This window comes from Empedobacter sp. UBA3475 (genome assembly GCF_002378465.1).
In the GTDB taxonomy this organism is placed as follows: Bacteria; Bacteroidota; Bacteroidia; order Flavobacteriales; family Weeksellaceae; genus Empedobacter; species Empedobacter falsenii_B.
In genome coordinates this window covers 1-47,430 of sequence record NZ_DFRA01000005.1, presented here as the reverse complement: position 1 = coordinate 47,430, position 47,430 = coordinate 1, and the positions used below count along the sequence as shown (strand labels likewise).

Genomic DNA, 47,430 nt, shown 5'->3' with positions numbered 1-47,430 from the left:
CGAAGTCATGAAGTACGACAGAAACAAATTATATAATTCATTTCCGTTCATTACTTCGAATTTCCCTGGATTGAAACGATTATAACTTGTAGAATAATCTGCATTTACAACCAATCCATTTCCTCTGGCTCTTTTAGTTGTTACAACTACTACTCCATTCGCTCCACGAGAACCATATTGCGCAGTTGCAGCAGCATCTTTTAATACAGAAATTGTTTCAACATCATTTGGATTAATATTTGGTGTTCCATGATAAATCACTCCATCAACTACCCATAAAGCATCTGTTCCTGCAGAAATACTTGTTTTTCCTCTTAAACGTAATGAAGCCGTTGAACCTGGTTGTCCAGAGCTACTTGTAATTCTAAGACCTGCAACTTTACCTTGTAATAAATTGGTAATGTTCGGAGATTTAGCATCCATTAAGTCTTTTGCATTTACAACAGAAACTGCAGCGGTTACCTCTTCCTTACGTTGTGTAGAATATCCAGTTACAACTGCAGTTCCTAAATCTATATTCTCACTTTTAGGATTTAATTGAGTGGATAAATCTCCTAAATTCTCAGAAGTAACGGTAATTTCCTTGCCTTTAATAATTAAAATATCACCGATTTTGGCATCAATATTAAAATCTCCATTTTCATCTGTGTAAGCTGCCTTATCAGTCCCTTTTATTTTTACCTCTACATCTGCTTCTGGAAAACCATCAGAATCTTTTACATGACCTGTAGTTTGAGCATAAGCAAACGATCCAAGAACAAAAAGAAGACTAAAAATTCTAAATTGTTTTTTTCTCATCTCTTGTGTTAAAATTGTTAACAATAAAAGTATTAAAAAAAACACTTAAGAATTACTCTACAATTCAAATACAAAAATAAACCAAGTAATAAAAGAATATATAGAATAATTTTAGGGATTACTTGTTTCAATAAAATATTAAACTATTTTTTCAACTCTTAATAGAATGTTAAGAAATGGTAAAATTTAATATTTTATATTAAACTTTCAAAATCAGCCAAAAAAAATCCGTTCGATAATCGAACGGATTTTATATTTTTCCTAAAAAAGCAGTTTTTAGTAAGCAGCGTCTTTGATACGAGCTTTTTTACCACGTAATGCTCTGAAGTAGAAGATACGAGCTCTACGAACTTTACCTTTTTTGTTTACTTCAATTTTTTGTAACGCTGGCATGTTAACTGGGAAGATACGCTCTACACCAACATCTCCAGACATTTTACGGATTGTGAAAGTTTCTGTAGTTCCTTGTCCTCTTCTTTGGATAACAACCCCTTTAAAGAACTGAACACGAGTTTTTCCACCCTCTGTAATTTCTTGATAAACTGTAATAGTATCACCTGCTGCGAAAGCTGGGAACTCTTTTTTAGCTACGTATTTCTCTTGTACGTATTTTACTAAATTTTCCATTATTATAATTTCAATTTATTTGAATTGAGCAACTTAAACGTCTTTCGTCAGAGGTTGAACAATGTGGATGCAAAATTAATCAAAAATCTTGATTATACAAATGATTCTCTTTCTTTTATGAATGAATTTTTATTAAATCATTTTCAAAAGATTGATTTGTTAATTGTGCTACGACTGATTTCATCGCTAAAAGTCGAGCAGTTTTTTTATCATCTGTCACAATTTCTAGCCAAGATGAACTTTCTGTTCCTGTTTGCTGAAACATTTTGTCAATGTAATTGGTATAAACATCCCATAACTCTTGTGCCTTTTGATCCAATGCCCCTAATTTCCATTGTTTCAATTCGTCATCTTTCCGATCTTGTAATCGTTCTGCTTGTTCTTCTTTCGAAATCGACAGGAAAATTTTAACCAAAATAATTCCATCATCTTGCAAAAGCTTTTCTACTTCTACTACTTGTTTCATAAACTTTGTATGTTGTTCTTCCGTACAAAATCCGAAAACAGGCTCTACAACAGCACGATTATACCAAGAACGATCAAAGAATACAATTTCACCTGCATTTGGTAATTCTTTAAAATATCGCTGAAAATACCATTGTCCTTGTTCTATTTCAGTCGGCTTTGGTAATGCTTCAACACGATATTTTTTAGGGTTTAGAAATTCTGTTATTCTCGAAATTGTTCCTCCTTTTCCAGCTGCATCACGACCTTCAAAAATAATTAACACACGTTTATTCTCTTGAATAACTTTAGATTGTATTTCTAACAATTTTTCTTGAAGTTCTTTTAATTCTTTCTCATAAGCGAGTTGTTCTTTGAACTTCTTTTCTTTTATAATATCATGTCTAACCAAAAAATCAATGATTTCTTGCTTATTATTTATTTTTTCTAAATCATTTAAATCAAATTCAGCCATAGTTTTAGGTTTGATAATTAATTTTCTTCTTCTAAGTTTTGATGTTTCAAAATACGTTTATTTTTATCATCATAAGGTATTTTAGACAAAATATATTCCATCGCCTCTACTCTAGCCTTGTACTTTTTGTTGGCATCAATGATTTTCCAAGGAGCAAAATCTGTATTTGTTTTCGTAAACATTACATCTTTATAAGCTGAATAAACATCAAACAAATCTTGCGCTTTTTGATCTACAGAGCTATACTTCCATCGTTTGGTTGGTGAATTTACAATATCTGCAAAACGTTTTGCTTGTTGTTCTTTTGTAATCGAAAAATAAATTTTAATCAAATATATTCCCGAATTAATCCACATTTTCTCGACATCATTTACCTCGTTCATAAAAGTTTCATATTCCTCTTGTGTACAAAACCCATTTACAGGCTCTACAACAGCTCTATTGTACCAACTTCTATCAAAAAAAACAATTTCTCCTGCACGTGGTAACTGACGAACATAACGTTGAAAATACCATTGTCCTCGTTCTACTTCATTAGGCTTTGGCAGTGCTATAATTCTATGTTCACGAGGATTTAGATGTTCTACAATTCGACGAATTGCACCTCCTTTCCCAGCTGCATCTCGACCTTCAAAAACAATCACAACTTTTCGTTTATTTTCGGCTACCCAAGTTTGTAATTTTATCAATTCTTCTTGTAATTGCTCTATCCTATTTTCATATTTTACAGTACGCAAGGCTTTCGCAAAATTCAACTTTCCATGATCAGATTGTAAAAGTCCAACAAGACCTTTTTTGGTTTCGATTAATTTTAAATCTTTCGGTTTTAGCTCCATTTTCTTACAATTTAAAATTAATGATTCAATTCTTTTACCATTCGATAATAACGTTCAATCACATTTGGATCTACCATTAAATTTACTTCGGCATCCTCTTTTCCTTTATAATTAAACAAAGAAAGCACATAACGAATAGATTCTAATCTTGCCGTATTTTTATCATTTGCGTTGACAATAATCCAAGGCGAAAAAGAGTTGTGCGTGCGCGTAAACATTTGATTGATATAATGCGAAAATTCATCCCAAAGCTCTTGTCCTTTTGCATCGACTGGACTATATTTCCACTTTTTAAGCGGATTATTTAACCTCGAATCAAAACGTGTTTGCTGCTCCTCTTTAGTCACAGAAAACCACAATTTGACAATATATGTCCCTGATTCGTACAACATATGTTCAAATTCTGAAACTTGCACCATAAATTGCTCATATTGTTGCTCGGTACAAAATCCCATAACTGGCTCTACAACTGCTCTGTTGTACCAACTTCTGTCAAAAAAAACAATTTCACCAGCATTTGGTAACTCTTTGATATAACGATTAAAATACCACTGATTTTGTTCGACTTCTGTAGGTTTATTCAATGCAACAACACGCATAGAACGCGGATTAAGATGCTCGCGAAAACGGCGAATTGTACCTCCTTTTCCTGAAGCATCTCGTCCTTCGAAAATGATTGCAACTTTTTTCTTTTCTGTCGAAATCCAATTTTGAAGATTTACTAACTCTGATTGCAGTTTTAGTAACTCATTTTCATATTCAAACTTCTTTATCACATTTTTATAGAGAGGATTTTCTTCTTGATTTTCGACCAAAAAATGCATTAGTTCTTCGGTTGTTGTAAAATCTAAAATCTTACTTTTTTTCATAAATATTTATAGATTGTAAAATCTTTTTTAAGGTAAAAATTTTACAGAACATAAAAGTGAAGATTATGATAAATCTTTCTTTTAAAATCATAAATTTTATCATATTCAACCTCAATCAATTTGGTTAAATTTGTCAATAAATTAGTTTTTTGCGCATACTATTTTTCATATCACTCATATTTTCTATCGCATTTCGTCCTTTAATGCCGATGATAGATTATGTTTTAAATTATGAAGAAATCGCAAATGAACTTTGTGAAAATCGAGAAAAACCTGAATTACTTTGTAATGGTTTTTGCTATTTGAAAGAAGAAATTTCGAAAAGTGAAAAGAATCAGCCAGAAAATCATTTTGTCAAAAATTCGGTCAAAATTTTAGATGCGATTGTTCCTCAAAAACAAATTATTTCTCCAAAAAAGTATTTTACGCAAAAAAATAAATTATCAACTGATCATTATCAAGATATTAATTCTAACTATATTATTCGTTTAGTTTTTCATCCTCCAATTGTTTAATTTTTCTTTTATAGATCTAAACTATAGAATCAGATAACAATTAATTAAAAACAAATAAACAATCTAAAATGAAAAATTTAAAAAACACATTCTCTTTAATAGTCTTAGGGTTTGCATTATTTTCTTGTAATAAAGAGCAAACAAAACAAGAGAATTTTGAAGTAAAGCATGTTTCTCACGAAGAAATGAAAGCTGTAACTAAATTGGATGTTGCGGTTGTGAACGAAGTTGATCCAATTTGCGGAATGAAAACTGCAGATCATTTGAGTGACACAGCTAATTACCAAGGAAAAACGTATGGTTTTTGTTCGACAATGTGCAAAGAAGAGTTTCTAAAAAATCCTGAAAAACATATCCATGAATAAACAATTAATAGCCGTTATTGTTATTATTTTAGGCGTTATAGGAACTGTTTTTTGGCTAAAAAATAAGCCTAAAGATGAACTTTACACGGTAATGAAAGTTCCGGAATTTTCGATGACAAATCAAAATAATCAAACGATTACAAATCGTGATATGTTAGGAAAAGTGTACGTTGTAGAATTTTTCTTTACAAGTTGTCCAACGATTTGCCCAGTAATGAGTAACAATTTACGCACAATAGAAGATGAAATAAATGATGCAAACCTTGGTTTTATTTCGATTACAATTGATCCAAAACGAGATACACCTGCACGATTGTTAGAATATGCAAAACAAATTGGTGTAAAATCACCGAATTGGCATTATTTGACTTCGGATCGAGAAGAAATTGAGCAACTTTCGGATAAATTCAATATTTATGTTGGAAAAGACGAAACAACTGCCGAAGGTCTAAATCACAGCGGAAAACTTGCATTGGTTGATAAACAAGGAAATATCAGAAGTCGATATGATAAAATGGGTGTTCCAATACTGTTTTATTCGGGACTGAATTACAAAGATCCTGAAGGAAAAGAACCTTCTCTAGCTGGAAAATATCATCCTGAAATAGAATTTTTAAAAGAAGATATAAAAAAACTTCTTGCAGAATAAAATTTAAAACCCTCCTAAAAATGGAGGGTTTTGTTTTAATTATAATTTTCTAAATCACAGCAAATTATTGTTTGTCCTTATGGAAAATTGATGGACGGAATGCATCGTGTTGTAAAAGCAAATTTATTGGATTTGAAAACAATAAAAGCGTATCGACTTTCGACCTTACCAAACCCCGATTATATTGATGTAGATCCTGACGATTTACCTTATGATGAAAATTAAAATTTAGAAGTTAAGCAATCAAATCTTGAATGGTTCAGAACATTTAAAGCAATTTATGAAACTGGGACTTTATCTGCTGCTGCGCAACAATTATTTATTTCACAACCTGGTTTTAGCTTACATCTCAATTCGTTAGAAGCCTATACGGGCTACAAATTATTTGATTGATCGGCGCGAAAAATGGTTCCGACTGAAAAAGGAAAAATTTTGTATAATTTTATTTTAGAACCGATTCAAAAATTAGCTGCTGCGGAGCAACATTTTTGGAAAGAAAATTTTAAAGAACATCCAGATTTCAAACCAAATTATATTGTCCCAAATATCAGTTCTATTATTCGTTGTTTGAGCGATGGAAATGGCTTTTCTATTGTTCCCGACTTTTTATGTCAAGAAGCACTAAATTCTGGTAAAATAAAATTGGTTTGGCAAGGTGAAAAACCGTTGGAAAATACACTCTATTTTGGTTCACGAAAAAATACGATTTACGAAAAAGAAATTGAGCAATTGCAACAGATTTTTGTAGATAAATGGTGTAAAGATTTGGGTTAAATACTTCCCAAATCTTTGAAAAACGCAACCAATTGATGATTACTTGTAATTTGTAGCGACTCTTTTAATGAGCCCAATCTCTTTTCTACACTACTTAGACTTGCAGGTTTGATATTATTTTGTTTTAAGTGATTTGAAATATCTTTTAGTAAAATTCCATTCGAAAGCAAAGAAACTAACGTAACATCATACGAAGTTATTTCATACGTATTTTTTTGTTTGATACTACGTTTCATGTCCAATTCCAAATGCATTCCGCCCGCAAAAACAGTTTGTATCGCTTTTTTCAACTCTTTCGAATCTTCTCTTCCTTTCGCCACAAACCCATCTATATGGTATTCCTTGAAAAGATTATCCACCATATCCGCTTTCTTTTCTACCGAAAAAACAATCACTTTCAAATTTGGCTGAATTGCTTTTACAGCTTCAATTAAATCTCGTCCACTTTTCAAGTTTTGCTCGCGATGATCTTCTTCAAAAGACAAATCAGAAATCAATAAATCATAAGGTTGATTGTCGTGCAATGCTTTTTTCACTTTCAAGAATGCATCATCACAATAAAAAGCATAATCAGGATTTTCTACATGTAAATCTTTTAAAACTTTCTGAATCGAAATATTAAAACTCTCAAAATCTTCTGCAATTAATACTTTTTTAAACATACTTTTTATTTAGGTTATTGAATTGGAAATATGATCTTAATTTTTAGACCATTCACATTTTCAGTTTCAAAAATAACATCTCCGTTTAGATTAGAAATACGTGAAACCGTATTTTGCAAACCATTTTTAGGTTTTAAGTCCGAAATCCCAATTCCATTATCTGAATAATTGATAATAATTTGTTGGTTTTCTTCTTTAAAATTTAGTATAACTCGTGAAGCTTCGCTATGTTTTTTCATGTTCGTCAACAATTCTTGCATCACTAAGAAAACCTCTGTTTTAGCATAATCTTTTACGTTTCTCCAAAGTTCTTTTTCATTTCCAATCAAATATATTTTGACTTGTTCCGAATCATAAGAACTTATCAATTGTGCTAATTTTTCTGCAAAATTTTCTTGTTGATTTTCATCAATCCTATCATAGGAAATATCGCGCGAAATTTCATAAACCACCTCCAATTTATCTAAAATTTGATCACGATTAAATTCTGATTTATTCTCAATATCAGACATCACATGATAAATTCCGTTCGCCACTTTATCGTGTACTTTTTTAGAATATTTCAGTTCTGTTTTTTTGACTTCCAAAACCTTTTCTTGTTGCAACAAAACTTTCTCTTGCTCTAATTTTTGCTTTCTTTTTCTGTACAAAAAATATCCAAAAACAAACAAAACGATCAATAAACCGATTAGAATGTAAAGTTTTAAAATATCATTTTTCTTCTTTTCATTCTCTGCTTCAGCATTCAAAAAATCTGCACGATTTTTCTCCGAATCATAACGCACCAACGCAAATTGATTTTTCGCTCTGTTACGTTCTAACTGAATACTATCGTTTAGCTTTTGATAAGCTTCAAAATATTGTTTTGCATTTGTAGGATTGTCTAATAAAATAAGTTGTTGATAAACTTCTAATTTATCGCCCGCACTCTTATTTTCGAAAGCAATTTGTTTTCTTTTATAAGCATAGTCCAAGGCTTTTTTATAATCTAAATTTGAAAAATAATCTGTTAAATGCGCATAACTTGCATTTTGTCCCCACAAATCATTTTCCTTTAATCTAATATTTAACGCTTTATTTAATTCATTTATAACATTGGACTTATTGTCTTTTAACCATTTGGTATATGCTAAATTATCAGTAATTCGCGCATATTCTTTTGGATTTTCAATTGTATTCTTATCTTTTAGTAATTCTTGGTAAATCTTTATCGCTTCATCATACTGCTTATCGTAACGATAACTATTTGCAATGTTATTTTGATTGATAATATAAACATCTTTTTCTTTAGAAAAATCAATTGCTTTTTGATAATAATCTATAGCATCATTAAAATTTCCTAAATCATGAGAAGTTTGCCCTAAAATATTATATGCACTAGAAAGTGTTTCTTTTTCTTCACTTATTTTAGGGTTTAATAATTTTACCGAAGAAATAATTAATTCTTGGCTTCCAAACCAATCTCCTTGATCTTTAGAAATAAAAGCCATATTTATCAAACATTTTGATGCTTGATGTTTGTTATTCAGTTTTATAAATTCTGAATATGCTTTATTAAAATAAACATAAGCACTATCATTCTCTTGTTTTTCATAAAACTTCCATGCTTTATCATAAGCTTTATTATCTAAATTATCCTGCTCAATCTCTTTGTTTTTAGACTGTTGACATGAAATAATAAAAAGTATAAAATAAAAAAATAAAATTTTTCTCAAATCTCCATATTTACAACCTAAAGCTAAACAAAAAACGGATAGATTACTCTATCCGTTGATGATTTATTTTTTCACAGGAACATCCCCTTTTTCTCCATTTGTATCACCGTCTATACTATCTGATGAAGTTTGTACAACTGGATGTTGATCTTGTGAAATTGTGTTTGCATTTTGATTTGGTAAAAAGAATCCCAATAAAGCGAATAATAATTCTAACATAGCTTAAATTTTTAATTTTTTGATATAGGTGCTCTTCCTCACAAAACAGATTGCGAGTAGTGTACACGAGAAAAAAGAAGCGCTTCTTTAGTAGGAAGTTTTTTGTAGTCTTGAGAACAATTCAGGAAAAATGCTTCCCTTCAAATCACCTCAACTATTTTCGAGACTACGTTTTCAGAAATCAAGTTTTTTGTTTTTGTTTTGATTTCTATTGCAAAGTAAATACAGAACACAAAGTCGCTGTTAAACAAACAATAGACAAGTTTTGGACAATTATTGGACAGCTTGTTTTACGGTAAACCGTAATTTATTTTGTCCAAAATTTGTCTACTTTGTAAAAGAATTAAAAATGAAATGTCTACGAAAAAATATCTATTCGAAAAAGTTTTTGAGAAAGCAAAAAATGAATTTGGGAGTTGAAGTAAAAATGGAATGTCTGTGCATTTAGAAAAAGTAATTTCAGATGATTATAATTATCCTATAACAAGCAAATCTTTTTTCAAGATATTTTGATGATTTCGTGAAAGAAAATAATTTAAAGAAGGAAATAAGTCCTGATTTATTAAACATTCTTGCTCATTATATCGGTTATGAAAGTTTTGGAGATTTTAATCAAAAAAATCAGCAGACAAAAAAATGAAGAAAAAGAAGTTAATGTAGAAGAAATCGCATCCGTAGAACCAATAATAGATAATAATATTTCTGAAGAAGAATCAATAATTAATCTTCCATCAAAAAAGAATAATTTCTTTCAGAAAATAAAACTTCAACGAAATAAAGTAATTGCTGGAAGTGGTATTGCTATGATTTTGGCTAGCGGAGGATTATTTCTTAATTCAATGAATCAAAATTCGTCTTGTATGGTTTGGAAAGAAAATCATTATGAAGAAATAGAATGCGAAAAAACTTCGCCACAAATGAATGCTGTTCCATATAACGAAGCTGTTTTTCAATTGAAGAAAATCACAAAACCTGATACTTTAAATTTTAAAAATGCACTTGATAAAGTTTGGTATACAAAGTAAAATGGTGAAGTAGAATTTTTTACCAATTATGGTTTACATTCCGAAAATGGTAAAACATTGAAACCTGTCACAAAATATATTTTAACTAAATATGTCTTAAATAATGAACAATAAAAAACACTCAACATGCGAGATGAAGAGTGTTTTGATTGTTAGAAATGATATATAAAATTTAGAAAATTTTAAAAAGAATTCGAATACTAAATGTGATCACTAAAAAAGCTACAGCCAAAATAGCAACTTTCTGAGGTATTTTGCCTGCTAATTTCGTAGCAATTGGCGCTGCTAAAGCTCCTCCAATTATTAAACCTGCAATGATAAAACCATGACTTACGCCCAAAGCTGCAAAAAAAGTCAACGATGCAGAAAGTGTCACAAAAAACTCGGCTAAACTAACTGTTCCTACTACTAAGTTTGATTTTTTTCCTTTTGCTAATAAAGTTGATGTCACGACAGGTCCCCAACCTCCACCACCAAAAGCATCTAAAAAACCTCCAGCAAATCCTAAAAATCCAACCCGTTTTACTTTTTTGCGTTCGATTTTTTTTCTGAATGCTAAAATAATTAATCGAATTCCGATGATCAACGTATACGAAGCTAAAATTCCGTAAGTAATTGTTTCATATTTGTTTCCCAAATAAACCAATAATAATGATCCCGAAACTGCTCCAATAACACCTGGAATAGCCAATGCCAATAATAATTTTTTGTTTACATTTCCAAATCTATAATGCGAAAAACCACTAATTCCGCTCGAAAACATTTCGGCAGTATGAATACTACCACTTATCGAGGGCAGATTGACACCAAACAACATCATGCTTGTGGAACACGTTACACCATATCCCAAGCCAACTGCTCCGTCTACCATTTGAGCGAAAAAGCCAACAGCCAACATAATGTAAAAAACATTTGGAATGTGAATCACAAAATCTTTCGCTTCCGAAAAACTGACGATTGATGACAAAGCATATCCTAAGAATAATGCGAAGAATACCAAGGTAATTTCGGTTACTAAACGTTTGTATTTTTTTGTCGATTTTTTCCCTTCGAATGAAGACGTTAAATGATTCAAATCAGTTAGTTTTTGATTAAAATCTCCTTTGTGATTGTTTCTGATTTTATTTAAACTTTCAATGTTTTCATCAATTGAATCTGGAATAACATCAGAAAAATACTCTCTCAAACGTTTTGCCATTATAGGAGATTGTCCATTTGTAGAAATCGCAATTTTAAGATGACCTTTATTCACAATCGAACCTAAATAAAAATCGCACAAATCTGGCTGATCAGCTGCATTAACCAAAATTCCTTTTTCATTTGCTTTTTGCTTCACTTCTTGCGAAGTTTCTTTGTTATCGGTTGCAACAATCACTAAATCTACATCCTCCAAATCACTCGATTCGAACGCATGAGTTTCGTGTTTAATTGTTGAATGTTGAGCAAAAATATCTTTCAATTCTTGTTTAAAATCCTTTGCTACAACTTTCAAATTGATCGAAGGATTTTGTTTGATTAGCGTCGTAACCTTTTCTAATCCTACATTTCCTCCGCCAACAATCAGGAAGCGCAAATGTTCTGTTTTTAAAAATATCGGGAATAAATTATTTTTCATTGTTCTTAAAGGGATTTAACTAATTAACCGAAAAATATTTTCGATAGGTAAAATCTCCGAATGTTTCATTGTCTATTTTTTCATTTGTATAACTTTCGAAAACTTGATCTAGCTCATTCAAAATCTCAGTCTCATTGACTTTTTCTTTATAAATTTTATTCAAACGAACACCATATCGATCTCCACCCAACCTCAAATTATAATGTCCAGCAGAAGTCCCTACAAAACCAATTTCCGAAACATACGAACGACCGCAACCATTTGGACAGCCCGTCATACAAATAGAAATATCATCATTTTGAAGTTGATGTTTTTCTAGCAAAGGCTCTATTTTATTCACCAATTCTGGCAAATAACGTTGCGCTTCTGCTAAAGCCAATGGACAAGTTTGTAAAGCCACGCATGCCATCGAATTTTTTCTAAGTTCACTAATATCTTTGTGAATAGAATACTTTTCTAAAAGCTGTTCAACTATAGCTTTATTTTCAATTGAAATCTCACCTAACAATAAATTTTGATTCGCTATAAAAATAAAATTATTGATATTTAATAAAGCCAATTCATGTAAAAATGCTTTCTGATTAGACTGTACAACTCCATTCTCCACAAATAAAGTGTAATACCACATTCTGTTATTCACTTGTCGCCAATCATAAATATCAGAACGCTCCGTAAATTGATAAGGCTGAGAAGGCTCTAATTTAAAACTAACACGTTTTTCTAATTCAGACTTGAAACCATCAACCGTTAATTTATCAACTGTATACTTTAGTCTCGCTAATTTTCGATCGCCACGATTCCCAAAATCACGCTGAATTGTCAATACTTCATAAGCAACTTTCAACACTTTTTCTTCAGAATCAACAAAACCAATTTCGGTTGATAAACGCGAATATGTATTTGGATTTCCGTGAGTTGTTGACAAACCTCCACCAACAGCGATATTGAAACCTTTCAATTCATTATTTTCGATAATCGCAATCAGTCCCAAATCATTTGCAAAAACATCTACATCATTAGTTGGCGGAATAGCAATTGCAATTTTAAATTTTCGAGGTAAATAGCGGTCTTCATACAAATCATCTTTCTCTGTTTCGCGTTCGTAAATCTTTTCATTATCCACAAAAATCTCATAATAAGCTTGTGTTTTAGGCAACAAATGTTTTGATAATTTATCTGCATATGCATGAATTTGAGCATGAATTGGCGAAAGCAACGGATGAGAACTCGCAATTACATTTCGGTTTACATCGCCACAAGCTGCGATAGAATCTAACGTTGCTTGGTCAAACGATTGTAAAGTTGGACGCAATTGATGTTTCAAAATTCCGTGCAATTGAATGGTTTGACGCGTTGTAATTTTTAAAACGCCTGTTCCATATTGTTCAGAAGTTTCGTGAATTGCCAACCATTTATCAGCGTCAATAATTCCACCCGGAATACGCAAACGAATCATAAACGAATACAATTTGTCTAACTTTTTTTCTGCGCGTTCTTCTCGTCTATCGCGATCATCTTGCACATACATTCCGTGAAATTTCACCAAAGCTTCGTCATCTGCACGTACATTTCCAGTGTGATTATCTAGCTCTATACTTTCTTTTAACGTACCGCGAAGTCCGTCACTTTTTATTTTAATTCCTTCTATAGGAGATTGTTTTTCTATACTCATTTTATTAGTTATTGGTTGATTAGTAAACATCTTTTTGGTAGCGACCTTCTTCTTCCAATTGTTCCAGAAAATTTTTCGCTGAAACCTCATCTTGATTTGATTCTTTTGCTATTAATTCGATCAAAGCACTTTCTACATCTGTACTCATTCCGTCTTTTTGACCGCAGACATACAAATACGCACTTTCGTTTAACCTATTTTAAAGTTCTTTTCCTCGTTCTTTCACTCGATCTTGCACATAAATTTTATGTTTTTGATCTCTCAAAAAAGCTGTATCTAATTTGCTTAAAACTCCTGTTGAAAGCCATTCCTGAATTTCAGTTTGATAATAGAAATCCGAAACAAAATGTTGTTCACCAAAAAACAACCAGTTTTTACCTTCTGCGCCAATTGCATCACGATGTGTCAAAAAACTACGAAAAGGTGCAATTCCTGTTCCCGGACCAATCATAATTACCGATTGATTTTCATCTGGAAGTTTGAAATTTTTATTTTTATGAATGTAAAATTCTATGGATTTATCATGCTCAAAATCTGCTAAAAACTGAGAACATAATCCAGTTTTTTGTTGATCAGAAACTGAAAAAGTATTCAGACTAACCGTTAAATGAATTTCATTATCATATGCTTCATTCGATGATGAAATCGAATATAAACGTGGTGCAATTGGATGCAAAAGATTTAAAATATCATCAAATTTCATTGTAGATTCTGACGAATAATATTTTGATAATAAATCAATTAAATCAATCTTAGTTTCAAGAATTTCTACATTTAAAATTGTTGCAAATTGATCGATTGATTTTTTAGAAAGTGCTCTAATATTTTTTTCTTCAAGTTCTTTTGCGCGATTTTCTTCATTGAAAAATTTTGCAATCGTTAAAATTTCGGTTTGATTATTTTTTGGATAAACACCCAAAGCATCACCTGGTTCGTAATCTACTTGCTCATCAACTGCTATTTCGATATGATACGTTTCATTGTTTGAATCTCTATCATTCAAAACGATTTCATCTTTTATAATTCCTTCGTACGATTTTTTCTGCGTTGAAGAATTTTGCAATTTTTGAGATTGTACAACCGTTGAATTTCCTTCTGATTGAATAGTTTTTAAAATATCCGCAAACCAATTTTCGGCAATTTCTTGATAATCTAAATCTACTTTTACCAAATCGAAAACGCGTTGTGCGCCTAGTTTTCCAAATAATTCATCAATTTCTTCTCCTGATTTACAGAAAAACGGATAAGAAGTATCGCCCAAACCAAAAACAGCAAACTTAGTTTGATTTAATTTTAGATCAGAGTTACTCAAATTATCATAGAATTTTTGCGCATTTTGAGGTAAATCTCCATCTCCTTGCGTACTAAAAATTTGAATTAAGAATTCTTCCTTTTCAATTTTTTCGAGTGGATATTGAAACGCTTCAATCGCTTTGGCTTGAATTTTATTCATCTTAAAAATTCCAAGCAATTGATTAGCTAATTTCTTCGCATTTCCTGTTTCAGTTCCATAGATTATTGTAGGTTTGATTGAGGTTAAAACTTTTTGTTCTTGAGGTACTTCTTGTGTTTGATTTGCAACTAATCCAGCCAAATAACCATTTGTCCAAATAATTTCGTCACGTGATAATTCTTTGACTAAACTTTTTACTAAGTTCAATTTTTCGTTAGCTAGCATAAGAAATTGTTGTTTTATGGTTATCAAAATATGAGTTGGAAGTTGGTTGTTCATCTAACCAAGCGAATGATTGATGCAAATTAACAACATGACCAACGATAATTAAAGTTGGTACAAAATCAAAGGTTGGTAAATGTTTTTCTACAATATTTTCAAAAATAAAAAACTTGCGTTTTCTGATCTGGAGTTGTCGCTTGTTGAATAACTGCTAAACCTTTTTCGGTATCAATTCCATTCAAAATCAACTGATCAGCTAAAGTTTGCAAACGCTGTACACTCATATAAAAAACCAATGTATCAGACGTTTTTGCCCAATCTTTCCATTGTTTGTGTTCAATAGATTTCAAATCGCACAACGTCAACATGCGAACTCCTTTCTAATGATTTCGCGCTGTCAATGGAATTCTCGTGTAAGCTGCAGCACCAAAAGCAGCCGAAATACCTGGAATTATTTCGTACGGAACATGATTTTTTTTCAAGGTTTCTAATTCGTCCAAAATATTAGAGAAAAGTGAAGCATCACCTCCTTTCAATCGAACCACTAATTTTCCTTGCATTACAAACTCAATCATCATATCGTTAATATCTTTTTGAGGCGTATGAATGCCTTTCGAACATTGTTTTCCGACATAAATAACCAACGCATCTTTTGACGCATATTCGTCTATTAACACTGGAGAAACCAAGCGATCTGTCAAAATAACATCTGCTTTTTTTGATATAATTTAATGTTTTGAGCGTCACCAATTCTGGATCTCCATGACCAGCGCCAGCCAAAATTACTTTTCCTATTGTTGTTTGCATGTTTGTAATAAATAAGTTGATTGATAAGATTTAATTGATGTTTTAATCAATAAACATCAAAGCAGCGACTGTATTTTTCGTTGTTTCGTCAATCAAAATGGCATTTCCTGTATGAATATTTTCTTTGAAAGAATCAAAAAATAAAGGTTGATTTGTTTTTAAAACAACTTGTCCAATATCATTTAACTTGATTTCTTCAGATGGAATAAATTCCCAATTATTAATATCCCATTGTTGATCGATTGTTTTGATTTTTGCACGAACCGAATGAAAACGATGTTGCAACACATACGTTTTTCCTTGTTGTAATGCATTATTGTCTAACCAACAAATCCACGCTTTTAGCACATTTGTAGTTTGCGGTTCTTCGGAAGTTTTTACAATTGTGTCTCCTCTACTGATATCTATATTATTTTCGAGATGAATCACAACATTTTCTCCTGCTTCAGCATGTTGTACTTCTTCCAAATGACGTTCTATTTTAACAATTTTTGATTCGATATTTGATGGATAAACTTTAATAGAATCCCCAACTTTGTAGGCTCCACTCAAAATTTGCCCCGCATAACCTCTATAATCGTGATGCTCTTCATCTTTTGGACGAATTACCCATTGAACCTGAAAACGAGCTGCTAAATTTTTATCTGTTTCAATCGAAATTGTTTCCAATTGATGCAATAATGTTTCTCCATTGTACCAAGGCGTTTTTGCAGATTTTTCGACAATATTATCGCCAACCAAAGCAGAAACTGGAATAAAAGTTACTTCATCATAATTCAATTGATCTTGAATTTGTTGAAAATTATTTTTTATCTTTTCGAAAATATCTTGTGAATAATCAACCAAATCAATTTTATTAATGGCGATAATTGCTTTTTTAATTCCCATTAACGATCCAATACTTGCATGACGTTTTGTTTGAGAAGTGATTCCTTTACGTGCATCAACCAAAATAATAATCAACTCTGAATTTGAAGCTCCTGTAATCATATTTCGCGTGTATTGCTCATGTCCAGGCGCATCTGCAATAATAAATTTTCGTTTTGCAGTCGAAAAATATTTGTACGCTACGTCTATTGTAATTCCTTGTTCGCGCTCGGCACGTAAACCATCTGTAATCAAAGACAAATCAATTTCGTCGTCTTCATTTGATTTACGTTTTTCTAAAACACCCAATTGATCGGTGTGAATACTATTCGAATCGTAAAGTAAACGCCCTATTAAAGTACTTTTACCATCGTCTACGTTTCCTGCTGTTATAAATTTTAATGCATTCATTTTACTTAATTCCTATAGATATTATAGAGTTTTGTTTAAAAAAATTTTGACTTAGAAATAACCTTGTTTTTTACGTTCTTCCATCGCCGATTCTGACAATTGATCATCCAAACGAGTTTGTCCTCTTTCGCTAATTCTTGTATTGATAATATCAATAATAATATCTTCAATCGTAGAAGAATCTGAAGGTACAGCCGCTGTACACGTCATATCACCAACCGTTCTGTATCGTACTTTTTCTACCACAACTTCATCGTCTGCATTTGGCTGAATAAAATCTGAAGTCGCTATTAATTTATCATTGTAAACAATACATTCACGCTCGTGAGCAAAGTATAAATTTGGCAATTCGATGTTATTTTGTTTGATATAATTCCAAACATCTAATTCTGTCCAATTGCTAATCGGAAAAACACGAACATTATGTCCTTTTTCAATTCTTCCGTTCAAAATATTCCACAATTCAGGACGTTGAAGTTTCGGGTCCCATTGGCCAAAATCATCACGAACTGAGAAAATACGCTCTTTTGCACGTGCTTTTTCTTCATCGCGACGAGCTCCTCCAATACATGCATCAAATTCATTTTCTTCAATCACATCTAATAACGCATACGTTTGTAAGGCATTACGAGAAGGAAAACGGCCAGAAGTTTCTTTCAGATTATATTTTTTTATAGCATTTTCTACAGAGGCTACAATCAATTTTTCACCGATTTTATCAACCAAATAATCTCTAAATTTTATCGCTTCAGGAAAATTGTGTCCTGTATCTACGTGTACTAAAGGAAAAGGAAATTTTCCTGGACGAAAGGCTTTCAAAGCTAAATGAATCAAAACAATCGAATCTTTTCCTCCTGAAAATAACAATGCTGGACGCTCAAATTGAGCAGCTGTTTCTCTCAGAATGTAGATTGCTTCGTCTTCTAATTGATTTAAATAATTTTTTTCTTGACTTGACATTCTTTCTAACTTTCTAACTTATTTTTTGACAATAAAAAACTCCTCAAAATTTTAGAGGAGTTCATGAACTATTATTTTCGTAATTAATACATCACAACATATTCCACCTCTTGTAAAGAGCGACACATATACATTGACATATTAAATACTATTTTTTTCATTTTTCATGTTACATTTCTGATTTCAAAATTATATTATTTTTCTAAATAAATATAATTAATAGAATAGTTTAAATAACAAACCTATTTTTCAAACAATTTAAAGAAAATTATCCTAAATAAGTTTATTCAATATAATAATAATCTATAAAACCGATAGATTTTATGTTGTAAAAGTAAAAATTTTATTTAAAATACAAAGATTGATTCCAAAAAAAGATAAAAAATTGAATATTTCGGGGACTTGCTTACCTTTGCAAAATGTCAAGAAAAGCGAAACAAAAAATCATATTAAATAATATAGAAGTTTTACGTGCTGGTGCAAAAGGTGTATCGGTTGGTAAAACAGAGGAAGGAAAAACGGTTCTGATAAAAGGCGCAATTCCAGGAGACGTTGTAGATGTACACGTTTTGAAGAAAAAAAGCAGCTATTTAGAAGGACAAGCAATCGAAATTCACACAAAATCTCCTTATCGCGTTCAGCCAGAATGTGAGCATTTTGGTGTTTGCGGTGGTTGTAAATGGCAAGATATGAGCTATGATGCGCAATTAAAATTTAAGCATGACGAAGTGGTTAACAATTTGGTTCGTATCGGAGGTTTCAAAGATTTAGATGCTGAAATTGTTCCAATTTTAGGTTCTAAAGAACAATATTTTTACCGTAATAAATTAGAGTTTACTTTTTCTAATGCACGTTGGTTAACGTTAGAAGAAATTCAGTCTGGGAAAGAATTTGACGACCGTGACGTAGTTGGATTCCATATTCCTGGTGCTTGGTCTAAAGTTTTGGATGTTACAAAATGTCACTTGCAACGTGATCCTTCGAATGCGATTCGTGTTGAAGCAAAACGTTTTGCATTAGAACATCATTTAGATTTCTTCGATTTAAAAAATCAAGAAGGTTTATTAAGAACATTAATGATTCGTACTTCTCAGAATGGACAAGTAATGGTTTTGGTTCAATTCTTCCGAGAAGAGAAAGAAAATCGTGAAGCTTTCTTACAAAACTTGAAAGATAAATTCCCTGAAATCACATCTTTATTGTATGCAATCAATCCAAAACAAAACGATTCTGTTTATGATTTAGATATCGAAGTTTTTGCTGGAGATGATCATATTATGGAAAAGATGGAAGATTTGAACTTCAAAATTGGTCCAAAATCTTTCTATCAAACAAATCCAGAACAAGCTTACGAATTATATAAATTAACACGTGATTTTGCAGGTTTAACTGGAGATGAATTAGTATACGATTTATATACTGGAACTGGAACAATTGCGCAATTCGTTTCGAAAAAAGCGAAAAAAGTAGTTGGTGTAGAATCTGTTCAAGAAGCAATTGATGCAGCAAAAGCGGCAGCAAAATTTAATGGAATTGATAATTGTGATTTCTATTGTGGTGATATGAAAGATGTATTAAATCAAGATTTCATTAACGAACACGGAATTCCAGATGTAATTATTACTGATCCTCCACGTGATGGAATGCATAAAAAAGTGGTTGAAAATATTTTGTTTATGAATCCTAAACGTGTTGTTTATGTTTCGTGTAACTCTGCTACACAAGCGCGCGATTTAGAATTGATGAAAGATCAATATAAAATTGTTAAAGTTCAACCAGTTGATATGTTTCCACAAACACATCATGTAGAAAATATTGTACTTTTAGAGCGAATTTAAAATTCAATCAAAAAAAAAATGAAAAATATTCAACGTTTTCTAGCCTACTCAATTTTTGCTTCTATAATTTCTTTAGCATTTTATAGTTGTGAAGATGATGATATTTGTACCGACGAAGGTGATGTTCCACGCATGGTTGCTGATATGTATTATGATGGAACTAATGTTCCTTTGGAAGATTCTATTTATTATTGGGCGTATGTTTATAATGATTCGATTACGAAAGGAATTAGAGAAGCTACAGGAACGAGTAAAGATACTGTCTTAATCGAAAAAAATTCTGCTTTAGGGAAAACAAGTTTCGGAATTACTTTGCGTCAAAATAGTAAAAAAGAGATTTACTATACTATAGCGCAAGGTCCAGATATAGATGTAAAAGATTCTATAACGGGTAAAGTCATCAGAACAATTCCTGCAAAACGTGATCGATTGATTTTAAAATACGATACGCTTGGAAATGGCTATACTTCTAAAGCTTGTGGTTTTGGATTAACTTTTAAAGGAGTTGATGTAAAATTGGTAACAAAAACTGGAAATGGAGCTGGAAATTGGATAAAGAAAATAGAAACTGTAAATACTGAAATTAAAGATGGTTCGACAACTATTATTAAGCTTTTTGCTGACGAGCGCAATTAATTTTGCATTTGGTCAAGAAAATAAAACTGATTCAACAAAAGTTTCGGTTACAGATTCTATTCTCAAAAAAAAATACCACGATATTTTTATCGGTGTAGACGTTTTCAATCCAATTGTTTCTGCTTTCAACGATAAAAAAGGAGTTAGCGCTTATGCTTCTTATCAAATCAATAATAAGTGGCATGCTGTTATAGAAGCTGGCTTCGAGAAAAATAATTTCAATGAAATCAATTGGAATGTTGATGTTGATGGCTTTTTTGCAAAACTTGGAGCAAACTGGTTTATAACGCAAGATGTGGAAAATCAATCGAACGGAATTTACATTGGTGGACGAATTGCGTATTCTAAATATTCGCAAACCATCAATAGTTATCCGATTAGAGATTTACAATCGAATGAGATTACAGGAACAGGAAGTTTGCCAAAAGCGAATGTAAGCAGTTATTGGATAGAAGCTGTGGTTGGTGGACGTGTAGAGATTTTCAAGAATTTTTATGGTGAGTTAGCCTTGCATCCTGCAGCTTATATTGGAGGTAAAAAAGATCAAGGAATTAATCCTTTGGTTATTCCTGGTTACGGAAAATACAGTGGTCCTTTCAATATGCCAGTTTTTTGGGGAATTGCTTATAAGATAAAGTAAAATCCTATGAAAGTAATTTTAGAAACTGAACGATTAATTTTAAGAGAATTAACCATTAATGATGCTGAAAGTTTCTATTATTTAAACTTAAATCCAAACGTAATAAAATATACAGGAGATAGTTCTTTTACGAATATTAAAGAAGCGAAAGATTTTCTGGAAAACTATTCTGACTATTTTCAAAATGGATTTGGAAGATGGGCAGTTATCGAAAAACAATCAAATAATTTTATTGGCTGGTGTGGCTTAAAATTTCATAAAGACACAAACGAAATTGATATAGGTTTCAGGTTTTTTGAGGAATATTGGAACAAAGGCTTCGCTACAGAAAGTGCTAAAGCTTGTTTAGAATACGGTTTTCTTCAACTTAATTTAACTGAGATTATTGGTCGAGTGATGAAAGAAAATCTCGCATCAATAAAAGTTTTAGAAAAAATTGGTTTACAATTTTCTCATTCTTTCAATTTTGAAAATAACGAAGGTTACATATACAAACTAAAAAAGGAACTCTAATTGAGTTCCTTTTTTTTGTTTTGAGAAGATTTTCAGATTAATCCAAAACCTTTGCTCCTTTTACTTTTTGATTTGTTAAAGCGATTTCCAAAACTTCTTTCATTTCTTTTACAAAATGAAAAGTCATTCCTTTCACATATTCTGCTTTAATTTCTTCAATATCTTTTCGGTTGTCTTCGCACAAAATAATTTCTTTGATATTTGCACGTTTTGCCGCCAAAATTTTCTCTTTAATTCCACCAACTGGCAACACTTTTCCACGAAGTGTAATTTCTCCTGTCATCGCCAATTTTGCTTTTACTTTTCGTTGTGTAAAAGACGAAACCAAAGACGTCAACATTGTAATTCCGGCAGATGGTCCATCTTTTGGCGTTGCTCCTTCCGGAACGTGAATATGAACTTTATAATTCTCGAAAACTTCTGGTTTAATTCCCAATTCATCCGCATGCGCTTTGATATACTCTAACGCAATTGTCGCAGATTCTTTCATCACAGTTCCTAAATTTCCTGTAATCGAAAGTCCACCATTTTTCGCTTTAGATAAAATAGATTCGATAAACAAAATATCTCCTCCAACACTTGTCCAAGCTAAACCAACCACAACACCCGAAACTTCGTTGTTCTCATATTGGTCTGGCGTAATAGAAGGGCCTAAGATTTTCGAAATATCTTCGATTGAATATTTAGCATTAAATTCTTCTTCCAACGCAATATGTTTTGCAGCCGAACGAACTAATTTCGCAACTTTCTGATTCAATTTACGAACACCAGATTCGCGTGTATAACCCGTAATCAAATATTCGATTTCTTTTTTACCTAACACAACATCTTTCTCTTTTAAGCCATGTTCTGTTAATTGTTTTGGTAAAAGGTGACGTTTTACGATTTCAGATTTTTCCTCGATTGTATAACCTGCAATATTAATCATCTCCATACGATCGCGCAACGGACTTGGAATATCTCCAATATTATTGGCTGTCGCAATGAAAAATACTTTAGACAAATCGTAACCAATTTCTAAGAAATTATCATAAAAAGTTGAATTTTGCTCAGGATCTAAAACCTCTAACATTGCTGATGAAGGATCTCCATGCGCACTAGCCGACATTTTATCAATCTCATCTAAAACAAAAACTGGATTCGAAGATTCAGATTTTTTGATTGATTGTAAAATTCTTCCTGGCATCGCTCCAATATAGGTTTTACGATGACCACGAATCTCAGATTCATCGTGTAAACCACCCAACGACATACGTACATATTTGCGCCCAATCGCTTCTGAAATAGATTTCCCCAACGATGTTTTACCAACACCCGGAGGTCCATACAAACAAAGAATTGGCGAACGCATATCTCCTTTCAATTTCAACACAGCAAGATGCTCCAAAATGCGTTCTTTCACATCTTCTAAACCATAATGATCATGATCTAAAATTTTCTTTGCATTCTTGATATCAAAGTTATCTTTTGTCAAGGTATTCCAAGGTAAATCCAACATAAATTCAAGGTAATTACGCTGAATATTATGTTCTGGCATTTGCGGATTTAGACGAGAAAGACGGTTGATTTCTTTATCAAAATGATTTGCTACATCTTCGCTCCAACTTTTCGTTAAAGCACGTTTGCGCATTTCATTAATTTCTTCTTCTGTCGAATTCCCTCCTAATTCTTCTTGAATCGATTTGATTTGTTGATTTAAGAAATATTCTTTTTGTTGTTGATCTAATTCTTTGCGAACTTTATTCTGAATCGTATTCTTTAATTCCAATTTCTGAAGCTCAACATTCATAAAACGCATCACTTCCATTGCGCGAAGTTTCATATCAGAAATTTCTAATAACAACTGTTTTTCATCTAAACTTAACGTCAAATTAGACGCTACAAAGTTGATTAGAAATGTATTACTTTCGATACTTTTTATAGCTCCTGCAGCTTCCGAAGGCAACATTGGATTTTCTTCTACAATCTGAAAAGCTAAATCACGAATTGATTCAATAATAATTGGATATTCTTTGTTGCGTGATGTCGGAACTTTTTCTGTCAAAATTTCTACTTCAGCCTTGAAATAAGGATCATTTGATACAAATTCTTTAACTTTGAAGCGTTTCATCCCTTGTAAAATCACCGTAATGTTTCCATCTGGCAATTTTATCATTCGCATGATTTTCGCAACTGTACCAACTGTATACAAATCGTCTTGTGTAGGATCTTCCACAGCAATTTCTTTCTGCGAAAGCACTCCAATAATGCGATCTTCTTTGTAAGCTTGTGTTAAAAGTTGTATAGATTTATCTCTACCCGCGGTAATTGGCGCAACCACACCCGGAAATAAGACAGTGTTTCTTAACGATAAAATAGGCAATACCGAAGAAATATCTTGCTTATTTAGCTTACTTTCTTCGTCTTTACTCATCAAAGGAATTAATTCGATTTCTTCTTCCATTACTTGTGCTAATGACAAATTGTCTATGTTCATAATTTTTTTATACGTTCAAAGTGTCAGTAAAACTATTTTTAACTGACGAAAGCCTTTCATAATAACAACATTATTAAGATTTGAATCTTGTCTAAAGCATTTAGAAAAGCGAGTATAAATAAGTCAAACGTTATGCCAATAAAATATATTGTCAGTTTTTCAATAAAGGTTTTGAATGAGGATGAATAAAAAAAATCGGGATTTACCCGATTTTAGATTTTGCAATTACTTTGCGGTACAATTCTTCATATTGCGGAAGAATATTCGTTTTATCAAATCGTATCGCTTGTTCTTTTGCTTGATAACTAAACTCTGCCAAACGCTTTTCGTCCTCTAAAATATAAATCGCTTTTTCTGCCATCATTTCGATATCTCCTACTGGGCAAACAAAACCAGTGACTCCGTTAATATTTACTTCTGGAATTCCGCCTGCATTGGACGAAATAACCGGAACACTTGCCGCCATAGCTTCAAGTGCTGCCAATCCAAAACTTTCTTGTTCAGACGGTAAAAGGAATAAATCTGCCGCTTTCAAAACATCATTCAAGTCACTTACCATTCCAAGACTTTTCACTTTATCTTGAATTCCAAATTCTTGAATCATTTGATCCGCCATATCCCATTCAGGACCTTCTCCAGCAATAATCAATTTCGATGGAATTTGTTTCTGGATCAAATTAAACGTTCCAATTACATCTTCAATACGTTTTACCTTTCTCAAGTTTGAAGTGTGCAAAATTACCTTCTCTTTTGGTTGCGCAAAATTATCACGACAACACACACATTTCTCTGGCAAATATTGATCATTATCAATAAAATTTGGCACTACTTCTATTTCATTTGTAATGTCAAATGCTTGTAAAGTATCTTGTTTCAAACTTTCGGAAACTGACGTTACAGCATCCGATTCATTGATCGAAAACTCAACAGCCGTTTTATACACAGGATGTTTCCCTACCAACGTAATATCTGTTCCGTGCAACGTTGTTACAATTGGTAATTTATACCCCTTTCGAGCCAACATTTGTTTCGTAAAATACGCCGCATACGCATGCGGGATCGCATAATGTACATGAACCAAATCTAATTCGTAATGCAAAACTTTATCATACAAAATTGTACTCAACGCCAAATCGTATGGCTGATATTGAAACAATGGATACGTTTCGACATGAATTCGATGAAAGTATATATTTGGTAATTTGATGTTTAATCTCGCAGGAACATTTGTGCTAAAAAAATGTACTTCATGACCTTTTTCCGCTAAATCCATTCCCAGTTCTGTTGCCACAATTCCACTCCCTCCATAGGTTGGATAGCATACAATTCCTATTTTCATTCGCGATTTTTATTTAGACAAATTTAAGGTAAAATTGCTTCATAAATTACTTGTCGAATATTTTCTCGCACTTTTTTAATGGAAAGATAATTTGGCTCCACAGTTTCATTGACACGATTCGAAAGAAAAATATATACAATTTTATACTGAGGATCAGCCCAAACCATCGTTCCTGTAAAACCTGTATGACCAAAACTTTCGGCTGATGGACCTATTTTAGATGAAGTTTGCATTTTATCAAAACCAGCTCCACGATGATTGCCTTTGAATTGTTGTTTGGTAAATTCCGCAACTATCTCTGGTTTCAAATAAACCTCATCGCCATATTCGCCTCCATTCAAATATAGTTGCATCAATTTTGCCAAATCAATCGAGTTGGAAAATAAACCAGCATGACCAGCAATTCCGCCCATCATCGCAGCGCCTTGATCGTGTACAAAACCATGAACGAGTTGATTTCTGTAGGTTTTGTCATATTCGGTTGGAATGATATCTTCTAAACTAAATTTTTCCTTTGGATTGAACGTTGTGCGATACATTCCCAATGATTGATAAAATTTTTTTTGTGTCAGTTCATTCAGATCTTTCCCAAAATCTTTTTCTAATTTCTTTTTGAAAATATAATAACCTAAATCTGAATATTCATATGATTTACGACCTAAAGATGATTTATAAATATCTTCGTAAATCGTATCTTTTATAGAATTAATGATATAAATGTTATCCGTAACTTTTATTTGATGTTCTTCATCTTGTTTTCTCGAATAGAAATCTAAATATAATCGCGCATTTTTTACATTGACAGTTTCATTGTAAAAACCAATCCATGGCTTAAGACCAGCTTGATGCGCTAATACTTCACGAACTTTTAAGGAAGATTTGTTCGAGTTTTTTGCATCATTATCAATTTCTCCAATTGTTTGCTCAAGGTTTAATTTTCCTTCGTTTACCTCCAGCATCAACAAAGGCAACGTCGCCGTCACCTTTGTTACAGAAGCGACATCATATAAATCTGTCCACTTCACTTTTTTTAAAGAATTTTTATCTTGAGTTCCAAAGCTTTTATCATACACGATTTTCCCGTCTTTTGCGACTAAAATTTGCATTCCAGGCGTGTAATGATTTGCAATTGCTTCTTCGGCAAGTTTATCTATTTCTAAGAGTTTTTTTTCCTAAATTCACATTTTCAGGTGCAGTAAATCCTAAACGTTTGATGTGTTTTGTTACAATTCCTTGCCCTTCTTTCAAGTTTTGATTGATATCTACCGGAAATGTTCCATCTGCATCAATTGCTCCAAAAATAACTTGCGCAGCAGCTGCTTGCGCATCTTTTGTATTTTGATAATGAACTGTAACCGCATCTAAATTTGATAAATCAAGATCTTTCAAACCATAAGGACTTGTGAATAATGAGAAGATTTTCTTTTTATCTTTTGGTAATGCTTTCAAAATTGCTTTCGAGTTATCTGACAATTTATATGGTTTGTAAACCGTTTCATTCGATAAAAACGCTCCCGAAATAATCACATCATAATCATTCAATAAATTGATCTGATTTGGATTTGAAATCTTCACCAACTCAACATTTGTATATTTTTGTAAATGTCTCAAAAATTGATCATAATCTGTTTGTTCAAGGGGAACAAAAGCTATTTTTTGATTCAATTTTTTAATTGGTAAAAGTTTGTGTTCATTCTTTACAACTGTCGAAGCTTTCTCAAAAATTTTAGTTGTTAACGCTAAATTTTCAGGAGAATTTAAATCTTCTAAAACATTTGCAGAATTTAAAGTTTTTATTTCATTTAAACCTGTAATATATTTTGCCATCAAAATTTTCTTCACACTTTCTTCTAAACGTGCTTCAGAAATCTGACCTTTATTTATTGCATCAATAATTTTTTGTTTCCCAACGTGTACATTTTGCGAAAACAATAAAATATCATTTCCCGCTACAAATGCTCTATAATCTACATCACCAGCAGGAAACATTTTTGCTACACCATCCATATTCAACGCATCTGTAATCACAATTCCTTTGAATTGTAATTCTCCTTTCAAATAATCTGTAATAATATTTTTAGATAAAGTTGAAGGTATTTTTGGATCTGGTTCTAAAGCTGGAACATTTAGATGCGCCACCATAATTGACTGTACACCTTCATCAATCATTTTCTTGAAAGGTGCAATGTGATATTTCTCTAAATCTGCTTTATTATCTGGAATCAACGGCAAAACTTTGTGCGAATCTTGATCTGTATTTCCATGTCCAGGAAAATGTTTTGCAGACGATAATACGTTTTGCGCACGCATTCCATCCATATAAGCAATTCCTTTTTCTGCAACTCGATCTGGATTTGAACCAAAAGAACGATTCCCGATAATTGGGTTATTTGGATTAACATTGACATCAACTGAAGGTGAAAAATTAAACTGAACACCCATTCTGTTCGCTTGTATACCAATTTGTTTTCCAACTTGATACACCAACTTATTATTGCGTAGAGCACCAAGCGTCATATTCCAAGGAAAACGCTCCACTCCTTTCAAACGCATTGCCAATCCCCATTCTGCATCCATTCCAATTAACAATGGAATTTTAGAAATAGATTGAAATTTATTTGTCAACTCAATTTGATGAGCCGCTTGATCTTGCATAAAAATTAATCCTCCGATATGTTCTTCTTCAATTAATTTTTGAATATCATTTTCATGCACCACATCTCTATTTGTATAGGCTGCAACGATAAATAACTGACCTACTTTTTCTTCCAATGACATTGAATTATACTTCTCATTCACCCATTTCATCTGAATAGAATCTTTGTACAATGGCGAAACGTGTTGCGCTTTCGAAGCTATAGGTAAAATAATTGTTAAGAATACGTATGCGATTACTCTTTTCATTCCGGAATAAATTAATTTTGCTTGTTTTTTCTTTTTTAGAAACATTTTTTAAAGGCCAATCAAGTTAGGATTGGTAAATTTATAGTAAATTGTCAAATTAAATAAATTTATATGAGTATTTTCAGTGTTGTACAGGATAGCATGTTGAATCATCCTGGACTAATAACTGTTTTTGGGGTTGCAGTAATTATTATGTTACTACTTGATTTAGGTGTTTTTAATAAAAATGCGCACGTGGTTTCGAACAAAGAAGCGCTTACTTGGACCATCGTTTGGATTTCCTTGGCGATGATTTTTAGTGGAGTGATTTATTTCGTTTTTAAAGAAGCAGATGGACATGCATTTGCCATCAATAAATTTTCGCAATTCCAGGCGGCGTATTGGATAGAAAAAGCCTTATCCGTAGATAATTTATTCGTCTTCATACTCGTTTTTGGATTCTTTAAAATTCCAAAAGAATATCAACATAAAGTCCTTTTTTGGGGAATTTTAGGTGCTCTTCTTTTTAGAGCAATCTTTATTTTTGCAGGAGTTGAATTAATTAAAATGACTTATTTACCAGCTTTTTCTATTGGAGATTGGCACTTTAATCTTGGTGATGAAGCAACTCATGCAAATTTTGAAGCAAAACAATTCTTCCGTCCAAATGTCGTTTTAACACTGTTTGGTTTCTTCTTAATTGTCGCCGGAATCAAATCTTGGAAATCAAGTGATGATGATGAAAATCAAGATTTATCACAAAATTTTGGTGTTAAATTGGTACACAAATTCTTTAAAGTTACACCAAATTTTGATGGAGATAAATTCTTTTCTGTACAAAACGGAATTAAAATGGCAACACCACTTTTCGTCGCTTTAATGGTAATTGAAGTAACTGATTTGGTTTTCGCTGTAGATAGTATTCCCGCTATATTCGCTGTTGCTCCAGACGATCCTTTTATTCTATATTCATCTAATATTTTTGCAATTTTAGGACTACGATCGTTGTATTTCTTGTTGGCAAATTCAATGGATAAATTCAATAAACTACATTACGGCTTAGCGATTATTTTAAGTTTTATCGGAATTAAAATGATTATTATGCCATTCTATCATTTTGAATCGACTATCTCATTGTCAATAATTGGTGGAGTTTTATTAACAACAATTATTTGGTCGTTAATTTCGAATAAATCAGAGGTTACGGAATAAGATTATTATCATCATATAATGAATAAACCCCAAGATTGAATTAATCTTGGGGTTTATTTTATAATCATTATACCTTACGAAACAACTTCTATCAAACTACCTTTTTCTTCATCTTTTGTGATTTGTAGCGCAGCTGGAATTCGATCTTTTAATTCGTCAACATGAGAAATAATTCCGACAATTCGGTTCTCTTTTTGTAAACTCATCAACGTTTCAAACACGATATTTACCGCATCTGCGTCTTGCGTTCCAAAACCTTCATCAATAAAGAAGAAGTTCTTTTCCGACTTCGCATTTGTTTGCACACTTTCTGCCAAAGCCAAAGCCAAACTCAACGAAACTTGGAAAGATTGTCCTCCAGAAAGCGTTTTCACACTACGTGAACGACCTTCGTTCAAATAATCTATAATCTCAAAATCATTGTTGTCATTCATTTGTAAACTCAATTGATTTCTCGTCATTCGATGAAATCTCACATTTGCGTTATCACATAATTGTTTCAAATAAATTGACGAAACATATTGCACAAATCCTGCTGAATTAAACAAATTTCGCATCGTTTGTAAATTAGCCGCTCGCTTTTTCAACTTTTCCAATTCAATTAACAAATCTTTCTTTTCTGTAAAAGATTTATTCAATCGCTCAATTTCAGTTTTTATTTTAGTAACAACTTCAGTAGCTTCTTTCAATTGATTTATCACAAAAATCAATTTTTCTTCTTGTATTTTATAAATCGTTTCATCAAAAGAAACTTCCGATAATTTTTGCTCTAATTCATGAATTAAATTTTTCAACGTTTCATACAAAATTCGAAAATCTTCCAACTCTTTTCTGATTTGAGAAACATTAAATTTCTGATTTAAAACAAATTGAACCTCTTCAATGTTTTGTATTTGATATTTTTCTAATGCTTTTTCTATTTGATTTTGATTAATAGCCAACTCTTCTTTTAACTCAATAAGTTGTTTTTCAACTAATTCAATTGAAGTTTTTTGAGAAGCTAATTTTGGATTCAATTGATTTAAACTGTCTGTAAATTGAATATAATCTTGTTCAATTTTTGTATTATTTAACTTTAAATCATTCAAATTTTGAAGCACATTTTCTGTTGTTTGATTTTGAAAATCTTCAAATTTCAAGACTTTCAAATTTGCTTGATTTTGCTTGATTTGAGAAGCTTTTTCAGCTTCTTCTAATCTAAATTTTTCTAAAGCATTTTTATATTTTTCAACAGATTCACGTTCTTTCTCTAAAGTTTCACGAAAAGTTTCAATCTCTTTATTTTTATCCGAAATTGTTTTGTCCAAAGCAACAGCTGCTTTCTTTTTTTCTTCAAATAATTCAACATTTTTCGAATCAAAATCTTTCCAAACAAACAAATTCAGATGATTTTCTTGTTCAATTTTCAGATCATTCAAAACTTGATTTTCTTGTGCAATTTGTTTTTCAATAAACTGTTTTTGATCAATCATTTTCTGAACTTCATTTTGTTTTTTCTGAAGCGATTTTAACTTTTCATCAATTTGATTTAATTCATTATTTACAACTTCAAATTTCGTGGAAATATCATCAATTTCAACAATATTCGGATGCTCTAAAGCGCCACAAAGCGGACAAGATTCACCTTCGTGTAAATTATGTGCAAAATGAACCAACTTTTGCTGAACTTCTAATTCATTTTTCTGTTTTTCAATTGATTTTTTAGTTGATTCAAGCTTTTCAAATTCAGAACTAAACCAATTTTCAAAACTTGAAATTTCAATATTATCTGTTTTGAATTGAGCTTCGAAAACATTAATTTGTTGCTTTTGCTCATCTATTTTAGTTTGTTGTTTCTGAATAGATTGTTGCAAATTTTGATTCTGAACAAACCAATTTCCAACCTCCATCAATGTTTGCGCATCTATTTTTGACTCAGCTAAAGTTTTGACTTCTTTTTCAGATAATTTGATTGAAGCTTCAATTTTCTGTTCATTTTTCTGAACCTCTTCAACTTCTTTCAAACCTTTTGCTGTTCTTACTTTTAACTTTTCTATCTCCTCTGAAAAAGTTAAAATTTGAACTATTAATTCTAAATCTGTTTCTTCTTTTCGTTTTATTGGTAAAGTTTCATAATCAGTTTTAATCGCTTCAATTTGGTTCGAAATTTCTTTGATTTGATTCTCGATTAAAGTCAGTTGTTTTTGTTGATTTTCAACTGAAATTGACTTTTCTTCAATCTGATTTGAAAGTTTTTTATGATTTTCTAAAAGTTGAGAAAACGCATTAAAAATCAATTCATAGCGCTCAATTTCAAGTTTTCGTTGATCCATTTCATTTTTCTGAACTGAAACTTTTTCAAAATCAATTTTCTTTTGTTTTAAAGTCTCAAAATCTGATTTCAACGCTTTTAAACGTTGAAATGATTCATTCATTTGATTATATTCTTCTTGAACTTGATTGGTAACTTTTGTTTGCTCAATCAAATTTTCTTCAAGCTCTTTTATTTTTTCTTCCGAAACTTCTTCAAATCCAGATAATTTCCCTTCTAGTTGATTCAAATTCGTTAAGTTTTGAGAATTTAAAGCTGCAACTTTATCTTGTAAATCATAACGATGAAGTCCAAAAATTTCCTTCATCATTTGTGTTCGATCTTTTGCACCCAACTCAATAAATTCCTTGAATTGCCCTTGCGGAATAATAATTGTTCGTTTGAAATTTTCGTAACTCAACCCAATTATTTCTTCTGCTTTCGAATGATTAAGCGGAATCCATTCATTGTCTTTTTGTTCATAAAAAACAACTATTGGCGATTTTACATCTTCAAAACGTTTCGAATTTCTTTTAAATTCACGTGTTGCTCTGAATAATTTTTGTTCAAAATTATAGAAATCAAACTCGATATATGCCAAATTCGATTTCAAATTCATCATATTGTAAGCACGCTTATCTTTGGAATTTAGACGTTCTGTTTCGCCATACAAAACGTACATAATCGCTTCCAAAATTGACGATTTTCCGGAACCTACATTCCCGAAAATTCCAAATAATCCTGCTTCTGTTAATTCAGAAAAGTCAATTGTTTGACGTTCTTGATACGAATAAAGTCCTTCTATGGTTAATTTTACTGGAATCATTATGAATTCAAAATTTCGTTAAACAAATCCTTTATTTCGTCGTTTGGTTCTTGATTTCCATTTTTCGATTTGAAATAATCTGCAAACAATTCCTTCATATCTTTTGTTTGATCTGCAAACTTATACTCAACCATTTCAACCTCTTGATTTTTAACTTTCGGAATCAAATGAATAATTCCATCATGTGATTGATAAATCAATTTTCGTTCATCAGCTTTCAAAAAAGAATCACTTTCTAAAATCAATTCAACCAACGCATTTTGATTTTCATTCAACCATTCTACAGCTAAATTTATATCATCAAAAGTTTTTCGAATAAGCGGTTTTCCATGCTTTAATTCAATTTTATGATAAGAAATAGTTTTATTTGGTTCTGCTTCTATTACCGAAACATACTTGGTTTGACCAGCTTCGGAAAAACTATAACACAAAGGCGAAGAGCTGTACACAACAGGTTTTTCTTCTGTTCCGATGTTCTTAAAACCATGCAAATGTCCAAGCGCTGTATATTGAATTTGAGGCGGAATAGCTTCGGAAAAAATCATATCTGCATTTCCAATTTTAATCGGTTTTTCGCCTTCTGGTTCCTCTAAAATTTCAGCACCTTTTTGGTTCATATACAAATGTGCTATCAATAAATTAACACCATTTTCGTCACAATATTCATCCGCAATATTTTTCCAATTTGTCGCTAAAACTTCATTCAATGCATCTTCTTTATTCTCTCCAAAATATTGTTTCAAACGAATTTCGTTTGCATAAGGCGTATGAATAATTCGAATCGGGTAATCGAAAGAATTTAATTTCAATTCAATCATTCCTTCTACAGATTTTAAAATTTTGAAATCATTTAATTCAAATTCCTGAATTTTTGCATTTGGATAACCAATCAAAATAATTCCACATTCGCGTGCCAACGGATCTGGCGCATCAATCAAACTTGGAGAATCGTGATTACCAGAAATCGCTACAACAGGACGTTTTCCGTTATTCGAAAGTCTTTTTAATGTTTTATAAAATAATTCTACAGCTTCCACACTTGGATTAAAATTATCAAATAAATCGCCCGCAATAAGTACCAAATCGACTTGTTGTTGATCTGCAATTTCGATAATCTCGTTCATCACTAAAATTTGTTCTTCTAATCGCGAAAAACTATCCAATTTTTTGCCCAAGTGCCAATCGGCTGTATGTAGAATTTTTATCATTATTCTTCCGTTTCTGGTTTATTTTTATCATTAAATCGTTGATTGATTGCTTTTAATCGAGCTTTGCGTTCAGCTTCGGCTTCTTGCGCTTTACGTTTCTTTTGATCTAACTTTTTCTTATGCGCTTTTTTATTTGCATCTGTATTTCTACTCATTTCTATTTGGTTTAAAATTAATTTTTCTCCACGCCAAATGATGTCGCAAAGTTAGATTAAATGATAAAGAATTGTAAATCTATTGTCCAACTAAATTGAAATTATTAACTTGGCTAGAAAGTAATCGAATTTATTAATTTTAAAACATTTATAATGGGAAAAGGCGATAAAAAATCGAGAAGAGGAAAAATTGTGAATGGCTCTTATGGTGTAAAACGTCCGAGACATAAGTATTATTATGAGGAAGATGTTGTTGAAGAAAAACCAACCAAAAAAGCTAAAAAGTAATTTTTTGAAGCTGAAAATCAGGATTGATTTTCAGCTTTTTTATTTTATTCAACTCAACAATAATTTATCCAATGATGAGAATAAAATCTACAATTTAAGCCATTAAATATTGAGTTTATTTGTGCTATCAAAAAATAAAACATGAATATTTTTAAAAAGAATTACAACAAGCATTTTTGTATTATTGGTTGGATTAACACTTTTTAGTTGTAACAATGATGATGATTCAGGAATTACAGAGCAATTAACGCCAAGCGAAATTTTATCCTTTACTTCTTGGGAAACAACTAATGCTTTGAACAATAAAGGACAAAATGTAGCCTTAACAGACACTAATGTTTCTAATTTTGTAGGTTATACCTATTTCAAAAAAGATGATACATTTACTATGTTCAATTTAGATGATACGCCAAAAATGAAAGGAGATTGGTCTGTTTCTGAAGAAGGAAAAACAAGAACAATCGTTGCTAAAAATGATGCAGTAGAAGTTTTGTTTACACGAATTGTTGACATTACAGTTTTAACAAAACAAGAATTTACTTACAGAATTTATCCGTCTAATGATGATAAATCTGTTTATTTCTATATCGTACATACGCCTAAAGCTCACAAAGAGCCAACAAAATAGTGTCACATCAATATCATCCAAATATTTAAATTTAAAAAGCTAAGCGTCAATTGACACTTAGCTTTTTTTGTTATTATTTCACAAATTTATATTCAACATTATTCCAAAAAACATAAGCTCCTTCTTGTTTTAAACTTTCAGGCTTATCTATAATTCTTGGAAAAATATTGTCTTTTGTAATTTTTCCAAAAGAAGAACTTTTACCAGAAGCAGAACTTCCATTTTCAGGATCTACAACAGCATAAGACTCAAAATGTTTGAACAAATAAAATGAATTTGTTGTTTTATCAATTCGACCCAACAATATTTTTCTTGAACCGTCAGTAGCATACAGATTATTTTCTTCTATAGTTGATTTAAATTTAGACGTTTTCAATTCTTCATTGATTATAATCGAATCTTTTTTCAATTCAATAGATTTGACAGAAGGATCTTCGTAAAGCGTCCACGTTTTCTTGAAAAAAGCTTCTGCTTCTACCGGATAATCTTTTCCGTTTATTCCTTTGTAATAGTATGCATCTAAAATTGAAACATTTTTATCGAATTTGAAAATTTCAGTTTCCGTTGGTTGAGGATTCGTAGGCTGTTCTTTGACTGGAGTTGTCACTTCGTCTTCTTGACAAGAAAAGATTACAAAAGCAGCAAAAAAAGGTAATAACTTTTTCATGTATGATTATTATTTATACTAAACAACCTCAAATCTATTCAAAAAGTATAAAATCTATGTTAAATATTCTTTGTTTCAAGCCAATTCTAACAAAAGTCATTAAATACAAAATCAACAACCTCATTATATTTACAGAAACAAAAACAACATGAAAGCAATTTTATTTGCCTTATTTCTATTATTGAATACTACAATTTTTGCTCAATCTCTTGAAATAAAATCGCCGAATAAACTTCCTAAAAATGATCAACGTACAAAGATATTTTTGGGCGGAACAATTGATATGAGAAATTCTGAAGATTGGCAAGCGAAGGTTTCAAAAGAATTGAAAAATGAAAAAGTCATCTTGCTAAATCCTCGTCGTGATGATTGGAATACCGCTTGGAAGCCTGTGAAAGAAGAGCCCGAATTTCGCAAACAAGTGGAATGGGAGTTGAATGCATTAGAAAATGCAGACTATATTATTATGTTTTTTGGAAAAGATTCTAAAAGTCCGATTAGTTTGTTAGAAATGGGATTGTATGCAAAAAGTGGAAAACTTTTGGTGATTTGTCCAGATGGTTTTTGGCGAAAAGGAAATGTTGATATTACGGCAGAAAAATATGGTGTAAAACAATTTGATTCGATAGAAAATGTGTTAGATTATTTAAAAAATATTCTAAAATAATTAATTATAAGAGAGAGAATTAAGTTTTGAATCGAAAGGTTTAACATATAATTTTATTTCTCAAAATCTTATTTTAAAAATTTATGTTTTAGCTTTGAAACCGCTTTAATAGTAAGTTTTACAGATTATGAAACATAATGATTTGGAAATTAATCGGTTGATTGAACGATTAGAATCTTTAGGAATTTTGGTCGAAAAAATCGAGAGTTCTGGTTTTGGTAGCATGTTAAATTTTGAAATGATTTATCAACTTCCTGAACAAAATATTTCTAACGCTATCAATTTTAGACGTTTTGATATACAAGATGTTTATCTTTATTTCAAAGAGGCTGTTAATCAAAAAGGAGATTTACTTTTTATAGAATAAACGAAAAATGCTCAAGAATTTGAGCATTTTTTTATTTCAATTTTTGTAAGTCATTAACTGTATAAAACTTCATATCATTATTCTTCACAAACTTGCAAATCTCTTCTAAGGTTTTAAATTCAGTTTCATAATTATTAATTGCTTTTGCAACTGTTTTATGCGCGTAAAAAATGACTATCTTATTGTTATCCTTTGCATATTGCAACAACGAAATATAATAAGGCACATTAAAATGCTCGTAACTATTATCGATTCCTAAACCAAAAAATAACGGTTTATTTTGATAATAACAGTTCTGAAAATTAGGCGCTTCGTTTCCATAAGTTGTTCCTCTTAATGTTTTAAAATGATTGAAAAGTAATTGATCCGAATCTACACTTCGATCGCCATAAGGATAAGAAAAATCGGTTACATCAAGTCCTTTGTTTTTCATCAAACTTAGCATTGGAGTGATTTCTTTGTCAATAAATTCTTTTCCTCCAAATTCTTTTATATACTTTGTTGTATGAACGTGATTTAAACCATGCGCAGCAATCTCATTTCCGTTTTGTTGCAGATAAGTTAACTCACGTATTTGACTCTCCGAAAGCTTATCAAAATGCGTTACATAGTACGTTCCTTTCCAATTGTATTGTTTCAATTTTATATTCGCATTGAACCATTCGTCCACATAATCATCATCAAACGTAAGCACCACTCCTCCTCTATTTGTAGATTTTTTTGGTTCTTTTATCGCATCTTCTTCGTGTGTACAGCTATTCAACACAAAAATTGAAATTAAGCAAATAAAATAATAATTAAGTTTTAGCATTCTTTATCAGTAAGTTTTAGTACTTAAATATATCGAAAAAGTAACTGCTAAAATGAGAAACTTTTAAAATTAAGTAAATCTTAATTTTGTATCATTTTGAAGTAATTTAAAACAAAAAAACCACTCAAAATTGAATGGTTTAGAAAATACTATATTGTAATTTATATCTGCTGATACATAAAGTTTTCACCTAGATAAACGCGACGAACATCTTCATCATTCGCTAACTCTTCAGGCGAACCTTCTTTCAAGATTTTACCTTCGAACATAATATACGTTTTATCGGTAATTGCAAGCGTTTGCGATACATTATGATCTGTAATTAAGATTCCGATATTTTTATCTTTTAACGAACGTACAATCTTCTGAATATCCTCAACCGCAATTGGGTCAACTCCAGCAAAAGGCTCATCTAATAATATAAAATTAGGCTCTGTTGCCAAACATCGTGCTATTTCGCAACGACGACGCTCACCTCCAGAAAGTAAATCACCACGATTTTTACGAACATGCTCTAACGAGAACTCTTCAATCAAAGCATCTGTGCGCATTTGTTGCTCTTTTTTGGAATGTTTCGTGAATTGTAAAACTGATTTGATATTATCTTCTACAGAAAGTTTACGAAAAACAGAGGCTTCTTGCGCCAAATATCCAATACCTTTTTGCGCGCGTTTGTACATCGCATCGTTTGTGATATCTTGTTTATCTAAAAAAACTTTTCCTTGCGTAGCCTTTACCAAACCAACAATCATGTAGAAAGAAGTCGTTTTACCAGCACCATTTGGTCCTAATAATCCAATAATTTCTCCTTGTTCTACTTGAAAAGACACATTTTTTACGACGTGTTTTTTACCGTAATCTTTTACTAAATTCTGACCTTTTAATACAATTCCCATATCGCTTCAAAGATAGGATTTTTGTTATTTAATCGAGTTAATAATATCATATTTTGTGATGATATGATATTTTCCGTTTTCTAATTCTATTAAAACAGCTTGATTATCCTTTGTAATTAACTTCGAAACTTCTTCGATAGATGTTCCCGCTTTTACGACTGGATAAGGTTTTCCCATGATTTCGTGAACAGGTTTTTCAGCAACATTTCTATCTTCTAAAAATGCTTGAAACAAATCTGATTCATCCAAAGAACCAACAATTCCATTCACGTCCGTTACTGGAATTTGAGAAATTTTGAAACGACGCATACGATCAATTGCATGAGAGGCCAATTCCTCTGTACGAACCGTAACCAAAGGCTTATCGACATGTTCTTTGATTAAATCTACAGCCGTTTTGATTTCTTCGTCCAAATATCCTCTATCACGCATCCAATCATCATTAAAGATTTTTCCTACATAACGAGAACCTGAATCGTGGAATAAAACCACTACAACATCATCTGGTCCGAATTCGTCTTTCATTTGCAACAATCCTTTTATCGCAGATCCCGAAGACATTCCTACAAACAAACCTTCTTCTAAAGCTAAACGACGCGTATAAACCGCTGCATCTTTATCAGTCACTTTTGTAAATCCATCAATAATATCAAAATCTACGTTTTCAGGTAAAATATCTTCACCAATTCCTTCTGTTACATAAGAATACACTTCGTTTTCGTCGAAAATTCCGGTTTCTTTATATTTTTTGAAAACTGATCCATACGTATCAACTCCCCAAATTTTAATGTTAGGATTTTTTTCTTTTAAGTATTTTCCAACGCCTGAAATTGTTCCTCCAGTTCCAACTCCAACAATAAAATGCGTTACTTTTCCTTCTGTTTGTTCCCAAATTTCCGGTCCAGTTTGCTCATAATTCGCTTGTGCATTCGATGGATTATCGTACTGATTTACATACCAACCATTCGGCGTTTCTTTTGCCAAACGTTTCGAAACTGAATAATAAGAACGTGGATCATCTGGCTCAACATCTGTAGGACAAACGACAACTTTTGCACCAACAGCTCGCAAAATATCCATTTTCTCTTTCGATTGTTTGTCTGTAATCACACAAATTAATTTGTAACCTTTGATCACAGCAGCCAAAGCCAATCCCATTCCTGTATTACCAGAAGTACCTTCGATAATTGTACCCCCAGGAACTAAACGACCATCTTTTTCGGCATCTTCGACCATTTTCAACGCCATACGATCTTTACAAGAATGACCAGGGTTAAAATATTCAACTTTTGCTAAAACTGTACATGGTAAATCCTTTGTAATCTTATTAATTTTAACCAAAGGTGTATTCCCAATCGTTTCTAATATATTGTTTGCGTATTTCATTTTTTTCTAACTTTTAAATTAAAACATTAAATTTTATCTAAAATTAATCGCTTTTGCAGGTGTAATTTTAGATATCATATACGAAGGCAAAAGTAATACAATTGCACAAACTAATAACGCTCCTGCATTCAATAAAACAATTGTGCCAACATCTAAATAGACTGGAGCTGTTGATAAATAATAGTTTTCTGCCGGAAGTTTGATAATTCCGAAATATTTCTGAATGAATAATAATCCAAGTCCAATTGCATTTCCAGCAATTAATCCTGGTAACATAATAAATAATGCGTAATTAATGAATAATTTTCGGATTCGCCAATTTGTCGCACCAAATGCTTTTAAAATTCCAATTGAATGTGTTCGTTCTAAAATTAAAATCAATAAAACCATCACCATATTAATCACCACCACAAAAAGCATGATAAAAAGAATAATGACAATATTTTTATCGAAAATAGAAATCCAATCGTTGATCTGAGCAAATGAAGCCGTAGCAGATTCTGCATATAAATTGTATGGAATATTTTCTTGCACACGCTTTGCAACAGGATCAATATTTTCGACATCTTTTACAAATAATTCGAAACCGCCAACTGTATTCGAATCCCAGCGATTAAGACGTTGTACATGCTTGATGTCACCAAACATTATTTGATCGTCAAAGTTTTTGATATCTGTTATGAATAATCCAGAAATGGTAAATCGACGATAAATAGGCTTTGTATCTTCTTGAATAAAATACATCACAAACGAACTGTCAACATCCAATTTCATTTCATCCGCAATCTTTTTCGATAATAAAACCTCATCCATTATCGAATCTTTATTGATTCGCGGAAAATGTCCTTTTACCAAAAATTTATCGAAACGAACCGAATCATAATCTGTTCCAACTCCTTTGAACACAACCCCACTAAAGTTTTCATCCGTTCGGATAACACCACTTTTATTGGCAATTGCTTGTACATGTTCTATTTCTGGAATCGATTTAAACTTTGGATAAAAAGCTTGATGAAGTGATAATGAATCAGAATTTAATGACGTATTACTATTGTAGTTTCTAATCGTAATATGACCATTAAAATCGGCCAACTTTTCTTTGATTGCCTTTCTTGCACCAACACCAGTCGAAATCGTTACCAAAGAAACAATCAACCCTAATGCTACCGCAATTTGACCTACTCGAATAATAATACTCGATAAGTTATTTTTAGTATTTTTACCAAGCGCAATTTTTTTTGAAAACCACCAAGAAAAACTCAAATTATATATTTTTTATAAGATTAAAACTAACTTTAGGCTTTAAATTCGCCTAAATTCAAATGATTCAAAACGAAATGAAAAACTTTGTCAAATATACATCAATTGGTTTACTTAGTTCAGTTATTTTTTTCGGCTTTTCTACTCCAATTTTAGCTCAAAATAATACATCAAAAACAATAGATAATCATTCAACTATTCTTGTTGGAGCAGAAAATACAGCTAACTATCTTTCGAAATTAAAAGGTAAAAAAGTTGGATTAATCTCGAATCAAACAGGAATTGCAACCATTAATGGAACAACGATGCATACAGTTGATTTGTTACTAAAACATAAAATCAATGTGGTTAAACTTTATTCGCCAGAACACGGTTTTCGAGGAGATGCTGATGCTGGTACAAAAGTAAAATCTGGTGTTGATACAAAAACTAACTTACCAATTATTTCGCTTTATGGTGATAATAAAAAACCAAAAGCAAATCAGATTTCTGATGTAGATGTTTTGATTTTTGATATGCAAGATGTTGGCGCACGTTTTTACACATACATTTCTACTTTGCATTATGTTTTGGAAGCTGCGGCTGAAAATGGCAAGAAAGTAATTGTGTTGGACAGACCAAATCCTAACGGACATTATGTGGACGGACCTGTGATGAAAAACGAGTATAAATCATTTGTTGGAATGCACAATGTTCCGATTGTTTATGGAATGACGATTGGCGAATATGCGCAAATGATCAACGGTGAAGGTTGGTTAGCAAATAGTATAAAAGCAGACTTGGAAATTATTCCGCTTATCAATTATACCCATCAGTCCAAGTACAATTTACCTGTGAAACCATCGCCTAATTTACCAAATGCTCACGCGATTAATTTATATCCAAGTACATGTTTGTTTGAAGGGACAAACGTTAACGAAGGTCGTGGAACAGATATTCAGTTTCAGGTTTATGGTTCACCATTCCTAAAAAATATGTCTTTTCAATATACGCCAACTTCAAAACCTGGTGCAACAAGTCCAAAATTCAAAGATGAAGTTTGTTACGGAGAGGATTTATCGGATGTTCCGTATCAATCTGCCATCAATTTGAAATGGTTAATCAATGCATATAAAAATAATACGAAGCAACCTTTTTGGACGATGAATGGTAAAAAATTGTGGATTGATCAACTTTCTGGAACTGATGAATTGCGCAAACAAATAGAAGCTGGTTTATCAGAAGCAGAAATAAAAGCAACTTGGCAAAAAGATTTGGAAGCTTTCAAGAAAATAAGAGCAAAATATTTGATTTATAAAGAGTAATCTAATTATAAATGATTAGTTATGAATTATGAATATCAAAATAATAAAACGGAAGCCTAATTTGACTTCCGTTTTTATGTTTTAGAATGATTATTTTTCTCCGACAACCGCAGAAATAGATTCACCCAATTCTTTCACTTTTTCATATAATTTTGTAGAACCTTTATCAAATTCTATCGAAATTTTTCCTTCACGTGCCTTTATTTCTAAAGATTCTCCTTCTCGCCAAACATAGTTTTTTCCTTCAGTCGTTGGCTTTCCAAAAGCTTTCTCTATTTCATTTATTGCAGCTTTAGATTTTGGTTTATCAAAAATCGCCGAATACGAATAAACTTCGTTACTATCGCTCACACTAACCGAAACATTAGAATGAGTTGTTGATCCTGAAGATTTGGCAACTGCGTGTGATTTTGCTGTTTGTCCGTTACAAGCTAAAGCTGATAAAGTTATTGCTATAAATAATGTCTTTTTCATATTTTTATTTTTTATAAAATTCTGAAAAAGATTGGTTTGCATTGGTTAATGAACGGTTAACGAAGCGTTAACACAAAAAAAGCCACAAAATAATTGTAGCTTATTTTTTAAGTATTTGTATTATTTATATTTTTTGTTGCAAGAATTTTATCTACAAGATTTATAATTTTATCTACAACCTATTGATTATCGGTACTTTTTGAATCTCAATTTTAAGCGAATTATCATTCAAAATAATTTCAAAACTTCCTCTTCCAGTCCATATATAAACAGAATCTTCTAAAGTTCCTTCACCAAATTGTGTTTCAATCAACTCTTTTACCATATCATTTTGTTGCGGTCGAAAAACTACTTTATATGTGTACGACAACGGATTGTCGTTCAAGGCATAATTCTTGGTTGTAATCAATATATTTTTTGGTCCTGGATTAATGATAATTTCAGTTAATTCTTTCTCTAAATTCAGAAATTGATGATAAAATGAATCATCAGAATTATTTTTCATTAGAAAAATTCTACTTGATCTTTCTTCAACGTGATATCATAATCAGCCGCTTTCCTATCAAAAATATCTGTTTTTAACGTTGGTTCTCCAAAATATTTTTCGAAACTTTTCTTGATATTTGCTCTCTTATTCTGCGTAAAAACTCCACGATACGAAAATGTATTTGCTTTATCATTTACAACATAAAATTTCTCTGTAATCAAGCGATGTTTAAAAACGGGTTGACTGACAATTGTCGATAAATCCTTTCCTAATGCTTACACTTTTTCATACAAAGCCTGATTATCATTGCTTTTCCCGAAATTTATATTCACATCATTTTCTCGCACAACAATTTCATAACTTCCGTTATAATTCCAAACCAAATCGTTTTTGTTGATATTTGGTGCTTTAAATTCAGACGAAATTCGATTGATAATTGCTTCTTTGGAACCCGAATCGAAAACCGCTTTGTACGTATAAGAAACTTGCGAATCGTTCTCTATAAATGATTTATTGTAATTTGTTTGAGCTGCGGCAAAAAGAAAAATGATAAAGAAATTAAAAATAAATATTTTTTCATTTAAGGTTTATTATTAAATGAAAATATCAAAAATTTTCAGCAGAAAAACATCTTATAATTCGTTTAATATTTCAATCGTTAAGAATTCTCCCGTCATCGAATCAAAAGAGAATAAACAATTTAAACGACAATAATCATTTGCTAAACGATTTGGATCATTATTAATAATTCTTTTATAATCATTACTTTTACGAACTTGAGTTTCATCAATATTTCGGTTCAAATCAAAAATATTTAGACCTTTGTACACCTTACAAATTGGATTTGGAGAAAGATAAAATTTAATCGAAACAATCATTTCATCAACAATTTTCATCGAAATACCTTTTTCTTTGTACAATACAATTTTTCCTTGAGAAATATTTTGCTCTGAAATGTCAGATTCAAATTCAGTTTGAAATGATTGAAATAATTCGTCATTTACCGATTTTCCTATCAAAGAAAAATACTGATTTGGATTGGCTTGAAATAAGTTTGTCATATTTTATAGATTTGATTTCATAAAAAAACCTTTCCAAAAATAGAAAGGTTTTGATTAATTATTGAGTTAAAAATATTAGTTTTCTTTCAAATAAACTCCATCAGCCTCAAAATTATATTGCAACTGAGGTTTTGTAATTTTCGCAATTTCTTCTTTCGATTGTCCTGCATCTTCTGCATAATGACGCAATTTCTCAACAGAAATTTCACTAACAAAAGCTTTTCCGTGCACGACAACATTCGCTTTTTCACCATCTAAAGGCATAAAAAAACCATAATCTTTGAAACGCACAAACGACTGTTCTTCGCCTTTTCCAAGATCAACTTTCATCCAACAACCTTTCTTTTTGCAAACAGATTCTATCGTCGAAACAAACTGAACATTTTCCAAAGAATCACCACTTTTCATGTTATCATATAACTTTCCAAGCTCGTTTTTTGTTAATGTATTTTTGATATCAAACGATTCTCCATACACTTGATACGCATATAAATCGTCTATTTTTGCGGTTCCGTTATCTAAAATTTTTGATTGAGATTTAGAAGCTTTTTCAGTTTTAACCTTGGTTTCTTTTTTCGTTTGAGCATTAGTTGTCAAAGCAAAAGATGTTAAGGCACAAAAAGTTAATATATATTTTTTCATATTAATTTTATTTAGTTCAAATTTAAATAATTATCCATCAATAATTTAATATTTGGATAAGAATTTTCTAATAATTCAGGAATTTCATTCTCTTTTTTCCATTCAACCGACTCAATTCCTTCTTCAGTTTGTGGCAAAGGCAATTCAACACCGTCATAAAAAACTTCGAACCAAAATGTTTCTTTGATAATATATTCTCTCAAAAAATAAATGTGAAAAGTTGGCATTAAAAATCGTTTCAACTCCAAATTTGTCAAACTACATTCTTCTTCAATTTCACGAATTGCAGATTGTTCTCTCGACTCTCCTTTCTCCATTTTCCCTTTTGGCAAATCCCATTTACCGAGCCTAAAAATGAACAAATAATCGTCTTGCGGATTACGAACAATTCCGCCCGCAGCTTGAATATGTTTGTAATATTTTAAGAATTTCGTCCAAACATCATCAATATCTTCACTAAAAATATTGACTAAAGTTGCCGTTTTTGATGATAATAAATGAAAAGATTCATCAAATTGAGCTTCATTTTGAAACAAAATATTTTTTGCTTCTGGATTAGATTGGTTGCTGAAAGTTAACAAACTTTCATTAAAAAAAACTTTGTACATTTGAACGATTTGTTACAAATTTATAAAAAACTCACAAGGATATGAAGGTAAATACAAATAAAGTCCGTTTTGCAAAAAATCAACAAGAAGCATACACTTTTTTGTTGGATATGAAGAATTATGAGCAATTGATGCCAGAGGATACTAAATCGTTTGAAATTCACGAATCTGGAAAAGGATTTACGGTTGGTGTTGGTGCTTTACCAAAGGTTGGAATGCGTTTGAAAGAGACAGTTGAGCCATCGAAAATTGTTTTCGAATCTCCTGCACCTGCTTTTGAATATACTTTGACAATTTCTATTGATGCTGTTGATGAGAATTCGTCTGATGTTACGTTAGATTTTGATGGAAATTTCAATATGATGATCGAAATGATGGCGAAAAAACCATTGACATCTTTCATTGAAACTATTGCAGAAAATTTAGGAAAGATAGGGTAAGACTATTCTTTCGGTAAATAAAATTCCTAAAACTGTTGAATAAGCTTTATATTTTAAAGTTATTTAGCAGTTTTTTTGTCTAAATTATTTTTTCATGAAGCATTTTTATTCAAAAATAATTCTCCTACTCCTTTTTACTTTTACACTAAATAGTTTTTTATTTGGTCAATATATTCAGGTAGACACATCTTTATCAAAAGAACAATTAATTGATAAATTTATTGGGACAAACACAGGTTGTATTACTATTTCTAATATTAATATTTCAGGATACAATAGAGCTTATGATGAAATAAGCTATGGTTATTTTACAAAAGGAACTAGTAATTTTGATCTTTCTGAAGGAATTATTTTATCTACTGGAAAAGCAAAAGCTGCTGAAGGTCCAAATGCTACTTTACAAAGTTTTTATGGAACTAATTGGGGAGGAGATCAAGATTTAATTGATATTTTGATACAATCTAATTTACCTCATGATAATATTTTAAATGCTACATCTCTCGAATTTGATTTTGTATCAAACCTTACAACAGATCAGATTAGTTTCGAATATATGTTTCTTTCAGAAGAATATCAATCAAGTAATTGCCAATACTCTGATGCTTTTGCCTTCTTAATCAAAAAAGCAGATAATTCTGAACCTTATCAAAATATTGCATTAGTTCCAAATACAACCATTCCTGTAACTTCATTAACCATAAATGGCGCAAGAGATTGTCCTCGAAACATATCGTATTTTGGAAGTTTTAATTCTGCAAATAATCCAACGAATTTCAATGGACAAACAAAAGTTTTGAAAACAAATGCGCAAATAGAAGCTGGTACAAAATATCATATCAAATTGGTAATTGCTGATCATGGAGATTCAAAAGGTCGTTATGATTCTGCTGTTTTCTTGAAAGCTGGAAGTTTTATAGGTTCAAAAAGTTTAGGTTCTGATGTTGTATTATGTCCTGGAACATCTGAAACAATAGATGCGACAACGACAAATGCTACAACCTATAAATGGTACAAAGATGGTGTGGAAATTAGTGGTGAAACAAATGCAACATTAGTGGTAGATGAAACAGGTTATTACGAAGTAGAAATCACATTGAATACTGGTTGTTCTTTGAAAGGTCATATTAATGTTTCTGTACAAGAAGAACCTCAAATATATCAAGATCGTTTTTCTATTTGTGATGATGATTTAGATGGAAAAACACAAATAAATTTAGACGAATATACTGATCGAATTGTAGAAGATTATTATTCTGCTCATCAAGTGAAATATTTTGAAACGGAACAAGATGCTAAAGATAATATTTCTGTAGGAATAACCAATTTCGAATTAAATGAAATTCAGACATCTAAAGAAGTTTGGATTCGTGTCCAAATCGGAACTTGTAAGCCTGTTATTAAAGAAATTACTTTTACATTAAATCATTTTGTAATCTTCCCCTTGTTAA

The 47,430-nt window shown here is 31.4% G+C and carries 49 protein-coding genes and 2 pseudogenes; 18 read left to right on the top strand and 33 right to left on the bottom strand.

What is annotated here, in order from left to right; genetic code table 11:
• From B3I31_RS01675 to ppk2 (B3I31_RS01655), 5 genes are all read right to left on the bottom strand, one after another.
• Positions 1 to 798 (bottom strand): TonB-dependent receptor plug domain-containing protein (locus B3I31_RS01675; RefSeq protein WP_219035057.1); only part of this gene is annotated, 798 nt, incomplete at its 3' end.
• Between the two features lie 276 nt (positions 799 to 1,074).
• Positions 1,075 to 1,425 (bottom strand): 50S ribosomal protein L19, encoded by a 351-nt coding sequence (gene rplS, locus B3I31_RS01670; protein WP_019975296.1) that lies wholly within the window; start codon positions 1,423 to 1,425, stop codon positions 1,075 to 1,077.
• Positions 1,426 to 1,540: 115 nt separating this feature from the next.
• Positions 1,541 to 2,344, bottom strand: coding sequence for a polyphosphate kinase 2 (gene ppk2 / locus B3I31_RS01665; RefSeq protein ID WP_291046653.1), 804 nt, complete (start codon positions 2,342 to 2,344; stop codon positions 1,541 to 1,543).
• Positions 2,345 to 2,361: 17 nt separating this feature from the next.
• Positions 2,362 to 3,180: a polyphosphate kinase 2 gene (gene ppk2 / locus B3I31_RS01660; protein WP_125348818.1), complete on the bottom strand. Its 819-nt coding sequence runs from the start codon at positions 3,178 to 3,180 to the stop codon at positions 2,362 to 2,364.
• Positions 3,181 to 3,197: 17 nt separating this feature from the next.
• Positions 3,198 to 4,004, bottom strand: coding sequence for a polyphosphate kinase 2 (ppk2, locus tag B3I31_RS01655; RefSeq protein WP_312150877.1), 807 nt, complete (start codon positions 4,002 to 4,004; stop codon positions 3,198 to 3,200).
• Positions 4,005 to 4,258: 254 nt separating this feature from the next.
• Between ppk2 (B3I31_RS01655) and B3I31_RS01650 the strand changes: the two genes are divergently transcribed.
• The 5 genes and pseudogenes from B3I31_RS01650 to B3I31_RS01630 all read left to right on the top strand — a co-directional run.
• Positions 4,259 to 4,564 (top strand): hypothetical protein, encoded by a 306-nt coding sequence (locus B3I31_RS01650; protein WP_125348816.1) that lies wholly within the window; start codon positions 4,259 to 4,261, stop codon positions 4,562 to 4,564.
• Positions 4,565 to 4,632: 68 nt separating this feature from the next.
• Positions 4,633 to 4,929, top strand: a complete 297-nt coding sequence (locus B3I31_RS01645) for a YHS domain-containing protein (protein WP_219035055.1) — start codon at positions 4,633 to 4,635, stop codon at positions 4,927 to 4,929.
• Positions 4,922 to 5,578, top strand: coding sequence for an SCO family protein (locus B3I31_RS01640; RefSeq protein WP_219035054.1), 657 nt, complete (start codon positions 4,922 to 4,924; stop codon positions 5,576 to 5,578). The genes B3I31_RS01645 and B3I31_RS01640 overlap by 8 nt, the downstream gene beginning before the upstream one ends.
• A 90-nt stretch (positions 5,579 to 5,668) precedes the next feature.
• Positions 5,669 to 5,803, top strand: coding sequence for a hypothetical protein (locus B3I31_RS01635; RefSeq protein ID WP_257468223.1), 135 nt, complete (start codon positions 5,669 to 5,671; stop codon positions 5,801 to 5,803).
• A gap of 15 nt (positions 5,804 to 5,818) precedes the next feature.
• Positions 5,819 to 6,352, top strand: a pseudogene (locus B3I31_RS01630) (LysR family transcriptional regulator); the annotation flags it as partial.
• On the opposite strand, the gene B3I31_RS01625 reads toward B3I31_RS01630, so the two are convergent.
• The 3 genes from B3I31_RS01625 to B3I31_RS01615 form a co-directional block, all read right to left on the bottom strand.
• Entirely contained in the window at positions 6,349 to 7,014 is a 666-nt protein-coding gene (locus tag B3I31_RS01625; RefSeq protein ID WP_221856653.1) for a response regulator, read from the bottom strand. The pseudogene B3I31_RS01630 and the gene B3I31_RS01625 sit on opposite strands and share 4 nt — an antisense overlap.
• A gap of 14 nt (positions 7,015 to 7,028) precedes the next feature.
• On the bottom strand, positions 7,029 to 8,729 hold the full coding sequence (locus B3I31_RS01620; RefSeq protein WP_291050833.1) for a tetratricopeptide repeat-containing sensor histidine kinase: 1,701 nt from the start codon (positions 8,727 to 8,729) through the stop codon (positions 7,029 to 7,031).
• 63 nt (positions 8,730 to 8,792) lie between these two features.
• Entirely contained in the window at positions 8,793 to 8,948 is a 156-nt protein-coding gene (locus B3I31_RS01615) for a hypothetical protein (protein WP_291046670.1), read from the bottom strand.
• Between the two features lie 590 nt (positions 8,949 to 9,538).
• Here B3I31_RS01615 and B3I31_RS01610 point away from each other — a divergent pair.
• Positions 9,539 to 9,973, top strand: a complete 435-nt coding sequence (locus B3I31_RS01610; protein WP_291072346.1) for a hypothetical protein — start codon at positions 9,539 to 9,541, stop codon at positions 9,971 to 9,973.
• Between the two features lie 172 nt (positions 9,974 to 10,145).
• Here the strand turns inward: B3I31_RS01610 and B3I31_RS01605 are convergent, their stop codons facing one another.
• From B3I31_RS01605 to cysD, 7 genes and pseudogenes are all read right to left on the bottom strand, one after another.
• A complete protein-coding gene (locus tag B3I31_RS01605; RefSeq protein WP_291072482.1) occupies positions 10,146 to 11,588 on the bottom strand; it encodes a TSUP family transporter in 1,443 nt (480 codons plus the stop codon).
• Between the two features lie 19 nt (positions 11,589 to 11,607).
• Positions 11,608 to 13,260 (bottom strand): NADPH-dependent assimilatory sulfite reductase hemoprotein subunit, encoded by a 1,653-nt coding sequence (locus tag B3I31_RS01600; protein WP_286496281.1) that lies wholly within the window; start codon positions 13,258 to 13,260, stop codon positions 11,608 to 11,610.
• Between the two features lie 19 nt (positions 13,261 to 13,279).
• The gene (locus B3I31_RS01595) at positions 13,280 to 13,408 is read right to left on the bottom strand and encodes a hypothetical protein (RefSeq protein WP_291046682.1); all 129 of its coding nucleotides are present in this window, start codon (positions 13,406 to 13,408) and stop codon (positions 13,280 to 13,282) included.
• Positions 13,409 to 13,459: 51 nt separating this feature from the next.
• The gene (locus B3I31_RS01590) at positions 13,460 to 14,938 is read right to left on the bottom strand and encodes a diflavin oxidoreductase (RefSeq protein WP_291046685.1); all 1,479 of its coding nucleotides are present in this window, start codon (positions 14,936 to 14,938) and stop codon (positions 13,460 to 13,462) included.
• A gap of 152 nt (positions 14,939 to 15,090) precedes the next feature.
• Positions 15,091 to 15,612, bottom strand: a pseudogene (locus tag B3I31_RS01585) (uroporphyrinogen-III C-methyltransferase).
• Positions 15,613 to 15,784: 172 nt separating this feature from the next.
• The gene (locus B3I31_RS01580; protein ID WP_219035045.1) at positions 15,785 to 17,020 is read right to left on the bottom strand and encodes a sulfate adenylyltransferase subunit 1; all 1,236 of its coding nucleotides are present in this window, start codon (positions 17,018 to 17,020) and stop codon (positions 15,785 to 15,787) included.
• Between the two features lie 51 nt (positions 17,021 to 17,071).
• Positions 17,072 to 17,980 carry a sulfate adenylyltransferase subunit CysD gene (gene cysD, locus B3I31_RS01575; protein WP_219035044.1) on the bottom strand — a complete coding sequence of 303 codons (909 nt, stop codon included), beginning with the start codon at positions 17,978 to 17,980 and terminating at the stop codon, positions 17,072 to 17,074.
• A gap of 419 nt (positions 17,981 to 18,399) precedes the next feature.
• Between cysD and rlmD the strand changes: the two genes are divergently transcribed.
• The 4 genes from rlmD to B3I31_RS01555 are packed head-to-tail and all read left to right on the top strand — an operon-like array spanning position 18,400 to position 21,607.
• Positions 18,400 to 19,818: a 23S rRNA (uracil(1939)-C(5))-methyltransferase RlmD gene (rlmD, locus tag B3I31_RS01570; RefSeq protein WP_221856669.1), complete on the top strand. Its 1,419-nt coding sequence runs from the start codon at positions 18,400 to 18,402 to the stop codon at positions 19,816 to 19,818.
• 18 nt (positions 19,819 to 19,836) lie between these two features.
• A complete protein-coding gene (locus tag B3I31_RS01565; RefSeq protein ID WP_221856671.1) occupies positions 19,837 to 20,454 on the top strand; it encodes a DUF6452 family protein in 618 nt (205 codons plus the stop codon).
• Complete coding sequence (locus tag B3I31_RS01560) at positions 20,408 to 21,094, top strand: DUF6048 family protein (RefSeq protein ID WP_291059808.1); 687 nt, start codon at positions 20,408 to 20,410, stop codon at positions 21,092 to 21,094. The genes B3I31_RS01565 and B3I31_RS01560 overlap by 47 nt, the downstream gene beginning before the upstream one ends.
• Before the next feature lie 6 nt (positions 21,095 to 21,100).
• Entirely contained in the window at positions 21,101 to 21,607 is a 507-nt protein-coding gene (locus tag B3I31_RS01555) for a GNAT family N-acetyltransferase (RefSeq protein WP_291059806.1), read from the top strand.
• A gap of 37 nt (positions 21,608 to 21,644) precedes the next feature.
• On the opposite strand, the gene lon is transcribed toward B3I31_RS01555, so the two are convergent.
• From lon to B3I31_RS01535, 4 genes are all read right to left on the bottom strand, one after another.
• Positions 21,645 to 24,083, bottom strand: a complete 2,439-nt coding sequence (lon, locus tag B3I31_RS01550) for an endopeptidase La (protein ID WP_291059805.1) — start codon at positions 24,081 to 24,083, stop codon at positions 21,645 to 21,647.
• Between the two features lie 202 nt (positions 24,084 to 24,285).
• Positions 24,286 to 25,422, bottom strand: coding sequence for an N-acetyl-alpha-D-glucosaminyl L-malate synthase BshA (bshA, locus tag B3I31_RS01545; RefSeq protein WP_125348800.1), 1,137 nt, complete (start codon positions 25,420 to 25,422; stop codon positions 24,286 to 24,288).
• A 23-nt stretch (positions 25,423 to 25,445) separates the two neighbouring features.
• The gene (locus B3I31_RS01540) at positions 25,446 to 26,528 is read right to left on the bottom strand and encodes a serine hydrolase domain-containing protein (RefSeq protein ID WP_291087409.1); all 1,083 of its coding nucleotides are present in this window, start codon (positions 26,526 to 26,528) and stop codon (positions 25,446 to 25,448) included.
• A gap of 40 nt (positions 26,529 to 26,568) precedes the next feature.
• A complete protein-coding gene (locus B3I31_RS01535) occupies positions 26,569 to 28,326 on the bottom strand; it encodes a glycoside hydrolase family 3 protein (protein WP_291087406.1) in 1,758 nt (585 codons plus the stop codon).
• A 111-nt stretch (positions 28,327 to 28,437) separates the two neighbouring features.
• Here B3I31_RS01535 and B3I31_RS01530 point away from each other — a divergent pair, with 111 nt between their 5' ends.
• Positions 28,438 to 29,517 (top strand): TerC family protein, encoded by a 1,080-nt coding sequence (locus tag B3I31_RS01530; RefSeq protein ID WP_280035556.1) that lies wholly within the window; start codon positions 28,438 to 28,440, stop codon positions 29,515 to 29,517.
• Between the two features lie 74 nt (positions 29,518 to 29,591).
• On the opposite strand, the gene B3I31_RS01525 is transcribed toward B3I31_RS01530, so the two are convergent.
• From B3I31_RS01525 to B3I31_RS01515, 3 genes are read right to left on the bottom strand one after another with little or no spacing between them, the layout of a single operon-like run.
• Positions 29,592 to 32,633 carry an AAA family ATPase gene (locus tag B3I31_RS01525; RefSeq protein WP_291059802.1) on the bottom strand — a complete coding sequence of 1,014 codons (3,042 nt, stop codon included), beginning with the start codon at positions 32,631 to 32,633 and terminating at the stop codon, positions 29,592 to 29,594.
• Positions 32,633 to 33,838 carry a metallophosphoesterase family protein gene (locus B3I31_RS01520; RefSeq protein WP_125348858.1) on the bottom strand — a complete coding sequence of 402 codons (1,206 nt, stop codon included), beginning with the start codon at positions 33,836 to 33,838 and terminating at the stop codon, positions 32,633 to 32,635. The genes B3I31_RS01525 and B3I31_RS01520 overlap by 1 nt, the downstream gene beginning before the upstream one ends.
• 2 nt (positions 33,839 to 33,840) lie before the next feature.
• Complete coding sequence (locus B3I31_RS01515; RefSeq protein WP_185144078.1) at positions 33,841 to 33,996, bottom strand: hypothetical protein; 156 nt, start codon at positions 33,994 to 33,996, stop codon at positions 33,841 to 33,843.
• A 153-nt stretch (positions 33,997 to 34,149) separates the two neighbouring features.
• Between B3I31_RS01515 and B3I31_RS01510 the strand changes: the two genes are divergently transcribed.
• Positions 34,150 to 34,284, top strand: a complete 135-nt coding sequence (locus tag B3I31_RS01510; RefSeq protein WP_219033578.1) for a 30S ribosomal protein THX — start codon at positions 34,150 to 34,152, stop codon at positions 34,282 to 34,284.
• Positions 34,285 to 34,468: 184 nt separating this feature from the next.
• Entirely contained in the window at positions 34,469 to 34,912 is a 444-nt protein-coding gene (locus B3I31_RS01505; protein ID WP_286494645.1) for a DUF4822 domain-containing protein, read from the top strand.
• A 73-nt stretch (positions 34,913 to 34,985) separates the two neighbouring features.
• On the opposite strand, the gene B3I31_RS01500 is transcribed toward B3I31_RS01505, so the two are convergent.
• A complete protein-coding gene (locus tag B3I31_RS01500) occupies positions 34,986 to 35,579 on the bottom strand; it encodes a hypothetical protein (RefSeq protein ID WP_221856011.1) in 594 nt (197 codons plus the stop codon).
• Between the two features lie 148 nt (positions 35,580 to 35,727).
• Here B3I31_RS01500 and B3I31_RS01495 point away from each other — a divergent pair, with 148 nt between their 5' ends.
• Both B3I31_RS01495 and B3I31_RS01490 read left to right on the top strand, forming a co-directional pair.
• Positions 35,728 to 36,246, top strand: coding sequence for a nucleoside 2-deoxyribosyltransferase domain-containing protein (locus tag B3I31_RS01495; RefSeq protein WP_180904942.1), 519 nt, complete (start codon positions 35,728 to 35,730; stop codon positions 36,244 to 36,246).
• Between the two features lie 127 nt (positions 36,247 to 36,373).
• Entirely contained in the window at positions 36,374 to 36,613 is a 240-nt protein-coding gene (locus tag B3I31_RS01490; RefSeq protein ID WP_038334521.1) for a hypothetical protein, read from the top strand.
• Between the two features lie 31 nt (positions 36,614 to 36,644).
• On the opposite strand, the gene B3I31_RS01485 is transcribed toward B3I31_RS01490, so the two are convergent.
• The 4 genes from B3I31_RS01485 to B3I31_RS01470 all read right to left on the bottom strand — a co-directional run bounded on the left by B3I31_RS01485 (position 36,645) and on the right by B3I31_RS01470 (position 40,969).
• Complete coding sequence (locus B3I31_RS01485) at positions 36,645 to 37,424, bottom strand: polysaccharide deacetylase family protein (protein WP_291072481.1); 780 nt, start codon at positions 37,422 to 37,424, stop codon at positions 36,645 to 36,647.
• A gap of 161 nt (positions 37,425 to 37,585) precedes the next feature.
• Positions 37,586 to 38,314 carry an LPS export ABC transporter ATP-binding protein gene (lptB, locus tag B3I31_RS01480; RefSeq protein ID WP_125348857.1) on the bottom strand — a complete coding sequence of 243 codons (729 nt, stop codon included), beginning with the start codon at positions 38,312 to 38,314 and terminating at the stop codon, positions 37,586 to 37,588.
• Positions 38,315 to 38,344: 30 nt separating this feature from the next.
• Complete coding sequence (locus B3I31_RS01475; RefSeq protein WP_219033580.1) at positions 38,345 to 39,706, bottom strand: pyridoxal-phosphate dependent enzyme; 1,362 nt, start codon at positions 39,704 to 39,706, stop codon at positions 38,345 to 38,347.
• Between the two features lie 33 nt (positions 39,707 to 39,739).
• The gene (locus B3I31_RS01470) at positions 39,740 to 40,969 is read right to left on the bottom strand and encodes an ABC transporter permease (RefSeq protein WP_291059800.1); all 1,230 of its coding nucleotides are present in this window, start codon (positions 40,967 to 40,969) and stop codon (positions 39,740 to 39,742) included.
• 74 nt (positions 40,970 to 41,043) lie between these two features.
• Between B3I31_RS01470 and B3I31_RS01465 the strand changes: the two genes are divergently transcribed.
• Entirely contained in the window at positions 41,044 to 42,270 is a 1,227-nt protein-coding gene (locus B3I31_RS01465) for an exo-beta-N-acetylmuramidase NamZ family protein (RefSeq protein ID WP_291059799.1), read from the top strand.
• 90 nt (positions 42,271 to 42,360) lie between these two features.
• Here the strand turns inward: B3I31_RS01465 and B3I31_RS01460 are convergent, their stop codons facing one another.
• From B3I31_RS01460 to B3I31_RS01435, 6 genes are all read right to left on the bottom strand, one after another.
• Entirely contained in the window at positions 42,361 to 42,744 is a 384-nt protein-coding gene (locus B3I31_RS01460) for a hypothetical protein (protein ID WP_219033582.1), read from the bottom strand.
• A 172-nt stretch (positions 42,745 to 42,916) separates the two neighbouring features.
• Positions 42,917 to 43,249 carry a hypothetical protein gene (locus B3I31_RS01455; protein WP_280051441.1) on the bottom strand — a complete coding sequence of 111 codons (333 nt, stop codon included), beginning with the start codon at positions 43,247 to 43,249 and terminating at the stop codon, positions 42,917 to 42,919.
• Entirely contained in the window at positions 43,249 to 43,452 is a 204-nt protein-coding gene (locus B3I31_RS01450; protein ID WP_291059795.1) for a hypothetical protein, read from the bottom strand. The genes B3I31_RS01455 and B3I31_RS01450 overlap by 1 nt, the downstream gene beginning before the upstream one ends.
• Before the next feature lie 411 nt (positions 43,453 to 43,863).
• The gene (locus tag B3I31_RS01445; RefSeq protein WP_291059794.1) at positions 43,864 to 44,292 is read right to left on the bottom strand and encodes a hypothetical protein; all 429 of its coding nucleotides are present in this window, start codon (positions 44,290 to 44,292) and stop codon (positions 43,864 to 43,866) included.
• Between the two features lie 75 nt (positions 44,293 to 44,367).
• Entirely contained in the window at positions 44,368 to 44,934 is a 567-nt protein-coding gene (locus B3I31_RS01440; RefSeq protein WP_280049918.1) for a DUF4920 domain-containing protein, read from the bottom strand.
• Positions 44,935 to 44,945: 11 nt separating this feature from the next.
• A complete protein-coding gene (locus tag B3I31_RS01435) occupies positions 44,946 to 45,542 on the bottom strand; it encodes an NUDIX hydrolase (RefSeq protein WP_291059792.1) in 597 nt (198 codons plus the stop codon).
• 41 nt (positions 45,543 to 45,583) lie between these two features.
• Here B3I31_RS01435 and B3I31_RS01430 point away from each other — a divergent pair, with 41 nt between their 5' ends.
• Together B3I31_RS01430 and B3I31_RS01425 are read left to right on the top strand one after the other, a co-directional pair.
• Positions 45,584 to 45,982, top strand: coding sequence for a hypothetical protein (locus tag B3I31_RS01430; protein WP_038334509.1), 399 nt, complete (start codon positions 45,584 to 45,586; stop codon positions 45,980 to 45,982).
• 94 nt (positions 45,983 to 46,076) lie between these two features.
• Positions 46,077 to 47,430 (top strand): choice-of-anchor L domain-containing protein (locus B3I31_RS01425; protein ID WP_291072479.1); only part of this gene is annotated, 1,354 nt, incomplete at its 3' end.

Coding starts and splice junctions, on each gene's coding strand:
- rplS (WP_019975296.1), bottom strand. CDS start 1,425: ATGGAAAATTTAGTAAAATACGTACAAGAGAAATACGTAGCTAAAAAA.
- ppk2 (WP_291046653.1), bottom strand. CDS start 2,344: ATGGCTGAATTTGATTTAAATGATTTAGAAAAAATAAATAATAAGCAA.
- ppk2 (WP_125348818.1), bottom strand. CDS start 3,180: ATGGAGCTAAAACCGAAAGATTTAAAATTAATCGAAACCAAAAAAGGT.
- ppk2 (WP_312150877.1), bottom strand. CDS start 4,004: ATGCATTTTTTGGTCGAAAATCAAGAAGAAAATCCTCTCTATAAAAAT.
- B3I31_RS01650 (WP_125348816.1), top strand. CDS start 4,259: ATGATAGATTATGTTTTAAATTATGAAGAAATCGCAAATGAACTTTGT.
- B3I31_RS01645 (WP_219035055.1), top strand. CDS start 4,633: ATGAAAAATTTAAAAAACACATTCTCTTTAATAGTCTTAGGGTTTGCA.
- B3I31_RS01640 (WP_219035054.1), top strand. CDS start 4,922: ATGAATAAACAATTAATAGCCGTTATTGTTATTATTTTAGGCGTTATA.
- B3I31_RS01635 (WP_257468223.1), top strand. CDS start 5,669: ATGGACGGAATGCATCGTGTTGTAAAAGCAAATTTATTGGATTTGAAA.
- B3I31_RS01625 (WP_221856653.1), bottom strand. CDS start 7,014: ATGTTTAAAAAAGTATTAATTGCAGAAGATTTTGAGAGTTTTAATATT.
- B3I31_RS01615 (WP_291046670.1), bottom strand. CDS start 8,948: ATGTTAGAATTATTATTCGCTTTATTGGGATTCTTTTTACCAAATCAA.
- B3I31_RS01610 (WP_291072346.1), top strand. CDS start 9,539: ATGAAAGTTTTGGAGATTTTAATCAAAAAAATCAGCAGACAAAAAAAT.
- B3I31_RS01605 (WP_291072482.1), bottom strand. CDS start 11,588: ATGAAAAATAATTTATTCCCGATATTTTTAAAAACAGAACATTTGCGC.
- B3I31_RS01600 (WP_286496281.1), bottom strand. CDS start 13,260: ATGAGTATAGAAAAACAATCTCCTATAGAAGGAATTAAAATAAAAAGT.
- B3I31_RS01595 (WP_291046682.1), bottom strand. CDS start 13,408: ATGAGTACAGATGTAGAAAGTGCTTTGATCGAATTAATAGCAAAAGAA.
- B3I31_RS01590 (WP_291046685.1), bottom strand. CDS start 14,938: ATGCTAGCTAACGAAAAATTGAACTTAGTAAAAAGTTTAGTCAAAGAA.
- B3I31_RS01580 (WP_219035045.1), bottom strand. CDS start 17,020: ATGAATGCATTAAAATTTATAACAGCAGGAAACGTAGACGATGGTAAA.
- cysD (WP_219035044.1), bottom strand. CDS start 17,980: ATGTCAAGTCAAGAAAAAAATTATTTAAATCAATTAGAAGACGAAGCA.
- rlmD (WP_221856669.1), top strand. CDS start 18,400: ATGTCAAGAAAAGCGAAACAAAAAATCATATTAAATAATATAGAAGTT.
- B3I31_RS01565 (WP_221856671.1), top strand. CDS start 19,837: ATGAAAAATATTCAACGTTTTCTAGCCTACTCAATTTTTGCTTCTATA.
- B3I31_RS01560 (WP_291059808.1), top strand. CDS start 20,408: ATGGTTCGACAACTATTATTAAGCTTTTTGCTGACGAGCGCAATTAAT.
- B3I31_RS01555 (WP_291059806.1), top strand. CDS start 21,101: ATGAAAGTAATTTTAGAAACTGAACGATTAATTTTAAGAGAATTAACC.
- lon (WP_291059805.1), bottom strand. CDS start 24,083: ATGAACATAGACAATTTGTCATTAGCACAAGTAATGGAAGAAGAAATC.
- bshA (WP_125348800.1), bottom strand. CDS start 25,422: ATGAAAATAGGAATTGTATGCTATCCAACCTATGGAGGGAGTGGAATT.
- B3I31_RS01540 (WP_291087409.1), bottom strand. CDS start 26,528: ATGCAAATTTTAGTCGCAAAAGACGGGAAAATCGTGTATGATAAAAGC.
- B3I31_RS01535 (WP_291087406.1), bottom strand. CDS start 28,326: ATGAAAAGAGTAATCGCATACGTATTCTTAACAATTATTTTACCTATA.
- B3I31_RS01530 (WP_280035556.1), top strand. CDS start 28,438: ATGAGTATTTTCAGTGTTGTACAGGATAGCATGTTGAATCATCCTGGA.
- B3I31_RS01525 (WP_291059802.1), bottom strand. CDS start 32,633: ATGATTCCAGTAAAATTAACCATAGAAGGACTTTATTCGTATCAAGAA.
- B3I31_RS01515 (WP_185144078.1), bottom strand. CDS start 33,996: ATGAGTAGAAATACAGATGCAAATAAAAAAGCGCATAAGAAAAAGTTA.
- B3I31_RS01510 (WP_219033578.1), top strand. CDS start 34,150: ATGGGAAAAGGCGATAAAAAATCGAGAAGAGGAAAAATTGTGAATGGC.
- B3I31_RS01500 (WP_221856011.1), bottom strand. CDS start 35,579: ATGAAAAAGTTATTACCTTTTTTTGCTGCTTTTGTAATCTTTTCTTGT.
- B3I31_RS01495 (WP_180904942.1), top strand. CDS start 35,728: ATGAAAGCAATTTTATTTGCCTTATTTCTATTATTGAATACTACAATT.
- B3I31_RS01490 (WP_038334521.1), top strand. CDS start 36,374: ATGAAACATAATGATTTGGAAATTAATCGGTTGATTGAACGATTAGAA.
- B3I31_RS01485 (WP_291072481.1), bottom strand. CDS start 37,424: ATGCTAAAACTTAATTATTATTTTATTTGCTTAATTTCAATTTTTGTG.
- B3I31_RS01475 (WP_219033580.1), bottom strand. CDS start 39,706: ATGAAATACGCAAACAATATATTAGAAACGATTGGGAATACACCTTTG.
- B3I31_RS01465 (WP_291059799.1), top strand. CDS start 41,044: ATGAAAAACTTTGTCAAATATACATCAATTGGTTTACTTAGTTCAGTT.
- B3I31_RS01460 (WP_219033582.1), bottom strand. CDS start 42,744: ATGAAAAAGACATTATTTATAGCAATAACTTTATCAGCTTTAGCTTGT.
- B3I31_RS01455 (WP_280051441.1), bottom strand. CDS start 43,249: ATGAAAAATAATTCTGATGATTCATTTTATCATCAATTTCTGAATTTA.
- B3I31_RS01445 (WP_291059794.1), bottom strand. CDS start 44,292: ATGACAAACTTATTTCAAGCCAATCCAAATCAGTATTTTTCTTTGATA.
- B3I31_RS01440 (WP_280049918.1), bottom strand. CDS start 44,934: ATGAAAAAATATATATTAACTTTTTGTGCCTTAACATCTTTTGCTTTG.
- B3I31_RS01435 (WP_291059792.1), bottom strand. CDS start 45,542: ATGTACAAAGTTTTTTTTAATGAAAGTTTGTTAACTTTCAGCAACCAA.
- B3I31_RS01430 (WP_038334509.1), top strand. CDS start 45,584: ATGAAGGTAAATACAAATAAAGTCCGTTTTGCAAAAAATCAACAAGAA.